This window comes from Anaerovorax odorimutans (genome assembly GCF_024459955.1).
In the GTDB taxonomy this organism is placed as follows: domain Bacteria; phylum Bacillota; class Clostridia; order Peptostreptococcales; family Anaerovoracaceae; genus Hominibacterium; species Hominibacterium odorimutans_A.
In genome coordinates this window covers 461372-515741 of record NZ_JANFXK010000001.1, presented here as the reverse complement: position 1 = coordinate 515741, position 54370 = coordinate 461372, and the positions used below count along the sequence as shown (strand labels likewise).

General features: G+C 48.9%; 41 protein-coding genes (1 of these 41 only partly in view). 37 read left to right on the top strand and 4 right to left on the bottom strand.

What is annotated here, in order from left to right:
- Window positions 1-221: 221 nt before the first annotated feature.
- The 13 genes from plsX (at window position 222) to spoIVA (ending at window position 15504) form a co-directional block, all read left to right on the top strand.
- Window positions 222-1238 (top strand): phosphate acyltransferase PlsX, encoded by a 1017-nt coding sequence (plsX, locus tag NE619_RS02250; RefSeq protein ID WP_256130725.1) that lies wholly within the window; start codon window positions 222-224, stop codon window positions 1236-1238.
- A complete protein-coding gene (rnc, locus tag NE619_RS02245; protein ID WP_256130724.1) occupies window positions 1228-1926 on the top strand; it encodes a ribonuclease III in 699 nt (232 codons plus the stop codon). Before plsX ends, rnc begins: the two co-directional genes overlap by 11 nt.
- Window positions 1916-5461, top strand: coding sequence for a chromosome segregation protein SMC (gene smc / locus NE619_RS02240; RefSeq protein ID WP_256130723.1), 3546 nt, complete (start codon window positions 1916-1918; stop codon window positions 5459-5461). The genes rnc and smc overlap by 11 nt, the downstream gene beginning before the upstream one ends.
- 66 nt (window positions 5462-5527) lie before the next feature.
- Entirely contained in the window at window positions 5528-6427 is a 900-nt protein-coding gene (gene ftsY, locus NE619_RS02235) for a signal recognition particle-docking protein FtsY (RefSeq protein ID WP_256130722.1), read from the top strand.
- A complete protein-coding gene (der, locus tag NE619_RS02230) occupies window positions 6420-7745 on the top strand; it encodes a ribosome biogenesis GTPase Der (protein WP_256130721.1) in 1326 nt (441 codons plus the stop codon). Before ftsY ends, der begins: the two co-directional genes overlap by 8 nt.
- Complete coding sequence (gene plsY, locus NE619_RS02225) at window positions 7738-8478, top strand: glycerol-3-phosphate 1-O-acyltransferase PlsY (protein ID WP_256130720.1); 741 nt, start codon at window positions 7738-7740, stop codon at window positions 8476-8478. Before der ends, plsY begins: the two co-directional genes overlap by 8 nt.
- Window positions 8475-9470 (top strand): NAD(P)H-dependent glycerol-3-phosphate dehydrogenase, encoded by a 996-nt coding sequence (locus NE619_RS02220; protein WP_256130719.1) that lies wholly within the window; start codon window positions 8475-8477, stop codon window positions 9468-9470. The genes plsY and NE619_RS02220 overlap by 4 nt, the downstream gene beginning before the upstream one ends.
- A complete protein-coding gene (miaB, locus tag NE619_RS02215; RefSeq protein WP_256130718.1) occupies window positions 9457-10776 on the top strand; it encodes a tRNA (N6-isopentenyl adenosine(37)-C2)-methylthiotransferase MiaB in 1320 nt (439 codons plus the stop codon). The genes NE619_RS02220 and miaB overlap by 14 nt, the downstream gene beginning before the upstream one ends.
- Window positions 10777-10797: 21 nt before the next feature.
- Window positions 10798-11874 (top strand): lysylphosphatidylglycerol synthase transmembrane domain-containing protein, encoded by a 1077-nt coding sequence (locus tag NE619_RS02210; protein WP_256130717.1) that lies wholly within the window; start codon window positions 10798-10800, stop codon window positions 11872-11874.
- Entirely contained in the window at window positions 11871-12503 is a 633-nt protein-coding gene (locus NE619_RS02205) for a CDP-alcohol phosphatidyltransferase family protein (RefSeq protein ID WP_256130716.1), read from the top strand. The genes NE619_RS02210 and NE619_RS02205 overlap by 4 nt, the downstream gene beginning before the upstream one ends.
- Entirely contained in the window at window positions 12493-13344 is an 852-nt protein-coding gene (locus NE619_RS02200; RefSeq protein WP_256130715.1) for a phosphatidylserine decarboxylase, read from the top strand. Before NE619_RS02205 ends, NE619_RS02200 begins: the two co-directional genes overlap by 11 nt.
- Window positions 13328-13963, top strand: coding sequence for a phosphatase PAP2 family protein (locus tag NE619_RS02195; protein ID WP_256130714.1), 636 nt, complete (start codon window positions 13328-13330; stop codon window positions 13961-13963). Before NE619_RS02200 ends, NE619_RS02195 begins: the two co-directional genes overlap by 17 nt.
- A 62-nt stretch (window positions 13964-14025) precedes the next feature.
- Entirely contained in the window at window positions 14026-15504 is a 1479-nt protein-coding gene (gene spoIVA / locus NE619_RS02190) for a stage IV sporulation protein A (protein ID WP_256130713.1), read from the top strand.
- Window positions 15505-16525: 1021 nt separating this feature from the next.
- On the opposite strand, the gene NE619_RS02185 is transcribed toward spoIVA, so the two are convergent.
- Window positions 16526-17740 (bottom strand): ATP-binding protein, encoded by a 1215-nt coding sequence (locus NE619_RS02185; RefSeq protein ID WP_256130712.1) that lies wholly within the window; start codon window positions 17738-17740, stop codon window positions 16526-16528.
- A 375-nt stretch (window positions 17741-18115) separates the two neighbouring features.
- Between NE619_RS02185 and NE619_RS02180 the strand changes: the two genes are divergently transcribed.
- From NE619_RS02180 to NE619_RS02170, 3 genes are all read left to right on the top strand, one after another.
- The gene (locus NE619_RS02180) at window positions 18116-18451 is read left to right on the top strand and encodes a hypothetical protein (protein WP_256130711.1); all 336 of its coding nucleotides are present in this window, start codon (window positions 18116-18118) and stop codon (window positions 18449-18451) included.
- A 1411-nt stretch (window positions 18452-19862) separates the two neighbouring features.
- Window positions 19863-20408 carry an RNA polymerase sigma factor gene (locus tag NE619_RS02175; RefSeq protein WP_256130710.1) on the top strand — a complete coding sequence of 182 codons (546 nt, stop codon included), beginning with the start codon at window positions 19863-19865 and terminating at the stop codon, window positions 20406-20408.
- On the top strand, window positions 20401-21126 hold the full coding sequence (locus tag NE619_RS02170; protein WP_256130709.1) for a DUF4367 domain-containing protein: 726 nt from the start codon (window positions 20401-20403) through the stop codon (window positions 21124-21126). Before NE619_RS02175 ends, NE619_RS02170 begins: the two co-directional genes overlap by 8 nt.
- A 103-nt stretch (window positions 21127-21229) precedes the next feature.
- On the opposite strand, the gene NE619_RS02165 is transcribed toward NE619_RS02170, so the two are convergent.
- A complete protein-coding gene (locus NE619_RS02165) occupies window positions 21230-21712 on the bottom strand; it encodes a hypothetical protein (RefSeq protein WP_256130708.1) in 483 nt (160 codons plus the stop codon).
- A gap of 154 nt (window positions 21713-21866) precedes the next feature.
- Here NE619_RS02165 and NE619_RS02160 point away from each other — a divergent pair, with 154 nt between their 5' ends.
- From NE619_RS02160 to NE619_RS02120, 9 genes are all read left to right on the top strand, one after another.
- A complete protein-coding gene (locus NE619_RS02160; protein WP_256130707.1) occupies window positions 21867-30911 on the top strand; it encodes a DNRLRE domain-containing protein in 9045 nt (3014 codons plus the stop codon).
- Window positions 30912-30926: 15 nt separating this feature from the next.
- The gene (locus NE619_RS02155) at window positions 30927-31880 is read left to right on the top strand and encodes a hypothetical protein (protein ID WP_256130706.1); all 954 of its coding nucleotides are present in this window, start codon (window positions 30927-30929) and stop codon (window positions 31878-31880) included.
- A 30-nt stretch (window positions 31881-31910) separates the two neighbouring features.
- Window positions 31911-32888, top strand: a complete 978-nt coding sequence (locus NE619_RS02150; RefSeq protein WP_256130705.1) for a hypothetical protein — start codon at window positions 31911-31913, stop codon at window positions 32886-32888.
- 44 nt (window positions 32889-32932) lie between these two features.
- On the top strand, window positions 32933-34534 hold the full coding sequence (locus NE619_RS02145) for an ankyrin repeat domain-containing protein (protein ID WP_256130704.1): 1602 nt from the start codon (window positions 32933-32935) through the stop codon (window positions 34532-34534).
- 450 nt (window positions 34535-34984) lie between these two features.
- Complete coding sequence (locus NE619_RS02140) at window positions 34985-35392, top strand: hypothetical protein (protein WP_256130703.1); 408 nt, start codon at window positions 34985-34987, stop codon at window positions 35390-35392.
- A 32-nt stretch (window positions 35393-35424) separates the two neighbouring features.
- The gene (locus NE619_RS02135; protein ID WP_256130702.1) at window positions 35425-35820 is read left to right on the top strand and encodes a hypothetical protein; all 396 of its coding nucleotides are present in this window, start codon (window positions 35425-35427) and stop codon (window positions 35818-35820) included.
- 44 nt (window positions 35821-35864) lie between these two features.
- The gene (locus NE619_RS02130) at window positions 35865-36671 is read left to right on the top strand and encodes a hypothetical protein (protein ID WP_256130701.1); all 807 of its coding nucleotides are present in this window, start codon (window positions 35865-35867) and stop codon (window positions 36669-36671) included.
- 364 nt (window positions 36672-37035) lie between these two features.
- Window positions 37036-38220 carry a hypothetical protein gene (locus NE619_RS02125; RefSeq protein ID WP_256130700.1) on the top strand — a complete coding sequence of 395 codons (1185 nt, stop codon included), beginning with the start codon at window positions 37036-37038 and terminating at the stop codon, window positions 38218-38220.
- Between the two features lie 907 nt (window positions 38221-39127).
- On the top strand, window positions 39128-39550 hold the full coding sequence (locus NE619_RS02120; protein WP_256130699.1) for an EamA family transporter: 423 nt from the start codon (window positions 39128-39130) through the stop codon (window positions 39548-39550).
- Between the two features lie 20 nt (window positions 39551-39570).
- On the opposite strand, the gene NE619_RS02115 is transcribed toward NE619_RS02120, so the two are convergent.
- The gene (locus NE619_RS02115; protein WP_256130698.1) at window positions 39571-40401 is read right to left on the bottom strand and encodes a metallophosphoesterase; all 831 of its coding nucleotides are present in this window, start codon (window positions 40399-40401) and stop codon (window positions 39571-39573) included.
- A 58-nt stretch (window positions 40402-40459) separates the two neighbouring features.
- Entirely contained in the window at window positions 40460-41266 is an 807-nt protein-coding gene (locus NE619_RS02110; protein WP_256130697.1) for a PAS domain-containing protein, read from the bottom strand.
- A gap of 134 nt (window positions 41267-41400) precedes the next feature.
- On the opposite strand from NE619_RS02110, the gene NE619_RS02105 reads away from it, so the two are divergent.
- From NE619_RS02105 to NE619_RS02055, 12 genes are all read left to right on the top strand, one after another.
- Entirely contained in the window at window positions 41401-42795 is a 1395-nt protein-coding gene (locus tag NE619_RS02105; protein ID WP_256130696.1) for an MFS transporter, read from the top strand.
- A 5-nt stretch (window positions 42796-42800) separates the two neighbouring features.
- Window positions 42801-44099 carry a M20 family metallopeptidase gene (locus NE619_RS02100; RefSeq protein ID WP_256130695.1) on the top strand — a complete coding sequence of 433 codons (1299 nt, stop codon included), beginning with the start codon at window positions 42801-42803 and terminating at the stop codon, window positions 44097-44099.
- A gap of 741 nt (window positions 44100-44840) precedes the next feature.
- Window positions 44841-45185, top strand: coding sequence for a DUF3870 domain-containing protein (locus NE619_RS02095; protein WP_256130694.1), 345 nt, complete (start codon window positions 44841-44843; stop codon window positions 45183-45185).
- Window positions 45186-45293: 108 nt separating this feature from the next.
- Window positions 45294-46064, top strand: coding sequence for a serine hydrolase (locus NE619_RS02090; RefSeq protein ID WP_256130693.1), 771 nt, complete (start codon window positions 45294-45296; stop codon window positions 46062-46064).
- A 26-nt stretch (window positions 46065-46090) separates the two neighbouring features.
- Window positions 46091-48046: an OPT family oligopeptide transporter gene (locus tag NE619_RS02085; protein WP_256130692.1), complete on the top strand. Its 1956-nt coding sequence runs from the start codon at window positions 46091-46093 to the stop codon at window positions 48044-48046.
- Window positions 48047-48061: 15 nt separating this feature from the next.
- A complete protein-coding gene (locus NE619_RS02080) occupies window positions 48062-49153 on the top strand; it encodes a dipeptide epimerase (protein WP_256130691.1) in 1092 nt (363 codons plus the stop codon).
- 163 nt (window positions 49154-49316) lie between these two features.
- A complete protein-coding gene (locus NE619_RS02075; RefSeq protein WP_256130690.1) occupies window positions 49317-50852 on the top strand; it encodes an amidase family protein in 1536 nt (511 codons plus the stop codon).
- Between the two features lie 214 nt (window positions 50853-51066).
- Window positions 51067-51399, top strand: a complete 333-nt coding sequence (locus NE619_RS18990; RefSeq protein ID WP_330640636.1) for a BRO family protein — start codon at window positions 51067-51069, stop codon at window positions 51397-51399.
- Window positions 51400-51477: 78 nt separating this feature from the next.
- Window positions 51478-51912 (top strand): hypothetical protein, encoded by a 435-nt coding sequence (locus tag NE619_RS18985; protein ID WP_330640634.1) that lies wholly within the window; start codon window positions 51478-51480, stop codon window positions 51910-51912.
- 331 nt (window positions 51913-52243) lie between these two features.
- Window positions 52244-53461 carry a Na+/H+ antiporter NhaA gene (locus NE619_RS02065; RefSeq protein WP_256130689.1) on the top strand — a complete coding sequence of 406 codons (1218 nt, stop codon included), beginning with the start codon at window positions 52244-52246 and terminating at the stop codon, window positions 53459-53461.
- Between the two features lie 101 nt (window positions 53462-53562).
- Window positions 53563-54243 carry a response regulator transcription factor gene (locus NE619_RS02060; RefSeq protein WP_256130688.1) on the top strand — a complete coding sequence of 227 codons (681 nt, stop codon included), beginning with the start codon at window positions 53563-53565 and terminating at the stop codon, window positions 54241-54243.
- Window positions 54244-54370: the beginning of a sensor histidine kinase gene (locus tag NE619_RS02055; protein ID WP_256130687.1), read on the top strand. It continues 806 nt past the right edge of the window; only the first 127 of its 933 coding nucleotides appear in the window; the start codon lies at window positions 54244-54246; the stop codon falls past the right edge of the window.

Genomic DNA, 54370 nt, shown 5'->3' with positions numbered 1-54370 from the left:
ATGTGATGTTACCTTCTTTCATAAGTTTCAGTGTACCAAATTGGGACATTTTCTCAAGTGAATCCTATAGTGACATTATCACAAGTTAACAACACCACTGTCCCTATGGTTTGCAAATTCCTCCCATTTGTGATATCATCTAATCTGTATCTTTATGTTCTGATAGATTTTGACGTTAAAATACAAAGGTATGAACGAAATGGTTGATTGGAGGAACGCAAGTGAAAGTAATTCTTGATGGTATGGGCGGGGATAACGCACCCTTTGAAACCGTAAAAGGAGCAGTAGAGGCTTCCAAGGAGACACAGCACCAGATCTGCATTGTGGGAAAAGAGGACCAGATCAAAGCGGAACTGGAAAAATATAAATACGATCCGCAGAAGATCGAAGTTGTGCACGCAGAAGAAGTAATCACCAACGAAGACAGCCCGGTAAAGGCCATTAAACGAAAAAAAGATTCGTCAATGGTCAAAGGACTGACACTGGTCAAAGAAGGCAAAGGCGACCTGTTTGTTTCTGCCGGAAATACAGGCGCGCTGGTGGTGGGCAGCAGAATGATACTGGGCAGAATCAACGGTATAGACCGTCCGGCCCTTGCCAGTATTTACCCGGTGCTGGGAGAAAAAGCCTGCCTTTTGGTGGATGCGGGAGCAAGTTCAGAATCCAAGCCGCATAATTTACTAGAATACGGAACAATGGGCAGTATATATGTAGAGAAGGTACTCGGCCGCCCGGATCCAAAGGTTGGACTTGTCAATCTGGGAGTCGAAGAAGGCAAGGGAACTACGGTCACAAAGGCCGCCTTCAAACAGCTGTCCCAGGCGCCGATCAATTTTGTCGGAAATGTGGAGGCCAGGGAAGTGCCGGCCGGAGCCTGCGATGTCATCGTTTGCGACGGATTTGTGGGAAACGTCATCCTGAAATTGACAGAAGGGCTGGCCTGGAACATACTCAAGCTGCTGAAGAAAAAATTCCTCGACGGATTCAAGGCTAAAATTGGAGCCATATTCCTCAAGGATAAGCTGGGCGAGCTGAAAAACGAATTCGACTATTCCGAATACGGCGGTGCTCCGATTCTGGGAGTAGAGGGGCCGGTAGTAAAGATGCACGGATCCTCCAATGCCAAAGCAGTGAAAAATACCATTCTCAAAGGCATCCCTTATGCCCAGGAAGGTGTCGTGGAGATCATAAAGGATGCAATAACAGACTTAGAGGAGATTATTGCCAGTGAACAATAGTACGCAGTTTCAGCATATTATCGGATATACATTTAAAGATATGCAGCTTCTTGACAAAGCGCTGACCCATAGCTCTTATGTCAAGGAAACCGGACAGAGCCGCCTTTGCGACAACGAACGTCTGGAATTTCTTGGCGACGCGTTTTTAGACGCCATCATCGGGGAAGAGCTGTATCGAAGGCTGCCCAAAGCAGAGGAAGGAATCCTGACAAAAGCCAGGGCTTCCATTGTCTGCGAAAAATCTCTGGCTGCCGCGGGAAGAAAGCTTTCCATCGGGGAGCATATGCTTTTCAGCAGGGGCGAAGAGAAAAGCGGCGGGCGCGACAGGGACTCGATTCTGGCCGACGGCATGGAAGCGGTTATCGGAGCGATCTACCTGGACGGAGGCTATGAAGAGGTTCGTCGTTTTGTAGTGGAAATCTTCCAGGAAGACCTGCAGGCCGCGGGAAAGGGCAAGCTGAACATCCAGGATTACAAATCGGAGGTTCAGGAGCAGCTTCAGGGACATGGAATTTTAGACATGCACTATGTCCTCGAGAAGGAAGAAGGCCCGGATCATAACAAAGTCTTTTCCGTGAGACTGGAGGTTTTGGGGAAACCGGTAGGCTACGGTAAGGGAAAGAGCAAGAAACTGGCAGAACAAAACGCGGCAAAGGATGCGATGGAAAGGGGTATCGATGTACTTTAAGCGAATTGAAATGCACGGGTTCAAGTCCTTTGCGGAGCCCGTGACAATTGAATTCCACAGAGGGATCACCTGCGTGGTGGGTCCCAACGGCAGCGGAAAGAGCAACATCAGTGACGCTATCCGCTGGGTACTGGGGGAACAGAGTCCAAAGATGCTGCGTGGCGGCAAGATGGAGGAAGTGATTTTTTCCGGAACAGCCAACCGGAAATCAAGGGGGATGGCAGAGGTGACGCTGGTCATCGACAATGAAGAAGGAATCCTTCCCATCGACTACAATGAGGTGGCGATCACAAGACGGATGTTTCGATCCGGGGAAAGTGAGTATTCCATCAATAACAACCAGTGCAGGCTTCGCGACATCCGGGAGCTGATCATGGATACGGGGATCGGCGTCGATGGATATTCGCTCATCGGGCAGGGGAAAATTTCCGACATTGTCAGCAACAAGACGGAAAGCAGGAGAGAGATCTTTGAGGAAGCGGCGGGGATCGTTATGTACCGGACTAAGAAGGCGGAGTCCGAGCGGAAGCTCAGTTCAACCAGCGCCAATCTGGAACGGGTCAACGACATCATCGGCGAGATCGAAGGAAGAATCGACCGCCTGCGGGAAGACAGCATTAAAGCAAAGGAATTTATTGGGCTGAGAGATCAGAACAAGGAACTGGAAATCAACATTACTCTGAAAAATATCGAGAGTCTGGAGCTGAAAAACGAATACATAAAAGACGATATCTCAGAGCTGAAAAATAAATTGGATGAAATTCGGGACAGCAGACAAGCCATGGACCGGCAGCTTACGGAGAGCAGGCAGAAGAGCGAACAGCTGGAACAGCTGATTACGGAAGGCCGGGAAAAGCTGGTGCAAAGCATCGAGGAGATCAATGGACTGGTCAGCCAGGGACAGCTGGCCGGTGAGCGGCTGAGTACAATCGAGACCAATACTGCCAGACTGAATGACGAAATCCGAATACTGGAAGACAAACTGAAAAAAGAAACGGCCAATGCCAGGGAGCTTTACCAGACAAAAGAGCAGGCTGACCGGGAGATGGAACAGGTAAACCGGGCTTTGCAGGAGAAAATCCGCCTGCACGGGGCGCTCAGTGATGAGCTTTCACAGGCAGCGGCGCAGGCCGATGAATATAAGGACGAGATATTCCGCACCCACAGCGCTGTCAGCTCACAGAGGGCGGAGATCAGCAGCTTGGAAAATCTCAGAGAAACGCTGGAGAGGCGGAAAACGCAGATTCAGGCGGAGAAGAGCAGCGGAGAAGACAGCAACCGGGATACCCTGGATGCGCTCAACAAACTCCGTGCGGATAAAAGCCAGCTGGAAGAAGAACTGGGCCAGCTGGAAAATGAGCTGTCTCAGAACAGAGCACAATATGACAGCAGCGTTTCAAAAGAGAGGAAGCTGGCAGGTCAGCTGGAAGATCTGCGCATATCCATCGGGCAGCTGTCGTCCAGAAAAAAGACCATCGAAGAGATGGAGAGCAATTATGAAGGCTATAATTACGCCGTAAAATATATCATGAGGTCCGGACTGCCCGGTATCCATGGGACCGTGGCCGAATTGATTTCCGTGCCCCAGGGTCTGGAAGTGGCCATTGAAACAGCGCTGGGCGCGGCTATGCAGAATATCGTCTGTGAGGATGACCGGAGCGCTCAGGGCGCCATCGCCAGGCTGAAAGAAAGCCGGGCCGGAAGATTGACGTTCCTTCCCATCTCATCCATCCGCGGAGGCCGCGGTCATTATGAAACGAGGCTGGAACAGGAGACGGGATTTCAGGGCTTTGGAACGGACTGCATCCGTTTTGAAGATCAGTACCGCCCTGTCATGGAATATCTGCTGGGCCGGGTGGTAATCGTAGATACTATGGAGCATGCGGTGAAGCTCTCCAAAAAAGCGGCAGGACTTCGTTTTGTGACGCTGGAAGGGGAGATCATCAATGCCGGCGGAGCCATTACCGGCGGAAGATACAAGAATAAGACCGCCAACCTTCTGGAAAGAAAAGCCGAAGTTACCCGTCTGGCAGAACAACTGAAGGCCGCCCGGGAAGAAAAATCCCAGGGCACAGAGCAGCTGGCGGATCTGAGACAGGAGATTGAGCGCCTGCGGGGACAAATCGCAGGAAAAGAACAAACGGCCAGAAAACTGGAAATGGATATTTTTAGCAGGGAAAACGAACTGACCGTTACGGAAAGCGCGCTCAATGACTTTAAGACCAACAGCGGCAAATGGGAAAAGGAGCTGGAAAATATCCGGGATGAACAGGAATCGTCCCAAAGGATGATCCGGCAGCTGGAAGACAAGATCCGGCAGGAAGAAAAGACCATTTCAGAGAAGGAAACGCAGGCCGGAGAGCTGCTGGATCTCTGCGATGGAAAAAAGGCGCGGCTGGAAAGCGTCAGCGAAGAGATCACCGCAGCCAGAATCGAGGCCGGGGCCTGCGAGAGCAGAAAGAACGGCGCCGATGAAATGGCGGAAAGAGTAAAAGCTTCCATTGAGGAGCTGGAACAGGAAAAGCGGCACAAGCAGCAGCAGATCGCGGACCTGGCGGCAGAAAAGGACAGCCTTCGCTGCGGACACATTGATATTGAGTCCGTGGTAAAGGAAAAGGAAGAGGCTAAAGAAAATCTGGAACAGTATCTGGCGGACTTATCCTCCGAGCGGACATCGGCCTCCTCCGAGGCTGACCGGCTGACCCGGGAAAAAGAGGAAGCGGACCGTCAGGTCAATGCCCTTCAGGATCAGAAATACGAGCTGGAAATCAAGGAAGCCAAAAACGAGACCCAGCTGGATTCATATAAGGAAAAGCTCTGGGAGGACTTTGAAGTGTCCTATATCCAGGCGATGGAGTTCAAAAAGCAGGACTTTGTCATGTCGTCCGCGGTAAAGGAAAACCGCCGGATTAAAAACAGAATGAAAGAGCTGGGCGAGGTGAATATCGGAGCCATTGAAGAATACGAGACTGTCAGTGAGAGGTATGAATTTCTCACTGCTCAGCGGTCCGATATTCTGGAAGCCATGGACAGCCTCAATGCGATCATTTCCGATATGGACCGGACGATCAAAGCGAGATTCAAGGAAAGCTTCGATCAGGTGGTCGTCAATTTCGAACAGGTCTTTTCCGATCTCTTCGGCGGCGGACACGCGGAGCTGAGGCTGGATGACGAGAACAATCCTCTGGAATCGGGTATTGATATTATCGCACAGCCACCGGGCAAAAAACTGCAGAATATCAACCTGCTTTCCGGAGGCGAAAAGACTATGACCGCCATTGCCCTCATGTTCGCGGTGCTGAAGACAAAGCCGACGCCCTTCTGTATTCTGGACGAGGTGGAGGCTGCTTTGGACGATGCCAACATCGAGCGGTTCGCCAAGTATTTAAAGACGTTTGAAGACATACAGTTCACCCTAGTTACACATCAGAAGGCCACCATGGAACACGCGGACGTCCTCTACGGCGTAACCATGCCGGAGCAGGGAATATCCAAAGTGCTCTCCCTCAATATGGGTGATGACTTCCAACTGTAAAGCACCGATTTCACGATGAAAAACAACGGGTGCAGCGCATAATATACAGATAAGGAGATAGAAGCTATGGCTTTTGAAAAAAAGAAAAAAGGATTTTTTGGCCGTTTGTCCGAACGGATCGGAGACGTGATTCTGGCAAGACCTACGATTGACGAGGACTTTCTGGATGAACTGGAGGAAATACTCATTACTTCCGATATCGGCATGGAAACGACGATGAACATTATCGAACGCCTGAGAAGCGATATAAAGCATGAATACCTGAGAGAACCGGAGCAGGTGAAGGATCAGCTGAAAAAAATCATTGCTGAGCTGATCGATAAAGGGGAGCGCCATCAGCTCTGCCAGGAATCCCCTCTGATTATCCTCATGATCGGTATCAACGGAGGCGGCAAGACGACTTCCATCGGCAAGATCGCTCATAAATGCAGGCAGCAGGGAAGATCCGTCATGCTGGCAGCGGCAGATACCTTCCGGGCGGCAGCCAGCGAACAGCTGGAGATATGGGGAGACCGGGTAGGAGTCAACGTAATCCGCCACCAGGAAGGAGCGGACCCTTCCGCAGTGATCTTCGACGCCATCCAGTCGGCAAAGGCAAAGAATATCGATGTCCTCATCTGCGATACCGCGGGCCGGCTGCAGAACAAGAAGAACCTCATGGACGAGCTGACTAAGATGAATAAAGTAATTGACCGGGAATTCCCGGAAGCTGCCAGAGAGAACCTGCTGGTCCTGGACGCGACCACCGGAAAGAACGCGGTTTCCCAGGCCAAAGAATTCAATGAGAGCGCGGATATTTCGGGAATCGTGCTGACCAAGCTGGACGGTACGGCCAAGGGCGGCATCGTTATCACCATTGCCGATGAGTTTGACATGGCGGTCAAATATATCGGCGTAGGCGAAGGGATTGAAGACTTGAAAGAATTCGATCCGGCTGAATTTGCAGGAGGAATCTTCGATGAGTAAACCGATCGTTGCCGTAGTGGGCAGGCCCAATGTGGGCAAATCCACATTTTTTAATAAAGTAGTGGGCAGACGGGTGGCCATTGTGGAGGATACTCCCGGTGTGACCCGGGACCGGATCTATGCGGAAGCAGAGTGGAGCGGCGTTCATTTTGCCCTCATCGACACGGGCGGCATTGAGCCGGACAGCAAGGACATTATCCTCTCGCAGATGCGCGAACAGGCGGAAGTGGCAATCGCCACCGCTGACGTGATCCTGTTTATGGTGGATGGAAGAGAAGGGCTGACCGCAGCTGACCGGGAAGTGGGCATGATGCTGATGCGTACCGGAAAGAGAGTCATTCTGGTTGTGAACAAGGTCGACCGGCCAAAGCTTCCCGATGATTTTTATGATTTTTACGAGCTGGGGCTGGGTGAGCCCATTGCCATATCCGCGGCCAACATGCTCAATCTGGGCGACCTTCTGGATGAGATCGTCTCCAGCTTTCCCGAAGGCGCGGGAACCGAAGAGGAAGACCAGATCCGGATCGCGGTCATCGGCAAGCCCAATGTGGGCAAATCATCCCTGATCAATGAGATTCTGGGGGAAAACCGGGTCATCGTATCGCCGATCGCAGGAACCACCAGAGATTCCATTGATACGCCCTTTGAAAAGGATGGGGAGAAGTATCTGCTAATCGATACCGCGGGAATCCGCAGGAAAAGCAAGGTTAACGAAGATATCGAACGCTACAGCGTAATCCGGGCCGTTGCGGCCATTGAACGCTGCGACGTCTGTCTTTTGATGATCGACGCTACGGAAGGGATCACTGAACAGGATAAGAAAATAGCAGGCGTGGCCCACGAAGCGGGCAAGGGAATCGTAATCGTGGTGAACAAGTGGGATCTGGTGGAAAAGGAATCCAATACCATGAATCAGTTCCGAAAGGAAATCGCAAAAGAACTGACCTTCATGTCCTACGCGCCCTCCGTCTTTATTTCCGTTCTAGAGAAACAGAGGATTCAGAACGTCCTCTCTACTGCTAAGGCCGTAGCGGAAAACCGGGCGATGCGCATTTCCACGGGCCAGCTGAACAGCCTGATTACCGATGCCACGATGATGAAGCAGCCTCCGTCGGACAAGGGAAAAAGATTAAGAATTTATTACGTTACGCAGGTTGGGGTGAAACCTCCGCTGTTTTCGTTTAAAATAAACTCCAGAGAGCTGATGCACTTTTCCTATGCCAGGTATCTGGAGAACAAAATACGGGAAGGTTTCGGATTTGAAGGAACTTCTATAAAATTTGTATTCAGAGAAAAGGGTGAAAAGGAAGATGTTTGATGCTAGTATAGGAGTCATTGGCGGAGCCGATGGGCCGACACAAGTATATGCGACCGGAGATATGGGCCTGGTGGGACAATTTTTTAACAGCGGCGGACTTGCCGTGGATTCTGTCAATACACTGCTGATAATCTACTATATTATTTTTGCTTTCGTCGTTTTACTGGCCTATTTTATAGGGAACATTTCCCCGTCGATCATGCTGGCAAAGCGGCACGGCATTGATATTAAGAAAGCGGGAAGCGGCAATGCGGGAACTACCAATGCGCTGCGGGTCCTGGGCAAAAAGGCGGGAGTCCTTACGCTGGTTGTGGATATACTGAAGGGCGTTGTTTCCGTACTTTTGGGAGGGCTGATCTGCGGCCACGGCTGTGCGATGCTCTGCGTTATGGCAGTGATGTTCGGCCACATCTGGCCCATCGTATATCGTTTTAAAGGTGGAAAAGGCGTGGCGACTGCCTTCGGGGCGCTGCTGGGCCTCAACCCTCTTTTGGGACTTTCGGCGCTGGGCGTTGTAATCGTCGGGGTGCTGGTTTCACAGAGGATGTCCGTGGGCTCCATGCTGGGAGCGCTGTCTTTTCCGGTGCTCTGCATATTTTTAGAAAAAGATTTTATATATCTGGGAATCGTTTTGGCGCTGATTATTTTGATCAAACACAGGGCAAATATCAAGCGGCTATTCAAAGGAGAAGAGCCAAAGCTGAGTATTTTTGATAAGGAGAAAAAAAGATGAAAAAGGTAGGCGTAATTGGAGCGGGCAGCTGGGGAACGGCCCTGGCGCTGACTCTCAGCGGCAAAGGACATCAGGTAACGATATGGGACGTAAATCCGCAGCACCTGGAAGAACTGCAGGCAAAGCGTGAAAACGTCAGATACCTGCCGGATATCAAATTCAATGATAATATGAAGATCGGAAAGACCGTGGAAGAAACTATAAAGGATGCGGATATGGTGCTGTTTTCGGCTCCGGCGCAGCATTTCCGCAGCGCACTGGAAAACGCTCTGCCGTATCTAAAGCCGGAGATGATTCTGGTCAACGTGGCCAAGGGAATCGAACAGAAAACGCTGCTCCGCATGTCCAAAATTGCTTTTGAAATTCTGCCTGAGGCCAGGTACGTGGTCCTTTCAGGCCCTTCCCACGCGGAAGAAGTAGGCCTGAGGCTGCCCACCACCGTAGCAGTGGCCTCCAACGATTTGAAGCTGGCGGAGGAGGTTCAGGAAATCTTCATGACGGATCGTTTCCGTGTCTATACGACGGAAGATGTGGTCGGTGTTGAGCTGGGAGGCTCACTGAAAAACATTATCGCGTTATGCGCCGGTATTTCCGATGGCATGGGATTCGGCGACAATGCCAAGGCTGCGCTGATGACCAGGGGTCTGGCCGAGATCAAGCGTCTGGGTATAAAGCTGGGCGCGGACCCGGCGACCTTTGCCGGGCTGACCGGAGTGGGCGATCTGATCGTTACCTGCACCAGTATGCATTCCAGAAACAGACGCTGCGGTATCATGATCGGCGAGGGAATGGCGCCGGAAGAGGCTACGGAAAAAGTCGGCATGGTCGTGGAAGGCATGTTTACTACGGAGGCCGCCTACGAGTTGGCCCAGCGGGAGCAGGTGGAAATGCCCATCACCCAGCAGCTCTATGAAGTAATCAATGGCAGGGCCGATGCCAGAGACGCAGTGGAAATCCTCATGGGGAGAGACAAAAAACATGAACAGGCCTAAGACTTATCATATTACGACCTTTGGCTGCCAGATGAACGAGCACGATTCGGAAACTATCGCCGGAATGCTTTCCCAGATGGGATTTTCAGAAAGCCCAGGGCGGGACGAAGCGGATGTGGCCATTATCAATACCTGCAGCGTGCGGGAGAATGCCGACAAACGGTTTTTCGGAACCCTGGGCCAGCTGAAGAAAAAGAAGCTGGCGGACCCGGAGTTTACCGTCTGCGTCTGCGGCTGCATGATGCAGCAGCAGCATGTCATCGACAGCATAAAGAGCAAGTACCCCTGGGTGGATATCATTTTCGGCACCCACAATATTCATCAGTTCCCCCAGCTTTTAGAAAGCGTTCTCCGTGAAAAGGAGAAGGTTGTCAACGTCTGGGAGGACGGGGGAGACATCGTAGAAGGGCTGCCGGCAAAGAGGCTCTATAAACATAAAGCCTTTGTCAATATTATGTACGGATGCAACAATTTCTGTACCTATTGTATTGTGCCCTACACCAGAGGCAGGGAGAGAAGCCGCCGTCCACAGGATATCCTCGATGAGGTAAAACGCCTTGTATCCGACGGTGTGCGAGAGGTTACCCTGCTGGGGCAGAATGTTAATTCCTACAAGGGAGATGAGCATACGGATTTTGCCGATTTGATCTACCGGCTCAACGAGGTCAGCGGACTCGAACGGATACGATTTATGACATCCCACCCGAAGGACCTGTCGGACAAGCTGATTCAGGCTTATGGGGACTGTGACAAACTCTGCAATTACATCCATCTGCCGGTACAATCCGGCAGCAGCAGAGTCCTGGCGCGGATGAACCGCAAGTATACCAGGGAAGACTATCTGAATCTGATCGCCAAGCTGAAAAAGACCGTTCCCCAGATCACCATCAGCACCGATATCATTGTCGGTTTCCCCGGTGAGACTGAGGAGGATTTTGAGGAGACCCTGGATCTGGTGCGGAAAGTCGAGTACGATTCCGCGTTTACCTTTCTCTATTCGATTCGCAGGGGAACTCCTGCGGAGAAATACGAGGACCAGATTCCGGAGGACGTGAAGCACCAACGGTTTAACCGTTTGGTGGAGACGGTCAATTCCATATCCGCGGAGAAGAACGCCGGATATGTGGGAAGGGTTGAGAAGGTTCTGGTGGAAGGACTCAGCAAAACCAGCGACCGGACTTATACAGGAAGAACAGAGGAATTCAAACTGATTAACTTTGCCGGGACGCCGGACATGGTGGGGAAAATTATCGACGTAAAAGTTACGGAAGGCAAGACTTTCAGCCTGGAAGGGGAAGTCATATAAACAATAAAAGGTGTGTATTCTATGGAAGAAAAGGCTACTTTTAAGGGAGGGAGCAGGAAAAACCAGTTGATCAGCCTGGCGGTTATCGCCGTGCTGATTCTCCTGACCTTTTACACACTTCACAGCAAGCTGGAAGGTGTTAATTTCAGGGATTTGTGGAGTGTTTTTATTCACTTAAAGAAAGAATATATTGTGCTGGCGCTGCTGTCCATGCTGGCGTTCATTGTCATTGAGGGACAGTGTCTGGCCATTATCGGGAGGGCGCTGGGCTATAAGATGCGGCTGCGGGAAGCCACGGTCTATTCGGCTGCGGACCTGTATTTTTCCGCTATAACGCCTTCGGCGACAGGCGGGCAGCCGGCCTCGGCGTATTACATGGCAAAGGATGGAATCAAGGTTTCCGACAGTACCACCATACTGGTACTCAATATCCTGCTGTATACCATTTCATTGATTATCATGGGAACCTGGGGACTGCTGATAAAAATGCACCATTTCATGGGAGCGGGCAGGCTGCTCAAGCTGCTCTTTATCATTGGATTCGTTCTGCAGGTCCTGCTGGTAGCATTGTGTCTTTTATGCATGTTTTCAAAGGAGCTGATCCGGAATCTGGGCAGCTTTGTCATAAAGTGTCTCTATCGGCTGCGTTTTATTAAATACAAGGAAGAAAAGATCGAAAAGATCAATGGATATGTGGACCGTTATCAGGCGGGGATGGATCTTGTAAAGCGAAAACCGGGCGTAATGGCTGCCGTGCTTGCGGGAAACATTCTGCAGCGGATCGCATTTTTCTCAATCGGCTATTTTATATATAAAAGCTTTGGTTTTTCCCATGCCGGGTATGTAGACATGATAGCGCTGCAGTCGATTCTGGCCATGGCGGTCAACAGCCTGCCCATACCGGGAGCGATTGGCGTTTCGGAGGGAAGCTTTCTGCTTCTTTTCGCAGGGATCTATCCGGCAGCCGCACTGGCGCCGGCAATGATTTTTACAAGAGGCATCAACTATTATTTGTGTTTTATATTGTGTGGAATCTATACGATTGCCTATCATCTGTCCATACTGAGAAGGCAAAGCAAAAGGAGGAACAAGGAATGAAGCTGATCGGATATTATAACTATACGGTCATACTGACCGATCTGTCGCTGATCTCATCGGTGTTCGGCATCTATATGGCTATGAAAGGCCATGTGGCGGGCGCTGTCTACTGTCTCATGGTGTCGGGATTTTGCGATATGTTCGACGGTAAAGTGGCCCGGACCAAAAAAAGGTGCGAGGCGGAACAGAAATTCGGCATACAGCTGGACTCCCTCAGCGACCTGGTGTGCTTCGGCGTCTTGCCTACGGTCATCGGGTATTCCATCGGGATGACCAATAGATTTTATGTGTTTGTGTTTTTCATCTATGTCATGGCCGCCCTTACCAGGCTGGCGTACTTCAATGTCATGGAGGAAGAGCGCCAGAGCCGGACACCTGAGCGGCGAAAAGAATACGTGGGCCTTCCGGTTACTTCGGTGGCGCTGATTATCCCGTTGGTCTACATACTGGGAAGATTCGTGGAAATCGAATTTCATAAGATCTACGGAGTCGCTCTGCTGGTAATCGCATTCGCCTTTCTTCTCAATTTCCGTATAAAGAAGCCTGGGAAGGCAGCGGCTGTAGTTATGATTCTCATCGGTATCGCGGAAATTGTATGCATGCTTATAGGATTCCATTATGGCGGATAGAACAAGACCTGTACTCCATCCGCAAAATGAGAGCGGATCGCTGAAATTTTTATACAGAACGTTTCCGGGAAGGCTGCTCCTGCGATTGCTGGTTAACCGGTTTGTCTCCCAGGCAGGAGGCGCTTTCATGAACAGCCGGCTTTCGCGGGGCATGATAAAGGGTTTCATTGAAAAGAATCAAATTGATATGAACCGTTATGAAGAAGGTCCTTTCCAGTGCTACAATGCTTTTTTCAGCAGAAGGCTGCGAGAGGGCGTTTCCATGGATGGGGACCCCAAAAGCCTGATATCTCCCTGTGACGCCAAGCTTTCTGTTTACCGAATCGACCGGGAAAGCCGGTTTTCTATCAAGGGAACGGATTACAGCATTGCCGAGCTTTTGCGGAACAGCGAGCTGGCAGAGATGTACCAAGGCGGGCTTTGCCTGACTTTTCGTCTGACCGTGGATGATTATCATCGGTATTGCTACGTGGACAGCGGCACAAAGGGACCCAATATTTTCATACCGGGAAAGCTTCATACCGTCCAGCCCATTGCCCTTGAGCGCCACGATATCTATAAGGAAAACTGCCGGGAATACACGGTGATGGATACCGACCATTTTGGCCGTGCCGTGCAGGTGGAAGTGGGCGCGCTGATGGTGGGAAAGATCGACAATTTTAAAGAGGCCGGAAACTTCCGCAAAGGTGAGGAGAAGGGGATGTTTCAGTTCGGAGGCTCGACCATTGTTCTGCTTTTGCAGGAAGGCTGCGTGCGGATGGATCAAGAGCTTTTGGCGAATACCGGAAACAACTTGGAAACAATCGTTAAAATAGGTGAGAGCATTGGAAGAGCTATTTAAAAATAAGCGGGATCTGCTCATCTTTGCCGGAATCCTGCTGGCATACGCGTTTTATTTGATATCGGTTCATATCCCTATGGAGCGGCATGTGATCCATGTGCCGCTGGATGACATGATCCCCTTTTGCGAGATATTTGTCATTCCCTACATCTGGTGGTATGGCTTTATTTCCGGGCCATTGGTCTGGTTTTTTATTAAATCGAGAGAGGATTTTCTGGACCTGGGTATTTATCTGCTGATGGGCATGTGGATTTGTTCGGCGTTTTTTTTGATTTATCCTACGTCCATCGATTTTTTGCCGCAGGAATTTCCCAGAAACAATCTGTTTACGTTCCTGATAAAGCTCCTTTACGCGGCAGACAATCCGGCCAATGTGTTTCCCAGCATTCATTGTTTTGAGTCCACAGCTATTTGTATCGCCATCTGGAAATCCAAACGCTGGGGAAAGTTTCCAAAGCCGCGGGCCGTGGGGCTGGCCTCGGCCGTTTTGATCTGTTTGTCCACCGTCTTTATCAAACAGCATTCAGTTCTCGATCTGGCGGCCGGCGTGCTTCTGGCACTGATTTTGTATTTTCCGGTCTATAAAATAAATTGGCCTTATCGCAAAAGATTTGAATAATGTAGGAACCTCTCTAATATACTATATTGATTTATAGTCACAAGCACAGGGAGGTTTTTGTTTTGGAAAATTTAAATATCTATGAAAGCATTGCTAAAAGATCCCAGGGTGATATCTATATAGGCGTCGTAGGTCCGGTCCGCGTAGGAAAATCAACCTTCATAAAGCGGTTTATGGATCTGCTGGTAGTGCCTAATATGAAAAACATCTACGCCAAGGAAAGGCTGCTGGATGAACTGCCCCAGAGCGGTTCGGGCAGAACGATTACGACTACGGAGCCGAAGTTTGTACCGGCTGAGGCTGCCAGCCTGAAGATGCCCGGTAATATGAATTGCCGTGTTCGCCTTGTGGACTGCGTAGGATATTTGGTGCCGGAGGCACTGGGCCATTCCGAAGATGGTAAAGCCAGAATGGTAAACACTCCCTGGGATGAGGAGAAGATTCCTTTTGAAGAAGCTGCGGAAAAAGGAACGAGGAAAGTGATCGAGGAACATTCCACCATTGGAATCGCAGTCACCACCGACGGAACGACTTCGGATATTCCGAGGAAGAACTATGAAGAGGCGGAAGAAAAGGTCATCCGCCAGCTCAAGGAGCTGAAAAAGCCCTTTGTAGTAGTGGTTAATTCCACGGAACCGAAAGCCGCGGCAGCGCAGTCCCTTGCTCAGGAGCTGCAGGAAAAGCATAAGGTGCCGGTGATGGCGGTCAATTGTATGAGAATGAGCAGTGAGGAGCTGAATCAAATCGTGGAAAAAGTGCTGTACCAATTCCCGATCAGCGAAATTTCCTTTGAGCTGCCAGGATTCATGGAAGGGCTGGAAACCGACCACTGGATCAAGTCCTCGGTAATCGAAAGCATCCGCGGCTGGTCCGATACCTTTGAGACGGCGGAGGATATCCAGAAGACTGTGGATTCTCTGGCCGACGGGCAGATCATCCGAGCGGCGCGGGTCGCTGATATGGATCTGGGCAGCGGTCAGGTGGTCATAGATGTGCAGATGGCCGACGGCCTGTTCTACAAAGTGATCGAAGAGCTGATGGATGAAAAGGTGGAAAACGACTATGAATTCTTCCGCCTGCTGCGGGAATTCGCCGAGGCCAAGAAATCCTACGACAAGCTGAAAGGCGCTATGGAGCAGGTGGAAGCCACCGGCTACGGGATCGTTCAGCCGAAGCTGACGGAGATGGTGCTAGGCGAGCCGGAAGTGTTCAAACAAGGCAACAAGTGCGGCGTGCGGCTGACTGCGAAAGCGCCGAGCCTGCATATCATCCGCACCGATATTACTACGGAAGTGGCGCCTGTGGTGGGCAGCGAACAGCAGACGGAGGACCTGGTCAAACATCTGCTGACAGAGTTTGAAACCCAGCCGGAGAAGATCTGGGAAACCAATATCTTCGGCAAGACACTGTACGATATGGTGGCTGAGCAGATGCAGAGCAAGCTGGCGGGAGTACCGGAAAATATTCGGGTGAAGGTCCAGAAATCCCTGCAGAAAATCTGCGATGAAGGAAAAGAATATTTTATCTGCATTGTGATATAGCTTAAGTTTCGCAGTGCGACGAACGGATACAGCACCTCCAAAACAGACCGGCTATTTGCCAGGGCTGTTTTGGAGGTGCTGGTTTTTGAATTTAGAAGCGGTGCTGGGGGCTTGTTAATATATGTAGGGTTTTTTGTAGGCTCTTTTATATGATCTGTTGTAGGGTCTTTTGTGTGGCCTTTTGTATGGTCTATTGTATGATCTTTTGTGTGGTCTTTGCGACCAAGGGGCTTTTTTGGGGACGATGGTTGCGGGATTTGTCAGGAGAATCGGGATTTGGTCGCAAATCCGCAGCCGCTTACTGTTGTAACCGGGCCGCATTCTGCCAGGAAGCGGCGTTTTGCCAATTTGTCCATTTGTCTAATGTGTTCAATGCGGGCAATTCATTTAATTCGGGCAATTCGTCCGATTCTTCCAATGCGTGCGGGCAATTCGTCCAATTTGGGCAAGAAGAATTGTCCGCTTGTTTTCACACTATAACGTACTAAATCGTTTCCGGATCTTTCATCAAAAAAAGGAGACAGAAGCGGATCTTTTTTCAACGTTTCTTAGCCTTGCGGGGCAATCTCAAGTGGGAATCTCCAAAAAATAAGGTCTCAAAACCCGCAAACCCACATATTTTGTCCGCTCCGATCCTATTTTAAAGCAAAAAGCGCCAGGCGATCTTCTTGTCAGACAGTTTCTGATATTCACCAATTGAGCCGGCTTCGCCGCAAGGTTGAATATCGTATAGCCTGCGAGCTGCGGTAACTTTTTAAGAAAATCATACAAAGCTACGCAAAGCTGTGGGTTTGCGGGTGCTCGAAATCGTAAGAAGTGAAAATTTGTGCTACTGGCCGTTCTGAAGACCGCAGGGCCATTGGAGAATCTGTAACTTTTCGAAAAAGTAGGCCATAGTTACCAAATTACTATTTTTATCAACATGCAGCAAAAAACGCTGCCTTGTTGAACTTTTTCCAAGGATACAGAGCATGTGAGCACAGAATCTTGATTCATATGCAGCTTTGGCCAGGAGATCAACCTACTGCCAGTCCGGCATCAGCAAAAAGTCACGGATGTTTCGGTGTTTGATACCCTCGCGGCTCATATCGAATTCATCCAGGGTTACGACGTATTTGGGATAGTTGTCGCGGATAGAAGCATATACACCGAACTCCCGCTCGATTGTTTCAGGGGAGGCCAGCAGATAGCTTACCTGTACATAAAGCTTTTCGCCGTCCCTTTCACAGACAAAATCGATTTCCCTTGTCCCGGTTTTTCCAACAGTTACCGTATAGCCCCTGCGAAGCAGCTCCAGATAGACGATGTTCTCAAGGACAAGGCTGATGTCTTTGGGATTGGAGCCAAGAACAGCCTGACGCATTCCCTGATCGGCCAGATAGTATTTCTCATTGACTGTGAGGAGTTTTTTACCCTGTAAATCCTGCCTGGGTACACGATAGAATAGAAAGGCTTCTTCGCAGTACTTGATGTAGTTCAAAATCGTTTCCGGAGAGACTGTCCGGTTCTCATTTTTAAAATATTTGGAGATCGCCGTAGCCGAGAAAGTTGTGCCGATGTTGGAGACTATATAACCGATGATCCGTTCCAACAGATCGACATCGCGGATACGGTTGCGTTTCATAATATCTTTCAGGACAATAGAATTGTACAAATCCCGCAGGTACAGCCTGCTGGGCTCGTCGGAATAGCGGAGATTCCCCAGGTACGGCATTCCGCCCAGCATCAGGAATTTTGTGAAAAGCTCCTGATCGGAGCTGCCGGGGAAGATACTTTCATACAATTGGGAGAATTCAACGAAGGAAAATGGGTAAATGGTAAATTCCACATAGCGGCCAGCAAGGTATGTGGCTAGTTCACCCGAAAGCAGAGCCGCATTAGAGCCAGTGATATAGATATCGCAGTCAAATTCCACTCGAAAAGAATTTATGCATTTTTCCCATTGCTCGACTTCCTGAATTTCATCGAAAAACAAATATACCTTACCATCCAGCCCGGCCGCCCAATCGGCAATTTCCCTGTGAAGCGCTTCTGCCGAACAGAGGTGCATATTGTTCATGTCTTCAAAATTCAAAGAGAAAAAATGGTCGGAGGGAACTCCCTGGCCTTGCAGCTCATCCTTAATCAGTTCCAGCATGACCGATTTTCCACACCGGCGGATTCCAGTCAGAACTTTAATCAGGTCTTTCCCCATGAAAGGACGTATTCGGGACATATATAATTCACGTTTAATCATAAAAGTGACAACCTCCTTTAGCACTGTGTTATATAGTATATACAGTTTGTAACAAATAAACAATCAAAAATAAAAAGTTTTATAAGTTATAACTAATAAAATTTAATCTTGCAGCAAATGATAGAACCATATTATACTACTTAAATAAATAACAATGCGAAGAGAGAGAATTATAGTATTTCTATTTCATGAATTGATAGGGGTTATGTTGCAGGAATTTTATATAAGCATACCGGCCATGTTGATTTTTTTGAGTGTTCAACTTTATCTTTGCATCAAGTTAAACACCGTACAATTTAAATCCATTCCAATATTTATAATCATTGTCATTGTGGGTTTTTGCGTTTTTGTAGCTAGAAAAGGAGGAGAAAAAATATGGAACTATTAAATGCCATGGTAGAAGTACCCTATATAAGTATACCTGCTATGTTTGTATTTCTGGCCCTTCAACTTTACCTGTGTATTAAAAAGGATCGTGTGATACTCAAGTTTATTCCTGCGGTTATAATAGGGCTCCTTTTAATTTTTACGACATATGCAGTGGCTACTGAAGTTTTTAGCGGTTTTACGGGAATGGGGATTTTACTTCTCGTCTATGCCTGTATTGCAGCACCCGGATTAATAGGTGTAGCGGCAGCATGGATTGTGTATGGAATCTATACGATTCTGACCGGATTGTATCGGCGTTGCCGTAAGGTACAGAATAAGTGAAAGATGCTCGACGTGGCTCGCATCTTATAATTTACGAGCCGCGTCGAGTAAGTTGCACGCATATTCAACCTTGCGGCGAAGCCGACTCAATTGGTGAATATCGTATAACAAAAGTTATCCAGATTCGCTCGTTTTAAGAAGAAAATGGATAACTTTGCAACGCTCCCAGCGGTTCATTTTTTGAGATCAGGCCGTTTAGCAGAAAAGGATGCAAAACAGGCCTCTCCAGCCCACAACTTTTATCCATAGGAAAAGAATATTTTATCTGCATTGTGATATAGCTTAAGTTTCGCAGTGCGATAAGCGGATACGGCACCCCCAAAACAGGCCCGGCTATTTGCCGGGGCGGTTGGGGGGTGGGTTTAGAAGCGGCGCTGCTTGTTAATATATGTAGGGTTTTTTATAGGCTCTTTTGTATGGTCTGTTGTATGATCTTTTGTATGGTCTTTGCGACCAAGGTGCTTTTTAGGGGACGATGGTTGCGGGATTTGGCAGGAAAATCGGGATTTGGTCGCAAATCCGCAGCCGCTTACTGTTGTAACCGGGCCGCGTTCTGCCAGGAAACGGCATTTTGCTAATTTGTCCATTTGTTCAAGTTGCTCAATGCGGGCAATTCGTCCAATTTGGGCAAGAAGAATTGTCTGACCGCTTTCGCATTATAACGTGCTAAATCGTTTCCGGATCTTTCATCAAAAAAGGAGACAAAAGCGGATCTTTTTTCAACGTTTCTTAGCCTTGCGGGGCAATCTTAAGTGGAAATTTCCAAAAAATAAGGTCGCAAAACCCGCAAACCCACATATTTTGTCCGATCTGGTCCTATTTCAAAGCAAAAAGCGCCAGGCAGGCGGCGGCAGGCGATCTTCCTGTCAGACAGTTTACGATATTCACCAATTGAGACGACTTCGCCACAAGGTTGAATATCGTATAGCCTGCGAGCTGCGGTAACTTTTTAAGAAAATCATGCAAAGTTGTGGGTTTGTGGGTGCTCGAAATCGTAAGAAGTGAAAATTTGTGCTGCCAGCCGTTCTGGAGGCCGCAGGGTCATTGGAGAATCTGTAACTTTTTGAAAAAGTAGACTATAGTTACCGAATTACTATTTTTATCAACATACAGTAAAAAAACACTGCCTTGTTGAACTTTTTCCAGGGATACAGAGCATGTGAGCACAGGATCTCGATTCATATGCAGCTTTGGCCAGGAGCAGAGGCTTCAAACCTTGAAAATACATCAACAATAAAGTCGAAATGAATCCGTTGTTGAATAAAATATGCATATTGTTAAGATTTGGAGCGCCGACAAGGGATTTTTGGCTGGGACATAGATTAAAATAACATTTGTCAGACACAGAAAAAGACGGTATGATATAGGGGGATAAGAAAGAGCAAGAACTTCAGTGGGGAAACCAGGTGAGATGAAAAAGGACAAATTGTTTGAACAGAATATACTGCCCTCCTATCAGGCAGTGCTTAAATACTTGTACGCACAAACCAGAGATCCGATTCTCTCAGAAGACTTGACGCAGGAAACCATGCGGAGTGCCTGGGAAAAGCTGGATCAAGTAAAAAGACCCCAGTCCTACAAAAACTGGGTCATGCAGATTTCTCATAATGTACTGCTCTCCCATTACCGGGCAGAGGGCGCGGAGAAACGCGGCGGCAGTGAAGGCGGCCTGCTGAACATCGATGATCTGGAAATTTTGGATGTGAAAGCAGGAGATGCTGTGGATGAGCTGATCGACCAGGAAGCTATCCTGGAATTGTTCGTGGATCTGGCCCAGACCCACAGAGAGATCATTTCCCTCCATCTGTTCCTGGGCTTTACTTTTGATGATGTGGCCCAGATTCTCAATATGAACAGCAGCACGGTGAGAGTGTATTACCGAAGAGGTCTGAAACAGGTAGAGAAAAATTATTACTGCAAGCAGCGGAGAGAAAGCGAGGTCGGCAGGCATGAATGATAAAGAAAACCATACGAATTTTGAATATGCGCTGAAGCACGCTTTTGAAGCGGATTTCGAGAAGAACTGCCAAAGCGCGGCTGTACCGGAATTGGACTTCCTGAAAAAGAAATCCCATCGTACAGCAAAACAAAAGAGAAGTTTTTCCTTTGGTAAAGTGGCGGCAGTGGTTGTGATTGCTCTGTTGGGCGCCAACATGGTCCTGCTGATTTCAAACGATTCCCAGTCCTATGGAGATAAAGGAATCCTTCACAGGCTTTATCAGGGCATCGCAGGAGTCGTAACAGATTCCGATGAAGCGATCAGCCCGGATGACGAGGTGGAAGCGTTGACCATAAACAGCATGGACGACATAGAAAAAGCGAAACGCTTTCTGCCGGGCCTATATGTGCCGCAATATATCCCGGAAGGTTATAAGCTGGACGATCTATCCATAAATAAATATGCCGACGGGGATTACGCAGCTGCATATGCGTTTTCCGACCCAAAAGGCAAAACTCTGGGAATCAGCGCTATGTTTACGGTGGGAGATAACAGCTATGCCTCCTCGGGGCAGGGCGAAATGATTGAAAAGAAGGATCGTAAGATATTTATCTCTTATGATGAGGTTGATGAAGCCTATACGGCCACTGTCTACACGGAAACCGGTGTGATGGATATCAGCGGAGATTTGGATAAAACTGAGTTGATGCGAGTGGCTGAGGGATTGGAAAAATAAACGGAAGATTAATAGAACCGTACCGGCAAGGGCTGCCAGGACCGCTTATCTATAAAGTTTCAAAGATAAGCGTTTCTGACAGCCCTTGTTTGTTTTCACGCGGCTAGGAAGAAAGTGCCTTGTAATAAGTGTTGGAGTAGGATGTTCCGTTTTTTACATATTTAATCGTTACCTTGATCCGATATTTTTTCTTTGAGGATATGCCGAATTTCGCCACATGACGCATCTGATTGGATTTAACAGTCTGTACGGCTGCCGCCGCATTGGCGTTTTTATAGCTTCCGCCAGAGGCAAGATACTGCAGCCGGATCGTGGATGTGATGCTGGAAGCGCCGGCTCTGGCAGCAACGACTGTGGCCTGGGCTTTTGATGAAGACAATTTTGTAAAGGTCATAGAACAGGATACAGCAAAAGGCACAATGGATGGGCTTCCGTCAGACTCTGCATTGCTGCTGTCATCGATCAGCTCATTTTCCAAAAGCACTTCATCGGGTATGTCCCCCTCAGATACAGCAGCGAAGGCCATCTGCGGAACCAACAGAACAAGAACGGCAGACAGCAGGATAAATAATTTTAATCTTTTCATAATGACCTCCTTGAATAAAAAATCCCTTATATATAGTAAGACGCAAAAGACCCATGATTTTGTTACAAGATAAAATTTTAAAAAATTTGTAACATTTTTAATATGAAAATCCGTCTTATTAAATATAGGGGGAACAATTGCAAGGAGGAAAGCTATGGAAATCAGAAAAAGCTACAAGGTCCTGGCATGGATTCTATCCATATGCCTGGTCATTACGCTGACCCCGGAACTGGGATTTGCCGCAGAAAAGGCTTCTGCCGGCGCCAAAACCCCAGTGATTGATCCGGAGGAGGTAACAGAACAAAACGTAGTTGAATCGAAAAAAACGACAGACACCACCACCTATGATCTGGGAGGCGGCCAGGAAATGACCGTTTTCCACGGAGGCGATGTCCGTTACAAGGATGAAAAAGGAAAACTGATCGATTATGATCCATCCCTGGTTGAGATCAAGGATGGTGAAAAAACAGAACAGAATCAAGCTTTGGACAAGTATGCCTATGAGAATAAAGAGGGGGACAAAAAGCAATATATTCCCGAGACGCTTTCGGAAAAAACACCCATTCTCATGGAATACAAAGACTATCAGATCGCTTTTGCCCCGACCAACAAGACTTTGAAACAGTCGGGGACAAAAGAAGAGAACGTAGAGGTCAAGAAAGAAAAAATTCCAACCACCTACGAACAAGAGAAAAAACTGCCGATCAACGCGGTTTACGGGGACGAAAACAAAGCGGCCACGCTCACGTATACTTCAGGGGAATACGGAGTAAAGGAAACGCTTACTCTGGAAAAAAAGCCGGAGAGCAACGTATTCCAGTACCGGCTCAGGCTGAAAGGAATGACCGCCCGTAAAAACGTCACAGATCAGGGCATTACTTTCTATGATAAAGAAACCGGAGATATAACAGGGGATATTTCCGCGCCATGGATGAACGATGCCAGCGGCGACGCATACAGCGAAGCGATTACTTACGAGATGAAAAAGGACGCAGCGAAGGATGACGAATATCTGCTGACAATGACCATAGACGACGCTTACCTTTCCGACCCGCAGCGTCAGTATCCGGTGACCGTCGATCCTTCCACAACATGGACCGGATCAGGAAAAGTAAAGGATGCGTACATCATCAGCGGAAGCTACAAAAATACCAACTTTTATGAAAGCGGAACAAAGGTGATGCCGGCAGGAAAGAACAGCACCGGGACACACCGTACATGCATCCAGTTTACCGACATTAAAAAAACTATCAAGGGGCATACGGTAACAAGCGCAAAGCTGACCGTTTATGAGACGGGTACCGGCGCCAGCAAACAGAAAGTCGGGGCTCACCGCATCAAGGAATCCTGGTCGCCGGGAAGTGTCACCTGGACAAAAAGACCGGCTTTTGTCGGCACTGCTTACAGTACGATTACGACAAAGAAAACCGCAAAATCCGCACACACCTTTAACCTGCTGTCCTATGCGCGGGATTTGGCCAATGACAGCATACCGAGCTACGGAATCATACTTAATAATAATACCGCGACGCCTAGCTATGCGTGCTTTTACGGCAGCAGACATGCAACCAGCGCCTACAGGCCAAAGCTGGTAGTCACCCATTACAAGGTGCCCAACGCGCCGAGCGTATCCCTTTCCACATCGGGAAGTAATACCGGCACAGGCCTCAGCTTCAGCCACAGTGGAATGGATATGACAGACGTAAGCAGCGTTCAGTATAAAATTCAAAAATACAACGGTTCCAGCTATGCCGACTATACCTCGGGGACAGCCAACAGCAGCGGGAGTACAGCACTGCCGACGCTGCCTGACGGTATCTTCCGGGTAGCCGTATGGGGTGTAAATGCAGGAGGAGCCGCCGGGAGCGCGGGTTACAGCGGCAGCGTAACGGTTGACCGGACACCTCCGGCCCTGACCTTATCCGGACCAAGCACCACAGCGGCCGCCCCGTCGGGAATAAAATCGCCGACGATTACCTGGTCCGCCTCAGATACCAACCTGAGTACCGTACAATACTCCGTTGACGGTGGCGCTTACAGCAGTGGCAGCTTAAACGCCAGCGGCAGTCAGGCGCTGAAAACTTTCGAAGCATCAGGAAGCCATACGTTTGTCATGAAGGCTACGGACCGCTATGGCAACGTCACAACAAAAAGCTTTACCTATTATCTGGATATGGACAAACCTTCCATCGGCAACGTGGGCATTAAAACAAAAGACAAAGAGACCCTGGGAACGGATTGGACGACCGATGCGAATCCGACGATCCACTTTGACGGAATCACGGACAACATGCCTCTGGAACAATCCTCGATCCAGTATGCCATCACTGCTGCGGACGCGCAGCCCAAGGAAGAGGACTATCACGCAGTTAATTTCGAGACTATTTCCTCCGGCGCGCCGTATGAAGGCACCTTCCGGCTGAGTCAGGAAGAACAGGCCATGAAGTCCAATGCGTATCTGATACACCTGCGGGTTAAAGACATCGCAGGAAATGTGGAAGTTAAATCATTGGCTTTTAACCGGGATAACGAAAAACCGACGGCAAAGTTAAAAGTTATGGCTCACAGCGGGGCGGAGGCGGTTACAGAAGCAAAAGACACCGTCACCATTGCCGCAGAGCTTAATGGTACCGGCAGCCCGCTGAAAGAAGCGAAGCTGAATCTGTACCGCGTTACTAAGACAGCCGATGAGCAGGGAAACGAAACGGAAAAAGAAGAATTCGTTGAAACCCTGCAGCAGGACATCACAGAGAGTACAACTGTAGAATGGGATACCCACCAGCAGGAAAACGGAACCTACCGGCTGAAAGCAGCGGTAAAGGATTCTTCCGACCTGGAAGGAAACGGAACTTATGACATAAAGATCGTCAATCCGCAGGAAGCGCCGATAATCACGGCAGATCTGGTACGGAATAATCCATTGAAGGTAAGCTGGGAGTTTGAAAAGGATACTGTAAAGCTCAAAGAAATGCAGTATCAATTCAGCGATGATACAGAATGGACGAAGGTACCCGATTCCGCAAAGGCCTCCGGCCAGTTTGAAATACAGCTGCCGAAAGAGGGCAGCTACAAGATCCGCTTCCGTGGTATCGACACGGTGGGTGCGGCTACGAAGGTTACGGAAAAGACCTGTGTCTGGGATCAGACGGCTCCAACCGCAGAGATAAAATCTTTTGCAAGAGGGCGTATCAAGGGCACGGCCAGTGACGCTCAGCTGAAAGAGTGGAAAATCCTCTGCAAAGAGGCACAGCAGCCGGACAGCGAATACACGGAAAAACTCAGCGGCACGCAGGAAGTAAAAGACGGAGAGCTGGGTATTCTGGATCTGACAGACACCTACTTTAAGACGGGACAGCAATATCAGCTGAAGCTGGTGGTAACGGACTTGGCAGGAAATCAGGCCGAGGCATTAAAGGAGATCTACAAACCGGCAGATGAAACCTGCATCCAGGTGAAGGACGCAAAATTCAATATAAAGCGGCCGTCCTGGTATACGGACTATTCCGTCAGCCCCTTTACCATAGCGGCGCAGACAGGAAAAATGGAATTGAAAGAGCTGGAAGAGGGCATTCTCTCCTCCGGCGATATTACCTGGTTTGTTGACAACCGGAACGCAGGAACCGGAAAAGTCCTGGAAAAAGACTTCGCAGCCTATGAGGATGGCAAAGACCATCGGATTTTAGCTGTTCATAAAACAGAAAAAGGCGGGTATTCCTACAGCAGACAGGTTACAAAAAACGATCTGATTAAAACCGTTTCCTTTGGACAGACTGCCGCGGCCAGCGGAGAAAAGACAATCGAGGCAAAGAAAGATGTGGTGTCCCTGCGCCTTGCCTGCGAAGCAGAAAGCGAAAGCGGACAGCCGCTCTCTTACCAGATCAAGGTTGGAGACGGAAGTTTCCGGAACATAGAGCCGGGTAAAACTTACCGGATTTCGGAGCTTACAGACGAGCAGGCCTATGGAGACACTTTCACAGTAAAAGTATCCTGCGCTGAGGAGACCATTTTCGCAGACGCATCACTGGAGATGGATACATTGCAGGCGGAAGCTTTCAATGTCAGCGCTTTAAGCAATTACATACCGGAGACTGCTTCGGTCAAGCACCGTCTCAACGACCGGGTGTATCTGTATTGGGACAACACGCTGCCGGATGCGGACAGCAGTGTAAGCTATAACATTTATCACAGTGCTGATAAAGATTTCGTGCCGTCAGAAAAAAATCTGGCCGCAGAGAATGTACAGGCCGGTTATTACAGTGAAATCAACGTCAATTACGGAGGAAACTATTACTATCGCATTACAGCTGTCAAACGGGACGCAGAAGGAAAAGTCATTTCCGAAAGCATGCCTTCGAAAGAGTTCGGCGGCAGAATCCTGGACTATAACGAGCATACAAAACGCCTGGGTCTGCAGGACTACTGGCAGTATGAGGACTTTAAGACTCCGGTAGGCAGCGGCAGCATCGAAAAGAGCAGCGGCAACTTTGTCTATCAGCAGACGGACGCTGCGCTGCCCAATGAAAAGCTGGAAGTGGAGCTGACCAGAACCTACAACAGCCAGTCCAGCGAAAAGTCCGCCTTCGGTTTAGGATGGACGCACAATTATGACTTGGAACTGCTCAATGTTTATGATAAGGAATCCGACAGCTTTGACAACGTGGTATTCAAAGACAGCAGCGGCAGCATTTTCCGTTTTGTCAAAAGCCCTGAAGACCCGGACACCTATATTTCTTCCATGGGTGAATACATCACCATGAAGAAAGAGGTAAAGACCGAGGACGTGCAGATTCAGGAAAAGAAGGCCGGAGCATCCGGCGAAAACCAGATGAAAACCGTCCAGGTAGCCAGCCAGTACACCGTTCGCACCAAGGACAATCAGGAGTACCGCTTTAACGGCGGCGGCCAGCTGGTATACCTTACGGAGCCTAACGGCAACTTCCTGCTCTTTGAATATCAGGACAAAATCGGTCTTCTGGCAAAAATTATCACAAACCGCAATTTGACCATGGACTTTACATATAATTCTACCGATCCGGATGCAGACACCCTGTTGGTTAAAAAAGTCACTCTTCCGGATGGTGGAACCAGGGAATACACCTATCAGCAGTCGGGAACGGACAGCTTGCTGACTCAGGTAAAAGCGGTCGGTAGCGATGGTAAGGAAATTAACTACGAATACGGATATGACAACGCGGATACGCCGAATGTGAACGTAATCAAAGATGCCAAGGGCAATCCGTATGAGTTGAAGTATCAGGATGAGAAGGTGACAGAAGCGGTTTATCCCAATTCCGATAAGCTGACTTTAACATACGAAAACACAGAAGACAAAGGCGGCAAAACTGTGACCAAAAAGCTGGCTGACAAACGTCTGCTCCTTGGCTATCGCGAGGTCAGCAGCCAGACGGACCGGTTCGACCGCAGCGGTTACTGCATGGAAAACATTGATGCCAATGGCAACAGCACAACCTTTGACTATACGGACGGCATTTGCATAAGCTCCTCCTGGAAAGAGGACAGCACTTATGTTGCGGAGGACGGCTCCATTAAAAGCGAAGGCGAGGTAACCAGGGAAGAGCTGACGGAGCTGGGAAAACGCAGAAATGTAGATAAAGAAGTCAGTGAGGATGGAAGCGTTTCCACCTACGTTTATTATGCTGACACATCAGATCTGGATATTCAGGATCTGGTCAGCCATACGGAAAGGCTGGATGCGGATCTGGATCTGGTGGAAGACGACTACTATGAATACGATGAATACGGCAACGAAATCGAGGACTATGATGATATCGAAGATATGACCACCCTCAGCGATTACGACGAAGACGGAGAGCTTTTAAGCGAAACCGAGTACTATGTCGGCGATATGGACTATGACGTGGACATGGACGAAAACGTATTGAAGGAGGTCGTGCGGACCACGAGCTATGCTTACGCCTACGACGACAAAGGCAATAAAACCGAGACTGTGACAGAAATCAGCGGCGATAAAAAGACAGAAACCATCACAAAGTATGATGTAATGGGAAATGAGGTTTCCGTATCGGTGAAGTCCGGGGCCGCGGATAAAACTTTGGGCGCTGCCGATCTGGACAGTGAAACCGTAACAGAATACGACAGCATGGGTCAGGCCGTGAAAGTAACGGTAAAGGATGGAGCCATCACAACCGTGACCGAAAATACTTATGACGACAACGGCACCTTGACAAAAGAAACGACTGTAACCACAGAAAACGGGAAAACGGATACAGTGACGACAGCCTATACCTATGATTCCATGAATGAACTGGTCAGCAAGACAACGGATGATAATGGGGAAGCCCAAACCGTGACTACCAGCCGCGGCTATGAGGATATAGCGGTACACAGCAGCAGCGGGAGCGGAACGAAGACCGTAGAAAACGCGTACATGACAAAGGAAACCGATCAGGATGGAAATCTTTTGTCTCAGTCCTGGCAGGATAAGGTGGGCAACACGGTCCGGGAATTCAAAAATGGGCTGTACACTGATACCCTGTATGACAAATACGGCAAAGAGATCGGCACTTATGAGGCCGGTAAAAATCCAGCCTCGGAAGACGGCCTGCTGACTCTGAACGTCTACAATAAAAAAGGCTATCAGAGCGATACGATTACAGCTCCGGAAAGCAAGGCGGACGGATTCTATGTGGGAGCGGATTCCATCCGTCAAAGCACTGAGTACAGCGATGCGGGCAAGGAGCTTACCTCCACCGATGCTTTGGGGCATAAGACTTCTTATGGCTATGACAAAAAAGGCGAACTGAACCAGGTGACTCTGCCGAACAAAGCTGCCACCAGCTTCAAGAACCAGGAAACCTACGTCAACGGTCAGCTGGAAACCACGGTAACCATGACCGACGCGAAAAAACAGGTCAGCCAGGTTCGCAGCAACGGGGACGGAGAGCAGCTGGAAATCAAAGATCTTTATACAAAGGAGGACGGCACGGATCAGTCCATTTGGACCAAATACAAGTATGACGAGAAGGGGCGTCTGGAAAAAGAATCACAGGCAAAAGGCAATTACAGGCTTTACTACTATGACGCCAACGACCGGGTAACGGAAACCGGATATTACGAAAAGGAAGACGGCAAGGAAAAACAGACCTTAAAGACAACCTATGCCTACGACGTTTCCGGCAACGTGACGGAGATGTGCGACTATACGGTGGCGGGAAACAAGGAGACGCTTCTGCGCTGCACCGTTTATACCTACGACAAGCAGAAACGCCTGATCGCTTTCTCTGAATGTGATGGGCCGGAAATGCCAAGCCAGGAAGCGCTGGATCAGCATAAGGTGTCCTATACCTACAGTAAGGACGGCCTGGTGACGGATATCGACTATGCCTTCGCCAAGGACGGCATCACGGGCCTCAAGTATCATTATGACAGCAACAAGTGGCTGACCGGTATCAGTGCCAAGGGCGGCCTGTTGGATAAGACCCTGCGGAAATACACCTATGATGACTTTGGACGCGTATCGCAGATGAAGGACCACTATGGATTCGCTGACGGCGGAAACGGCACCATTACCAGAGCCTATTCCTACGACCGCTTCGGACGTGTGACGTCCATGACTTATACGGACAGCAAGGACGCCGACCAAGCGAAAGAAACTTATGCCTACAAGTACGATAAAAACAGCAATATCATCGAAGAAAAAATCGTCAGCAATTATGTCATGGCCGACGGCAAAGGCATAGACTGTACCAAGAACTATACCTATGACAGTGTAGGCAGGCTGACAGATGTCAATGTGATCGACCACAGAGAAGGCGCGGCGGCAAGCAAGATGACCCAGTACGAATATGACGAGGTGGGCAACCGGACGAAGGAGATCACCGGCGCGGAAGCCACCACTTATGCCTATAACCCGCTGAATCAGCTGACGGCCACTAAGACTGGAAAAGTTAATGCCGACACAGGGGAGATCACCGATCTTACACCGTATGGCGACTACAGCTACGACCGCAACGGCAACCAGATTGGGCAGACCGACCATAAGACCGGAGAGACAGCGACCCTGACTTACGACGCGGCCAACCGCCTGAGTAAGTATGAGGCAAAGAAAGACAATGCGGTTGTCGTGACCCAGGAAAATCGGTATAATGGAAATGGACAGAGGATTCAGAAAAAAGAGACAAAGGGTGCGGAATCGAAAACCCGCAACTATTATTATCAGGACGGAAGCGTGCTGTATACTTCCGACCAGAACGGCAATCTGACCAGCCTGAACCTGATGGGAACCAGTGGCAACGTGATCGCCACGGAGCGTAAAGGTGAAGGAAGTCCAACCTGGTATCTGTATAACAAGGACGTACGGGAAAGCACCAGCAGCATGATTAACAGCGCCGGGGAACTGGCGGCGGCTTATGAGTATGACGAGTTTGGTGAGACGACTGTGCGGGCCGGGGAACAGTTCGATAACGAGATTTGCTATACCGGGCAGGTGTATGATCAGGGTACAGGGTTGTATTACTACAATGCTAGGTTCTATGATCCGGAGGATGGAAGATTCTTGTCGCAGGATACGTATCGTGGAGAACAGGATGAGCCTGATACTTGGCATTTGTATGCGTACTGTGCGAATAATCCGGTGAATTTTGTGGATCCGAGTGGGCATTTCGTATGGGCGTTGCCTGCGCTTGGCTCAATAACAGGATCTTCAATGGCAAGCTTTATTGCAGCTGGGATAGGAACCACCGTAGTAAGTATCGTGTCGGGGCTATCGTTAAAGAAGATACTTAGAGTTGTTGAGAAGGTTAAAGTAGCTGAGACAGTGACAGGAGCTCTAATAAAGTCATTAAAGACAGCAGTTAAAAAGTCATGGAAAAGAAAGCGAAACACAAAGAATGAAAAACATCATATTATTGCAAAGGCTGCTAAAAAAGCAAAATTAGGAAGATCTGTTTTGAAAAAAGCAGATATTGGAATTAATTCAAAACGAAATTTGAAAAAGATCAAATACAATTTACACAAGCATATGCATACGAATTCGTACTATACATCAACTAACTTAATAATGTATGCATCGACGAAAGTAGGTGCAGCGATGCGAAAGGCGTTTCCTAAATATGTGTCAAAAAATAAGGCAAGAAGTATAAACAAGGTTTCGGCAAAAGCAACACTAAAAGCAATTAAACTATTAATTGGGGCAGCTAATTTAGTATCAAAGAGATAAGGGGGCTTAATGGATATGAAAAAAATATATGATATAGAAATAACAGGAACTTCCGGGATCCTGTCAAACCGGCAGAATGCTTTTGTTATTGCCGATGAAAACCATTTGAAAAAATATGATCTTCAGACGGCAGAACAACTGAAAACATTGGAAATAGAACTGGTAGAAGGGTTAGAATTAGATACGGAGGAAGAGTTTTTATATGCCTTTACCGGTGAATCAATCTATCTTGTTGATCTGCAAACGTTTGAAGTGGTAAAAAAGGCTGACATAAATCTCTCCGATGAATCAGACGAGTGGGAAATCAAAGGACTTTATCATATAAAAGATAACCTGCTGTTTCTGCTGATACGGATTCAGTATGAATACAATCTGGCTGCCCTGTATGATATGGCTGCATCTGATATGGAAGTTGTGTGCAGAGAAGATACGGAGAATCAGCTCTGGTTTGACAAACAAAATGGGCTTCAAATTGTCAGGAACGAGAGATACAAGCCTAAGTGTGACAGCAATGTGATCTCCTGTAAACGACATTGGTTCCAGTCGGACAAGTTCCCCTTCAAAATGGAAATATCCGTTATGCAGGCGGATAAAATGACCGTTCAAAAATCGGGAGTTTTGTATTTCGTTGACCCTGACGGGCGGTTTTCGCTCGTAATGGAGGATGCTTTTTTAAAAATGTACTGTGTCTTTGTGGAGAATAATTCAATGAAGGTTGTCAAAAAGCTGAAATCTCCCAGGAATTACTGTCCGATGGAAGCGTACTTGGTTCGGGAGTGTGAATGTCTGGTACTGATGTACGAAAAGGAATCCCTTATTTTCTCCTGCAAAGATCTGGATTTCAAATTGGAAAAAGTGGTAGAAACAAGCTTTGCGTCATCGCCGCCACTATATTTTCAAGAAACAGAACAATTGTTGATATTAGACGCAGAAGAAGGGAAATGGGTCGATATGGAGGCGTTTCACTAAAAGGAACTGACGGCCACACAGGAGGTAAGTATGTACATAGTGCTTGACATTGAACTTAGGCCAAAAGGCGCAATCGATGATGAAGAAATGTATAATTTCCCGAAGAAGATGCTGGCGGTCGTCAATGCGTTTGATGTTGAATTTAAAAAACAAAGAGTACGCAGGCGGCACTACTATTCCTACAAAATCAAAAGTACGGATGGGCAATATCAGGCGTTCCTGAAATTTAATGAGCAGTACAAGAAAAAACTTGATATTATCATTTATCCGTATACGGTTTATGAAAATCAGGATTATGAAAGTGCGTCCGCCTATCTGCTTCAGTTTACCAACAAATGCTATTACTATGATGACTATCCTGATTTTGAAAAATACGACTGCATGGAGATTGCCAGCGATGCGCTGGGGCAATGGTATCCCAGGCCTCCGATCTATATTAATCTCCCAATTAAAACAAAAAGGGCCTTTGAAAAACGTATAGATGGAGCGATAACGCCTGATTTTGAAAGCTATCTTTCCCCGAAGCTTTACGAGTACCTGATAAAGCGCGGCGTGGATTCAAGCTGTTTTAAAGAGGCCTATAAAAAAGGGAGAACCTATGAGACCGTAGCTTATCGGCTATGGGGAAAGGAACACACCCTCCCGCCGGAAAGCCTATTCCTTTTTACTGAAGATGACGAGTATGTATGGTGTCAGGATCCGGCTACGGGGTGCGTGAAATGGATCCCGTATGAAGGCGAAGAAGGCGAAGCGATAGAAGATTATAATTGGCACCTCCATGGCTCTTTAAATCCCCAAATCTATACAATGACCAAGGCAGGAATCGGTGCGCTTGGCTATGTGAGCGATAGCTTTGAAGCCTGGGGAAATATGCGTACAACGATTGTTAACCCGGAGCTGTTTCGTTTGATTAGTGAAAAGGTCCCCGAGGTACGAAAGCGCTCAATACCTATATTTCGAAGAGACGGAGCCCCTCCATCGTATATGAAGACGGTAGTGGAACCATAGGGTAGAAACGGTTAATCTGGGGATATAAATAAGGAGGCCTGCCCATGCACAAGCGAAACATAATCGGAGGGATAATTATCATGATGGCTTTCACAGTGGGCTGCACGCCAAGGCAGCAGCATGAACAAAATTGGAAACTATATAGTGCCGTCACGAGCAACAACTTGCAGGGAGTGAAAGAAGTGGTTCAATCTAACAAAACAATTGATTTCCTGGATCTGGGAGACTATGAGATCACTCCATATGCATTCAGAGATGGAAAACCTAAAAAAGATGGGCGGGCTCTTGCGCTTGCCCTCCAGGATTCGGACGATGCAGTAGCGGGTGCATTAATTGAAGCGGGTGCCCCTGCTTCTGATCCGGAGGATACTTATACCTACTTGAATGATGCCGTCTGTAACCATTCCCTTAGCCTCTGCAAACAGTTGATTGAAAGCGGTGCCGATGTAAATGGCGGTGAAGAAACGCCTTTGGAATCGCTTTTGGCATTTTCCGACCCTGAAATGACAGATGCAAGGGAGCGAGCGGAGCTTTTAATCCGCAATGGGGCGCAATTTAACAACAAACTGATAGAAAGCTGTTTAAAAAACGAATGGGGATACCTATACGCTCAGGATGTCTTAAAATGGTTAGATGACCGGAAGGAAACCGGCGCTCTGGAACCAGGGCTGGAAGCAGCTGTCAGGGGTAATGATTCAGGCTTGCAGCGCTTAATAAGAGAGGACAGGATAAAAAATAAAAAAGAGACATTATTGTTTGCCGCCGCTAATTGCAATGTGGAAACTTTGGAACTTATGGCAGAAGAGAAATACGATTTTTCCATAGAGGACGATAATGGGATGGGATTGCTCCATATCGCAGCGTTATGCAACACAGAAAAAGTCGTCGCCTTTTTATTGGAAAAAGGGCTCAACGGAAAACAAAAATCCGAAAATGGGTGTCAGCCGATAACTTATGCGGCAATTGGAGCGAAGGAAGATACGCTCCGGCTCCTTCTGGATCAGGGCTATCATTATCAGGATTTGACTTGGGCTGATGCCTGCCAGCGGGGTACTGCTGAATCCGTAAAGCTTCTATTAAAATTGGGATATAAACCAACGAATGAGAATTGTTATGAGGGATATATCAGCAGCATTGACAGTGTGTTTGATGAACTATTAAAACAAGATATACCCTATAATGTGTCTTATGATGGAGATTTGGCAGTAAACAATGCGACTGAAAAGCATGCGGCCAAACTAATTCAAATGGGCGCAAAAGTTTCCAACGGGACACTCTGTCAGGCAGTCGAATGGCGCAACCATGATTTGCTCAAGGAGCTCCTTAAAAAAGAAATCAAGCAGAGCCATGATGAGACGACTTCCCCTTTAGTTTTAGCAATCAAATGCGGGGACCTTCAAAGCGTGCGCTATTTAGTCGAAGACGGAGCAGATGTGAACCAGAAGATAAAAAGCGATGATGTTGACAAAACGCCTTTGCATATTGCGGCAGAAAGCCCAAGTGCCGATATTCTGAAGTATTTGCTTAAGCAGGGCGGGGATGTTAAGGCAAAGGACAGTGAAGGCAATACACCATATGAATACGCAAAAGAAGTAGGACTGCGAGACAACATGAAACTTCTAAAAAATAACATAGGAGTAAAATAAAAATTTACCTAATAAAGACATGTTCAAACCAAATACGAAGAAATACATACGTGCATATTTGTTTGCGATGGGTGCTTATATTGTAGTAATTATTGTTTCAATAGTAGAGATGATCATCATTTCGGCCGTACTAACAGGAGTTGGCCTGGGTTATAGTCACCTGCAATTTGAAGACGTGGGAGCGTTTGGGTATCATAGCATGTTCCTATCATGTCTGCTTGCAATATGCGCCTCCTATCTGGTTTTAAGATCAGCTAAGGGGATCAATCAGCGGAAGGCTGCTGTGGCATGTGCGATAACAATTACCATACTGGGAGTTATAATTCTGATTGTTGCAATGGGAAGCAATTATGAAATGAGAGTGAGAGCCCTGATTTTGCTCTCAGGTAGTATCTATTGGGGTTTTATAAGCGTACTGCCAAAAGCAGAGCGTAAATAAGAGGAAAAAATATGAAAAAAACAGTTAACCCTGGGAAAGTGAAACCTAAAATGTTTAAATGCTTTAATATCGCGGTCGTTATATGTGCAGTGACGATTGCCTTATCAGCCTATACCCATGGGTTACAGTCAGGGACAGATCAAGAACCGGATAACAGCGGAATCAAAATTTCCGGCGGATCAAAAAAAGTGGACTGGCAGTATGAAAGCCCTAAAGTTTTACAGATCACAGGTGACGACATAACAATCAGCGGAACGGTGACAAAGGACTTGAAAATTGAATGTATGGACGCTTCAAAACTGACAATTCAGGATTTGAAACGGGGAACCCATCGGCTGGATGTGTTGGCCTACGAGGATATCACCGTTGACTTGCTGGAAGCAATGAGCTGGGTTCAATTAAAAGCCTGGAATCCATGACAATCCGGGGTGTTGGGAAGCCTGCGGATCTGTTGCTTTATAATGAAGCATCCGCAAAGAATCTAAATATTAATAATGCCAGGATTTGCGCGGCACGTTTTACGGCAAGTGGAAATTTTGAACTTGCGGGGTCCGCAGTCGTTTCTGTCAAGAAGATGGATGACGCAGATGAAAAATCATTGGCGGCCAGAGTGCAGGCCTCCGGTAATATTAACATAAATATGGAAACCGGCGGGCGTTTGGAAATTGAAGCTGCAGATGGCGTTCTTCCGCTTAGCGCAAGGGGCAGGATAATCTTAGGAGAGAAAAACAAAATTCTGGTACCGGAAAATGGCGAAATACTCAATGCGGAGGACTCGCTGGGCGACTCGATTATTTGTGATTCACAAGGCAACGATGCCGCGAACGTGATAATTGAAAAAAGGTAAAGTCGTATACCAGGCAGCAAGCAATATTTATTAAGGAGAGTCTTGTGAAAAAGAAAAAAATCAGGGGTGCTTTTATCTGGCTGTGTATTTTGATTGCAATGATGATTATAGCGACCGCTGTTAATTTGTTGGGGGAGAAAGAGGACGGCATCGAGGTTTCCGGAGGGACTGCAGGAAAGGACTGGGCCTTTGCGAACCCCGGGCTGCTGAAGGTGAGAAGCGACGATGTAACAATCAGCGGCACAGCTGATGCTGATCTGAAAATTGAATGTGAGGGAGCTTCCCAATTGACAATTCGGAATCTGAAACAAAAGAACCATAAACTCTACATATTTTCGACTGATGACTTTACGGTCAATGTGGAGGGAAACAATGATTTGGTTTGGATATCGGGATGGGAATCCGTAACGGTTCGCGGGCAAAACCGGGATGCGGAGCTGACGCTTTCTGAAAAAGCGTCCGGAAAAAATTTAAGTGTGGAAAATGTTAAAGCTTGCGCAGAACTCTTTGACGCAGAAAAAGACATTAATATCATGGGTAATTCTGCCATTACAGTAAAAAAAGTATCGGATGAGGAAGATGTCGCGGCAGACGTGAGGGTGAAAGCGGGCAGATATATCAATATAAACTTAAGCCCGGGAGGAAGCGTTACAGTTGAGACTGGCGATGGCTTGTTGCCTTTCCTTGCGGAAAAGAAAATGACCCTGGGGAAGAACAATGAAATATTAACCCCTGAAAATGGAGTGGTCGAAGGGGAAAATACGCCCTATGGCCCGAATTGCTATTTTGTCTTTGACGAGGATGGAGATTGGGGCACGGACGTGGTAATAAAGAATACCGCAAAGGAGTAGGCCCTGCCAAAGAAAGCGAAACTTTATGCCCGGCAGCTTGCGCCCAAAAGGAAAACTATCCAAATAGATGCCGAAAAAAGCAAAAAATGATATTCCTGCCTGGATTTCCCGTGGACAATAAGAGGGAATGTCGCAACAAACAACTACTTAACGGTTAAACGATACTTTCAGGAAAAGAATATGGTAAACTTTTGACCAAACTATCAAAATAGCGCAATAGAATACGCCCCATTGACATTCAGCCGCTTTTGTTTTCCCGAATTGCCGTGAAAGTATCAAAATTATGCTGTTTCCTTACCGCTACTGATAGTTGGGTGCTAAGACCCCGCAATACAATAATCGCAATGCCGTAGGAGGATAAAAAGTGTATCTAATAATCACAATTATGATCGCAGGCATAATCCTGTCTGCCGCAATGCTCCTTCCATATCCCACCAGATTCCGACGAAAAGCATGTCTTGCAGAGCATTCCGAAGAGGAAGAAATTATCGAATGCGAATACTCGAATTGGAAATTATGGATATTGAGAGGTCTGGCATTGGTCGTTATGGCCGTTGCGGCAGAGCAGATATATGATGCTTGCGAAGCGGCGGCGGATTATTTTGCAATGTGTCTGCTTTACATTGCGGCATTTGTGCTGCATTATCTTATATATTTGAAACTCGATAAAAAGTTTTATTTTTCGTCGAAAGGATTTTGGGCGGAAACGGTATCCGGTATGCCTGTCCCGTATGAGCAAATAGAGGTTATAAAAGCATGGAAAACGACCGCTCCGTTTACAGGATGCCATGGGAACCTAAAGCTTCGGATTCAAGTACAGGCGAAACGTTCCTATACAATAACCGTTCCCCGTGAAGAGGCTGGAGACGAAGCTGCGGCCTGTCAGCAATGGACGGATCAGCAAAAAATATTAGCCTGGCTTCCAAAATCGGGACCGGACCAGTTTACAGATGAGAAAAAGAACGGCTTAAAGAGAATTGGTATTATCATCGCCGTAATTGGTACAGTGATGGTAATTGTCTTTGGCATACTGACCTGTTTGGGGATCGGTATCGGAAACAGTTTGCAGGGGGATGAACAGGATTACAAGACGGTTTTGGACGAAGAACAAGCGCTGCGGGGAACGATCGATGCCATATATGAGGATGAAAAAGGGCAGCTGTATGCGCTGTTCAGAAATTTTGCATGTGTAAACGTGTACGATGATGAAGGCACTTTTTTATATGCCTACAAAGTCCCTAAGGGCCAAAAAGGTTCCTTTGAATTTGCCGTGCAGGAGCCGTATGTATACATCAAAAATAAAGATGACATCGTATACGTTTATAAAGAAAAGCAGTTTTTAAATAAGGTGCCGTTGAAAGAGCTTTTCGATCAAACGCAACTTGTATTCATCGCAGATGGAGAAAATCCGGAGAAAAGCCATCTTATTAGAAGCGCCCCTTACCCCTTCAGTGGGGAGCAGGCGCTGCCGTATATGTTCGCAGGGATTGCCGTCATCATCCTGGGGCTGGCGCTTTATAATAAAGGCCGATATTCCTTATATCGCTGACAACTATCCGCGCAGCTTGCAGTATTGCCTTAGCATATGGCGGACGAACTATGTAAAAACGTCCGGATGCACACATCAATGGGGAACTTATCAAAGGAAATCCATATGTTGACCATAATGCGAGCCAGCGCCCCGCATCCAGCCCCTCAATTGCCGGTTCGCTCATCCTCTCAGGGAGCGCCAGCTTCCCAACTTCTCCAGTACCTCCCGGCCCCCGGCGCATCCCCGGTAACTTTTTCAAATTTTTTGGGAAAGTTACGCATTTTTCAACGATCCGCCGGCCTCAGAAGCAGCAGGAAGCACAAATTTTCGCATTCACCTGTTTCGAGAGCCCGCAACCCCACAACTTTGCGTAACCAGGGGCCTGATTTCCAAAAAAGTTACCAGCGACCAGCTCTCGACACCCACCCCTCCCACATTTTCCTCAGCAGCCAGCCCCCAGCAGCGCCTCGCCCCACAACTCCCGGCCCCCGGCGTATCCCCGGTAACTTTTTCAAATTTTTTGGGAAAGTTACGCATTTTTCAACGATCTGCAGGCCTCAGAAGCAGCCGAAAGCACAAATTTTCGCGTTCACCTGTTTCGAGAGCCCGCAAACCCACAACTTTGCGTAACCAGGGGCCTGATTTCCAAAAAAGTTACCAGCGCACAGCTCCCGACACCCAATCCTCTCACATTTCTCCTCAGCAGCCAGCCCCCCAGCAGCGCCTCGCCCCACAACTGCAACTCCCATCTCCACCCCCAATATTCCCGCCACACATCTTTACCCCAACCAAAACTTCGTGTATAATAAATACGTGAGAAGTCAGTACCGACAGGTATGAGATTGCCACCTTGCTTTCCAGCAGGGTGGCTTTCTTTGATATTGCGCCATTTATATCTTTTGTACTTTTTGAGGAGGTGGAAATCATGCCGTACTATGTTCCCGTGTTTATGGTCATCGGCGCCAATGTGCTGTATCACATTTGTTCTAAGGAAGTTCCCCAGGGAATAAATCCGACCGCAGCGCTCTTTGTGACATACAGCGTAGCGGCATTGGCTAGCCTAGCGCTTTTTCTGATCCTTCCGGGGGAGCATGACCTGGCCGGCCAGCTAAAGCAGATCAACTGGGCGCCGGTGGTGCTGGGTGCGACCATTGTCTGCCTGGAAGTGGGCAACATCCTGATGTACCGCATCGGCTGGAATATCAGCGTTGCGTCGTTAGTATGCAATCTGGGATTAGCAGTACTGCTGATAGTAGTGGGCTTGATCTTGTATAAGGAGCATATTTCCGGTAGGCAGGTGGCGGGAATCGTTTTTTGCCTCGTAGGGCTGGTGCTGATTAACAAGTGACGGGATGCCAAAGAAAAAGGTCAGAACTTGTCTGTACATACCGGCCCGGCCAGCTCCTCGCGGGCTACGTACAGGACCATGTCTTCCCGGGTGCGCATCGACCACTTTGCCAGAGTCAGGCAGCGGCCGGTGATTTCAATAGCCGTAACCCCATAGGGATGGACGCAGCTGCCCGTGTTGAAATAGGGGGATTCTTTGGAGCCTAGACGGGGCCGGTGGGTATGGCCGGATACAAGGATGCGATTTCGTTCTTCCGCCCAATGGGAAAGTTTTTTCTCAGTTTTATTCTTGCGCTGATTGTTTTTCGCGGCACTGGTGGGGTCCAGGACTCCGAAATGCTCCAGCGGTTTCCACAGATAGCGGACCAGCAGGCGGGACAGCCGCCAAAGACTGGAATTGAGAAAATCGGCCTGGTGGCCGTGGGTTAGATAGAGGTCGCCGCTGCCGGATTGGTCCTGCAGGATGAGCCCGGAATGGCGGGCAATAGCAGGAAAGCCGATCGGCGCAGGATGCTCGTTGGCTTTATCGTGGTTTCCGTACAGAAAATAAAGCCGCCCCTGCTGATAAAATTTAAAGAGCATCTCAAAGGTTTGGCTGTGGATCTGAATGATCTGCTGCAAACGGCGGTTTTCCCAGAGTTCATCGCCGTCGCCCAGCTCTATGTAAGTATAGCCCTTGCGGAAATAATATTCCAAAGCGGCATGATAAAGATTTTGGTTTTTGAGAAAATTGTCGTTGGATGTGCCGTTTCCCCGGTGGCAGTCGCTGACAAGAACGTATCTGGTCTCATCGGAAAGCGGCAGACGGGGAACATCGGAAAACGCCCGGTCAAGGCGTGAAAGATAGCTCATGGTTTTCCCTCCTATCAGCAGTTTATGCGGGAAAGGAGGAGTTTGCTACTGGCGCACGTTACGTGCTGGACTGGGACAGTTGCGTCAAAAGGGTGCGAATTGCTTTTTTCTCCAGGGGCTTTTGCAGGAAAAGGTTGATGCCGATTTCCTCAGCGGCATGGACCATGGTTTCGTGGTCATCCTCTGAAATCAAAAGAATCAGGGGAACTTTGCTGCCGTCAGGATGGTCGGAGTGGCGGATTTCCTTGGAAAGCTCAAAGCCGTTCATACCGGTCAGACGGGAACCGATGAAAACAGAGTGGTAGGGATCTTCCTGCGAAGCGATGAAAAGATCCAATGCTTCCAGGCCGCTGCCTGCAGTATGGCAGGTTCCGCCCATACCTTCGATTAAATCCGTAATAGTATGGCGGTCCCAGTCATCGCCAGCGGCAACAAGAAAATGGCGGCCCTCCAGCAGAGAGTGGCGGGGCGCTTCGATGGGTGAAAGGACACAGTAAAAATAAAGACGGCCTCCTTCTTTCTGCTGAACCAGCTCAGCGGAAAGATTCGTCCACTTGTAGCTGCCGTCGCGGCAGAGAATGCGGCAGTCAAAATGAAACAGCTTGCCGTTGCGCATGGTGGCGATGATCTCGCTGTACAGTCCATCCACATAGGAGGGATGAAAGATGCTGACAGGATCCTTTTGGGTCAGAGCGTAGAGTCCGCCTTTTTCATAGCCGAACATTTCATCGGCAGCCCGATTGAAATGAAGGAATTTCAATTCATCGGACAGCATGAAAAGACTGACGCTGGAAGCGATTCCGTCCAACAGTTCAGCCGTGTGTTCCATGTTATTTTCAAAATCATGAAAGATATTGGTGTCCATAATCGTTTCCTCCGCATGTACTAATATAATTATAAGGTCTGAAGAGGGCATTGTCAATTTAAGCCAGGATTTGTTATAATTAGAAAATGTAGAAAACCACAGTATATTTATGGGAAAAGACGTATAATAAAGTTATGAAATATGAAAAAGATCAAAAGACAACTATATTTGTAGTCATTACTACAGCATTTGTTACAACCTTTACCGGCAGCGCGCTGAATCTGTCCATTCCGGATATGGGGCAGCATTTCAATGTGAGCGCCAGCTTTGTCGGATGGCTGGTAACCGCGTATATGCTGACTGTTGCTGCGCTGTCCGTTCCCTTTGGACGGATCGCGGATTTGACCTGCCGCAAACGTATTTTGGTCATTGGAATTCTGATTTTCAGCCTCAGCTCCACGGCATCGGTATTCGGTATTTCCATGTGGATGCTGATCGGTCTGCGTATTTTGCAGGGACTGGGAGGCGCGATGATTTTCAGCACCAATACAGCGGTTCTCATCAGCGCTTTTCCGGGAAAGGACAGAGGGAAGGTTCTGGGATACTCCATCGCTTCCACCTACGTGGGACTTTCGGCAGGACCCGTGATCGGCGGGTTTCTCAACCACAATTTCGGCTGGAGGTCGATCTTTGTTCTCACGGCTGTCATCGGATACGTGGTGCTTGTCATTGCCTGGAGCAAGCTGCCTAAGGACAGCTGTGAAAGCAAAGGAGCCAACTATGACATCCTGGGAAACGTACTGTATATCGGAATGATCGTCCTTACCATGTATGGACTGTCCGATTTTGGAATGGAACTGATCCCCATTCTTCTTGTTGCCTGCGGGCTGCTCCTGGGTGTGATCTTTGTGCGCCACGAGCTGAAAATGGAAGATCCGGTGGTGCAGGTGCGGATTTTTAAAAGCAACATTGCTTACAGTTTTTCCAATCTGGCGGCGCTTCTCAATTATGGGGCGACCTTTGCCATCGGATACCTGATGTCCATTTACCTGCAGGTGGTTATGGGCTACAGTTCACAGGCCGCGGGCTTTATTCTCATTGCGCAGCCTGCGCTGATGGCTATTTTATCCCCCTATACCGGAAGGCTGTCCGACCGGATATCGCCTTTCAAGCTGGCATCCTTCGGCATGGGACTATGCGCTGCGGGCGTGCTGATCTTCGCCTTTGTGGGACTTCATACGCCGCTTTGGGTCATCATCGGGGCCCTGGTTATAACCGGCGTCGGATTCGCTTTTTTCTCGTCGCCCAACACCAATGCGGTCATGGCCTGCGTGGAAGCGAAGGACTACGGGGTGGCGTCTTCCATTCTGGCTACGATGCGTTCCATCGGACATACGTCCAGCATGGTAATCGTTACGGTGATCGTATCCAGATATATGGGCAGTCAGGCTTTGGCCGATGCGCCGCCGGAGCTTCTGATTAAGACTATGCATACCGCCTTCCTGATTTTTGCGGTGGTCTGCGCTGTCGGCGTATTCATATCGCTGAAACGGAAAAGCGATAAAAAAGAAACTGAGAAAGGAAACTGACATTCATGTTTGAACAAGCTATCGAAAAGAACAAAGATAATCTGGTGGAGGATGTGCTGAAATGTGTCGGCATCAACAGTGTACGCGGAGAAGCGGAGGAAGGATCGCCTTTCGGTTCGGGCCCTAAAAAAGCGCTGGAGCATACGCTAAAGCTGGCGGAGTCCATGGGCTTTCGTACAAGGAATCTTGATAATATGATCGGATACGCCGAATACGGAGAGGGTGAGGAAATGATTGCCGTTTTGGGCCATCTGGACGTGGTTCCGCTGGGCGACGGCTGGGACCACGATCCTCTGGGAGAGTTGTGCGGCGACCGTATCTATGGCCGTGGAACGCTGGATGATAAAGGCCCGATGATCGGGGCATTGTATGCGCTGAAAGCCATTAAAGAGGAAGGGGTTTCTCTGAAACGGCGCATCCGGCTGATCTTCGGCACGGATGAGGAAAGCGGAGATGAGGATGTTGACCGTTATAATGAAACGGAGGAAAGTCCGGTTATGGGATTTACGCCAGACGCCGATTACCCGGTTATTTTCTCTGAAAAAGGGCTGGCCCGCTTTCGCATCGAAAAAAACCTGGATTCCAAAACCCTAATTTCAGCCTCAGCAGGGGAGGCCGTAAATCAGGTGCCGGACCTGGCAAAGGCTGAGCTGCGCCTTGAGGACGGAACCTCCAGGAAACTGGAAGCTCAGGGAAAAGCGGCCCATGCCAGTACGCCTTGGCAGGGAGAAAACGCCATCGCAAAGCTGATGGAAAAAATGGCAGAATGTCAATTGCCTGGGGACCTGAAAAGCTTTACTGACTTTTTCAGCGCTTGCGTGGGCGATAAGACGGATGGAAAAGGACTGGGGATCGCCCATGACGAAGGCAAGTTCGGCGCCGTGACCGTCAACGCAGGACTTTTGGAAGGCAACGAAAATCGCATTGTAATCTGGTTTGACTGCCGGTATCCATACGGCATGGATTTTGAAGAGGCTTTTAAAAGCGCGGCGCAAAAAGCGGCGGACTTTGGACTTCATGCGGAGCTGGAAAGAAACACCCCGCCTCTGTACGTGCCGGAGGACAGCGTCTTAGTGGAAACGCTGCAGCGGATCTATCAGGAACAGACGGGAACGAAAGCCGATCCCATTGTAATCGGAGGCGGCACTTATGCCAAAGCCATGAAAAATATTGTAGCCTTCGGACCGGTCTTTCCGGACCAGGAAAACGTGATCCATCAGAAAAACGAATATATATCCGTTCCCAACCTGCTCAACAATACTAAAATTATGGCCCAGGCCATGTATCAGCTGGCAAACGCCTGACCCGCCAGGCTCGGGGAACCTGTTCGTATAACCAAGTTACCCATATTCTCCTGTTTTCAGGAAAATATGGGTAACTTTTCAACGATCTGAGCGGGTCATTTTTTAAAATGCGCCCATTCAGCGGGAAATGATTCAAAACAGAGCCTTTCAGCCTACAACTTTTATCCAGAAAGAAGGTTTTTTCGCCGGAAATGGAGAAGAACCTCAAATCTGGAGTACCCCGCTCAACACTCCACCCAAGTCGGAGCTGTTATCCGCATCCAAGCAAAGGGAGCGCTGCAGCCCAATGCGGAGATTAACCCACCGCCCGCTCGCCCGTATAAAAAATGAAAATCGCAGGAGTTTTATATCTTTTTTCAACGTTTGCGCCCGCTTTTCCGGCAGCCAGAGAGGATTTTCCGCAAATTTCTCATCAGGCAGCGCCGAAACGGGAAACTTTTTTATAAAACGCCTGCTTTTTTCACATTTTATAACACCCCGCCCCAACAGTTTCCGACGTCTCGCCCCAACCCCTGCGCCCAACACCCGGCATCAACAGTTCCCCCCGACACCCTACCTCCAACCGCTTCCCAACCCCCGCGCCCAACAGCTCCCCCGACACCCCGCCCCACCCCCAACCCTCTTTTCCGACAAATTTTATGGACAATCCTCAAAAATTATGCTATTGTTCTAATATACGATTGCAGCCCGGCATATTTCAACACGCCGCTGCCTTCAAACCAGATTAGAAAAGGCGACCCAATGTATAAAGACAGCACCGTTTACATCGTAGGTCACGGCAAAACCAGCAGTGACAACGCAATTACCAGCAATTTCAAAATCTTTTTCATCGGATTTGTCATTGACACGCAGACAGACCTGGTGGCGGATCTGGAATGTTCGGCTACCATTGATATCACCAATCGGTTTGTTCACGACCTCTTTCTCGGAAAGTCCTTCAGCCAGTACGATCCGGAAGTGGAAAAAGAACTGGCCAGGCGGTATTTCGGCTCATCACAGAAAGCAATCATCACCGCATACAAAGATGCGATAAAAAAATATACGGAAGTTAAGGAAAAGTATTACCAAACTGCTTTATTCAAATAGATATGGCGGCTTACCCCGCATATCATCCTGAATGAAACCCAGTCAAGGCTAGTGAATACTAGTTTTGCCGCTGGGTTTTTTTGTACGAAGAAAGAAGGTGAGAAAAACGTGATAAAAGAAAAACTGATTCGCCAGCTGGAAGGCCGGGCTGAGGGCGCGTTCGTAATCCGCAGCCTTAAAGACGGACAGACCTGGGAATACCGGTCGGAGACTGTGACTGCTTCGGCGAGTCTGATAAAAATGTTCATTTTGACGGAAGCCATGGTACGGGTCAAGGACGGCAGACTGAGTCTGGCGGACCGGATTCCGGTTCAAAGCTCCGACGTGGTGCCCTTTAGCGTTCTGGAATTTCTAAATCCCAGGGACTATACGCTGGAAGAACTGCTGCGGCTGATGATCGTTTACAGCGATAACACGGCTACCAATGTGATGATTGACTTCCTGGGGATGGAGCGGATCAATCGGTGCATCAGAGAACTGGGCTTTGGAAAATCCCTGCTCCAGCGCAAAATGATGGATTTTGAAGCAGCAAAAAGGGGAAAGGAAAATCTGACTTCCGCAGGGGAAATGGCGGAGCTGCTGCAGCGGCTCTACGACGGAAGACTGCTGGGCGAGCCGTATGACAGCAAAATGCTGGAGATCATGAAAGGCCAGGCGGACGAATGCATGATGCGGGTGGATCTGCCCGACGAGCTGCCCATGGCCAGAAAGAGCGGTGAACTGGATTGCCTGAATCACGACATTGCCATCGTCTATGGGGAAAAGACGGACTACATCTACTGCTTTTTTGTTTGGGATGCCGCGTCCAATAACGACGCGAGGGAGATTTTAGCAAGAACTTCGAAGATCGTATATGATTTTTTTGAAGAAAATAATTGATAACAGAAAAGGAGGAGTGAAAACTCATGGAAGGGAAAAACCCAAAAGCGACAAAGGGCGGATTTACCGCCAAGGTCAGCGGAGAAGAGTATGAACCTTATGTTGCGCCATCGGCCAATATCAAGGAATTTACCGTCAGAGCCGTGGTCATCGGATGCGTTCTGTCCATTATCTTCGGTGCTGCCAATGCGTATCTGGCCCTGCAGATCGGTATGACCATCTGCGCCTCTATTCCGGCAGCCGTAATCGGACTTGCCGTATTAAAGGGAGGTTTTAAAAACAGTACGATTCTGGAAAACAATATCGTACAGACAGTAGGCTCTTCGGGAGAAGCGCTTGCTGCGGGAGTGGCATTTACACTGCCGGCGCTATTATTGCTTAATATTGATGTTAAAATCGTTACCGTATTTGTAATTGCGGCGATCGGGGGACTGTTAGGCTGTCTTCTGATGGTGCCGCTGCGCAAGTTCCTCATCAAGGACGAGCACGGAAGCCTGCCGTATCCGGAAGGTACCGCCTGCGCGGAAGTAGTTGCCGCAGGACATGAGGGCGGCAATAATGCCAAGATGCTGCTCAAGGCTCTGGGCATCGGCGGCCTGTTCAAGTTCATCACCGACGGAATTGCCCTGTTCCCGGCCACCATCGACCTGCCGCTGAAAGGATACCTCAAAGGCGGAGCTGTGGGCATGGACTTCCTGCCTTCTCTTCTGGGAGCAGGATTCCTGGTAGGACCGAGAATCTGCGCCATGTCACTGGCCGGTGCGGTTATCGGCTGGGTAGTAATCATGCCGCTGATCTATTTCATCGGTTCCATGGCCCCTGGACTGATCGTGGCGCCCGGGGATATTCCCATTGCCGACATGGACATTTGGGCCATCTGGACCAACTACATCAAATACATCGGTATCGGAGCCGTTACCATGGGCGGATTCATCAGCCTGTTCAGCGCCCTGCCGATTATCGTAAAATCCTTCAAAGGAACCTTCGCCGCATATAAGATGAAAGACGACGAAGTAAAGCGTACGGAGAAGAACATCCCCAAGAAAGTTCTTCTGATCGGGGTTATCGTTTTACTGGCGATCATCGCCTTCCTTCCGGTATTCCCCAGCGTGGCGGCCGGAAGCGTGGGAGCCATCATGGTGCTGATCTTCGGATTTATCTTTGTTGCCGTTTCCGCCCATCTGGTCGGCTATGTGGGCAGCTCATCCAACCCGATCGTAGCCATGACCATTGGCGGCCTGCTGGTAACGGCAGTATTGTTCCGCATTATGGGCTTCAACGGCACCAGCGGTATCATCGCCACAATTGTAGTAGGATCTGTCATCTGCATTTCCATCGGTGTCAGCGGAGACATGGCGCAGGACCTGAAAACCGGCTTTCTGCTGGGCGCGACCCCGAAAAAACAGCAGTACGGACAGATGATCGGTATTCTGACTTCCGCCGCTGTTATGGGAGCTGTCATCATCATGCTCAATGACGTATACGGAATCGGATCACAGAAGCTGCCGGCACCTCATGCAAACATGATGAAATCCATCGCAGAGGGCGTTATGTCAGGAAACCTGCCGTGGGCCTTCATCCTCATGGGAATGGGCATCGCAGTGGCCGTATGGCTCATGGGAGGATCGGTTCTGCCCTTTGCGGTAGGCATGTACCTGCCGTTCCACCTGAGTGCGGCGATGATGGTAGGCGGTGCTGTCAGAGGCATCGTAGAGAAGAGCAAGAAGCCAGAAGATGTTAAAGCAAAGAAGATCGAAAAGGGAACCCTTTACGCTTCCGGCCTGATCGCAGGTGACGCTCTGATGGGCGTAATTGTAACGGCCCTTCTGTACATAGGCGTGGATATGACCAACCTGATTCCGGGTACGGAAAACGCCTGGATCGGATTCCTGGGATACGCCGTACTGATCGCATATTTCGCATGGATCGTATTCAGCAAAAGACATGAGGATAAGCTGGAAGGCAGAGACTTGAAGATGTAGCCGGAAAGGATAGAAATGAAGATTGAAGAAATCGAGCTGAAGCATATCAGTATCCCCTTGAAAAAACCGTTTAAAACAGCCCTCAGAACGGTGGAAACAGCTGAGAACACCGTGGTGCTGATTCATACGGATGACGGGCAGACCGGCTATGGAGAAGCGCCGCCGACAAAGGTCATCACTGGCGATACCAATGAATCGACCATCGCGGCCATCCGCAGCAGCATCCGCCCGGCCCTTCTGGGCAAAGATATCGCAAATCTGGAAGAAATCCAGGATGCCCTGCAAACGGCCACTGACCGGGATTTCAGCGCCAAGGCCGCTGTCGACATGGCTGTCTATGACCTGGCTTCAAAGCGCCTGGGCGTACCGCTGTACCAGTATCTGGGCGGCTATGGAAATCAGGTGGAGACCGACCTGACCATCAGCATCAATGAGCCGGAAGAAATGGAGGCCGATGCGGTGGCAGCCGCAGAGCAGGGGTTTTCCGCCCTCAAGCTAAAGGTGGGAATCGACTCGGAGAAAGATGTACGCCGGGTGGCCTGCATCCGCCGGGCAGTGGGAGATAAGATGAAAATCCGTCTCGATGCCAATCAGGGCTGGGAAGTGGATGAAGCCATCCGCACCATCACCAGACTGGAGGACCTGGGACTGGATATCGAGCTGGTGGAACAGCCGGTTAAGGCCCGTGATTTTGAAGGCCTGAAGCGGGTCAAAGATAATGTGAATACCGTTATCATGGCAGACGAAAGCCTGTTTTCACCCCGCGATGCTTTGGATCTTTTGCAAATGCAGGCCGCGGACCTTCTGAACATCAAGCTGATGAAGTGCGGAGGCATTTACAACGCCCTGAAAATCGCAGCCATTGCCGAGACCTACGGCGTGGAATGTATGCTGGGCAGCATGGTGGAAAGCAAGATCAGCCTTACGGCCGCGGCCCATCTGGCAGCGGCAAAAAAAATCATTACCCGAGTAGATCTGGACGCAGCAATCCTGCTGGCGGAAGATCCGGTAATGGGCGGATTTGAAAAAGAAATTCCCTGGTTTACGCTGACCGAAGCGCCGGGCCTGGGAATCACCGGGGTCAGGGGACTGACGGAAATCGAATAAAAGAAACAGATCGCCGCAGCGACTTGATGTCTCTGCGGCGGTTTTGCGTTATGCAGGAAACCACCCTCATCGCAGGCAATTTTTATGATTGTCCAGGGGGTGTATTAAGGGAAGGAAAAAAGGTATAATCTATATAGAAACAACACATATAGGAGGAAAGCGGATGAGCGGGAAAAGAAAACTGATTATTGGACTTGTTATTGCTGTCTTGCTGGCTGGCGGAGGAGCCTTTGCGTATTACAGGATGGCGGCGCCTCCGGGAGAGGAATGGATATCCTACGACAGCAAGGAAGTGACCGCGGAGATAGACCGGCAGCTGAGCGGTCTGGATATGGAGAGCCTCATAAAGAACAAAGAACATTATGTGGTAGAGAAAAGCATTTCCGATATTCAGAAGGCGGTAAAAGCAGGAGAACTCAGCCGCCAGGAGATAACGGCTATCTGCCTGTACAGAATCAAAACGCTGGATCAGTCCCATCATGGATATAATTCCGTCATATCCATAAATCCTCATGCCATGGAGGAGGCAAAGCGGCAGGATGAGCAGGCCGGCTCCGGTGAAAACAGCGGGGACCTGCCGCTGCTTGGTATTCCGGTGATGCTAAAAGATAATATCAACACGGCCGACATGCCTGCCAGCGCCGGTGCCGCGGCTCTGGCTGATTTTACAGCGAAAGAGGACGCGGAGCTGGTAAAAAAACTTAAAAGCCAGGGCGCGATCATTCTGGGGAAAAACAATCTCAGTGAATTCGCCAACTACATGTCCAGCGTAATGCCCGCAGGATACAGCGGAAGAAAGGGGCAGACCGTCAACCCCTTTGACCCTCTGAAAATTTCCCCGTCGGGTTCCAGCAGCGGCAGCGCGGTTGCGGTAACGGCCAATCTGGTTCCTGTTTCCATCGGTACGGAGACCGACGGTTCCATTGTGGCCCCTTCATCCGCCAATTCCGTCGTAGGGTTCAAGCCTACCAGAGGACATATTTCCGCGGAAGGCATCCTGCCCCTCATCAAAGAGATCGATACGCCGGGGCCGATCGCCAGAACCGTTCAGGACGCCGCGCTCGTATACAGTTCCGCTTCCCAAAAGGACGTATCGCCTGAATGGAACAAAGAGGAAATGAAGGGCAAGCATATCGGCCTGGTAAAATATGAATACAGCGACGAGGAAATGCTGAAAAAGCTGAAAGCCTCCGTGGAGGATATGGGCGCCCGTGTGACAGAGGTTGCCATAGATGAAAAGGATATAGACGTTTTCACCAACATCAAGTTTTCGTTCAAAAAAGATTTTGAAGACTTTGCCCAAACCTACAACCTGCCAATTAAAAAGCTGGATGATCTGATTGCGTTCAATAAGGAAGACCCGGACAGAAGGTGCAAATACGGGCAGGACCTTCTGGAAGAAGCCAATGAAAGAAAGGAAGCGGATTTAAAACCCATTGAGACAGCTATTAAGAACGCCGACTCCGTTCTTGCCGCACTCTTTGATGAAAATCGACTGGACGGGTTGGTATTTCTGGGCAGTTCCGGCTCATCTGCTCCGGCAGCTGCGGGATATCCGGAGCTGACCGTACCCTTTGGGAAGGACGGGAAAGGGGTGCCTCAGGGAGCTACCTTTGTAACGCGGCACGGCGAGGATGAAAAGCTGCTGAATCTCGGATACAGCTTTGAAGCGAACACCGGGGGCAGAGAACAGCCTTAGATGCAAGGGGTGTCAAAATATGATTACCTGTATTATAATTATGTGTGACAGGATCTATGTATAGTGGAATAAGAGAGAACTATTATTATCTGAATGCAATGCCCGGTCTGCGGTGGACAGTTAATTGGCTGTGACTGCGAGGATAGGGCATTTGAGGACTTGACGGGAACGAAGTTCAAGCAAAAACCGCACAGTTGAAAGAGAGGTACATAGCATGGGAGAGCTGAAAGACAACATCCAGCTTTTTGAAGATAAGAAAATCCGTACGGCATGGGATGCGGACAAAGAAGAATGGTATTTTTCCGTCGTTGATGTCATTGCCGTCTTGACAGATCAGCCCACGCAGCGAGGGGCAAGCAATTATTGGGCAAAGCTAAAACAGCGGCTAAAAGAAGAAGGCGCGGATCAACTGCTGACAAATTGTCAGCAGTTGAAAATGACCGCGACGGACGGCAAAAAGCGTTTGACGGATGTTGCCGACACTGAACAGCTTTTGCGCATCGTTCAGTCTATCCCGTCGCCCAAAGCGGAGCCGTTCAAGGTTTAGTTAGCAAGGGTCGGCAGGGAGCGCATCGAGGAAACGATTGATCCCGAACAGGCCATAGACCGCGCCCTTGAAACCTATTTGAAAAAAGGGTATACGGAAGAATGGGTACATCAGCGGCTTTTAGCAATCCGCATCCGAAACGAGCTGACCGACGAATGGCAGAAACGCGGCGTGGAGAAAGGCAAGGAATATGCCATCCTCACCGACGAGATCACCCGTGCGTGGGCTGGCATGAGTACCGGGCAATACAAGCGTCTGAAAGGCTTGAAAAAGGAAAATTTGCGGGACAATATGAGTGACTTGGAGCTTGTGCTGACGATGCTTGCGGAAGCATCCACAACGGGTATATCCAAAGAGGAGCAGCCGGAGGGTTTTTCTGACAGCCAAAAGGTCGCACGGCGCGGCGGCAGGGTCGCTGGAGTTGCCCGGCAAGCCCTTGAAGCGGAAACAGGTGGCCGGTCATCACAGCGAAGAACGCGGCAGACTTCCGGCAGCTTATCACCGATATTGTAGAGGACTCGGCGGCATTGCCGGAGAACACGGAGCAGGCCGGAAACGCCGGCGAAAAAAAGGATTGATGTCATCTTTTAGAGCGCCGCAGAGCCGCTCGTATACCGTTCCGCTTCCCAAAAGGTCCTATCGCCTGAATGGAACAAAGAGGAAATGCTGAAAAAGCTAAAAACCGCCATGGAAGATACACGCCCCCTATGTCTTTTTTTAAAATGTACAATAAATTCTGAATAATCAATTATTGACAAGACGAGCCGCCTCCCTGTATAATGTATACTACAAGTCGATACTTTAATGTGCGAAAGCACATCCAAGGGAGGTAATAATTTAAACAATGCTGAAAAACCTGAACAGAATATGCAGAGAATTTTCAATTCCCCTGATTCTGGGGGTAGTGTGCGCCATGGCTGGCGCCAATTTGTTTCCGAATATGTATCACCATGTGATTCATGCGCCGTTTTTTGGAGAGACCATCAGTCTCCACTGGCTGGTAAATGATATCTTCATGGTGTTTTTCTTTGCCATCGCGGGAGTAGAGATTGTCAACAGTCTTTCCAAGGGCGGTTCTCTCAACCCGCTGAAAAAGGCGGTCGCGCCTCTGATGGCCACGGCGGGCGGAGTGATTTTTCCGGCGGCCGTTTTTCTGATAATCAACTGGGTAGCCGGGGACAGCAGCTATACCAACGGCTGGGGAATCTGCACGGCAACGGATATTGCCCTGGCCTGGCTGGTGGCCAGACTGATCTTCGGCACCCTTCACCCGGCAGTCAACTTCCTGCTGCTCTTAGCAGTGGCTGACGATGCGGTGGGCCTGGCAATCATCGCGGTCTTCTATCCCGAGCCCGGGAGCACCGTGCAGCCGGTTTGGCTGCTTCTGGTCCTGGCCGCCATGATTCTGGCATGGGGCCTGCGAAAGCTCCGTGTTCGGTATTTTGAACCGTATATCCTCCTATGCGGCAGTGTGAGCTGGATGGGCATGTATCATGCGGGCGTTCACCCGGCGCTGGCTCTGGTATTCATCATCCCCTTCCTGCCGAGAACAGGAAAGAGCATACCGCAGAACGATGAACACGGCCCGGACCATACCTATGGAAAATCCGCCCTGCATACCTTTGAACACCGGATTGGGGCGGCGGTGGACTACGGTCTCTTTTTCTTCGGCTTCACCAATGCGGGAGTAGAGCTGGGCAGCCTTTCCTCCCTCAGCCTGATTATCTTTTTGGCCTTCCTTATCGGCAAGAGCGGCGGAGTTCTGCTGTTTAGCTGGCTGGCGGTGAAATTCAAGGCATCCCTTCCAGAGGGGATGAATTTTAAAGATGTGGCGGCAGTGGGGTTCATAAGCGGCATTGGACTGACTGTAGCTCTGTTCGTATCTGAAAACGCCTTTACAGATTCCAGACTGACAGACGCCGCGAAGATGGGCGCTCTTTTAAGCCTCTTGACTGCTGTGCCGGCCACCATCGCGGCCCGGATCTTCAAAATCGGCAGATGGGCGGCAGAACCGGTTCTGCGGGGACCCTGCAAGGGAAGCGTGCCCAATCCCAATACATAAAAGCAAGCCTGATCCAGGGGGAGACAATCCCCCTCTTTTTTGTTATAATCATCACTGGCAGGAAAGAGAGCTTTTTAACAGATAAAGGACGACACGGACCTATGGAAAAAATACTATTAATTGAAGATGACAAAGCGCTGAATATGGGGCTTACTTATGATCTGGAAGCGGAGAACTATAAAGTGTATCCGGCCGGCTGTCTGGCGGAGGGAATGGAGATACTGGAGGCAAAGCAGGTGGATCTGATCCTGTTGGACGTGAACCTTCCCGACGGGGAGGGCTATGATTTTTGCAGAGGCGTGAAAGCGGAAACCGATATCCCGATCATTTTCCTCACTGCCCGCGATATGGACGAGGACGAGCTGAAAGGTTTTGAATGCGGCGCCGATGATTACATCACCAAACCCTTTAACATGGCGGTCCTCCACAAGCGGATACAGGTGGCCCTGCGGAAAAACGCTGCCAAAGACAGAGACGCCCGTTATAATGACGGGTATCTGATGATCGATTTCGGACAGATGGTTCTGAAAAAGGATGGCAGGACTTTGTCCCTGACACCTACCGAATTTAAAATACTCAACCTTTTGATTGCCAATAAGGGCAGAGTCTTGACAAAACAGATCCTTCTGGAAAAGATATGGGACAGTGAAGGGAATTTCGTCGATGAGCATGTGGTGGCGGTAAACATCAACCGGCTTCGGCGAAAGATCGAGGACCCGGATCATCTGTACATCAAGACCATGTACGGCATGGGATATCAGTGGAAGGGAGGCGGCCTGTAAATGGAGAAATTCTTACTGGCAGCAGCCATTCTTCTTTTGATCGCGGATATCGCGGCCATCTTCTGGATGCGCAGACAGCTGGTCACATATACCTCACAGGTGATAAAAAGCCTGGAAGAAATGATCA

What these genes read in the sequence shown, in the direction of transcription:
- smc (WP_256130723.1), top strand. Translation starts at nt 1,916, where the DNA reads ATGTACTTTAAGCGAATTGAAATGCACGGGTTCAAGTCCTTTGCGGAG.
- ftsY (WP_256130722.1), top strand. Translation starts at nt 5,528, where the DNA reads ATGGCTTTTGAAAAAAAGAAAAAAGGATTTTTTGGCCGTTTGTCCGAA.
- der (WP_256130721.1), top strand. Translation starts at nt 6,420, where the DNA reads ATGAGTAAACCGATCGTTGCCGTAGTGGGCAGGCCCAATGTGGGCAAA.
- plsY (WP_256130720.1), top strand. Translation starts at nt 7,738, where the DNA reads ATGTTTGATGCTAGTATAGGAGTCATTGGCGGAGCCGATGGGCCGACA.
- NE619_RS02220 (WP_256130719.1), top strand. Translation starts at nt 8,475, where the DNA reads ATGAAAAAGGTAGGCGTAATTGGAGCGGGCAGCTGGGGAACGGCCCTG.
- miaB (WP_256130718.1), top strand. Translation starts at nt 9,457, where the DNA reads ATGAACAGGCCTAAGACTTATCATATTACGACCTTTGGCTGCCAGATG.
- NE619_RS02210 (WP_256130717.1), top strand. Translation starts at nt 10,798, where the DNA reads ATGGAAGAAAAGGCTACTTTTAAGGGAGGGAGCAGGAAAAACCAGTTG.
- NE619_RS02205 (WP_256130716.1), top strand. Translation starts at nt 11,871, where the DNA reads ATGAAGCTGATCGGATATTATAACTATACGGTCATACTGACCGATCTG.
- NE619_RS02200 (WP_256130715.1), top strand. Translation starts at nt 12,493, where the DNA reads ATGGCGGATAGAACAAGACCTGTACTCCATCCGCAAAATGAGAGCGGA.
- NE619_RS02185 (WP_256130712.1), bottom strand. Translation starts at nt 17,740, where the DNA reads ATGATTAAACGTGAATTATATATGTCCCGAATACGTCCTTTCATGGGG.
- NE619_RS02180 (WP_256130711.1), top strand. Translation starts at nt 18,116, where the DNA reads ATGGAACTATTAAATGCCATGGTAGAAGTACCCTATATAAGTATACCT.
- NE619_RS02175 (WP_256130710.1), top strand. Translation starts at nt 19,863, where the DNA reads ATGAAAAAGGACAAATTGTTTGAACAGAATATACTGCCCTCCTATCAG.
- NE619_RS02170 (WP_256130709.1), top strand. Translation starts at nt 20,401, where the DNA reads ATGAATGATAAAGAAAACCATACGAATTTTGAATATGCGCTGAAGCAC.
- NE619_RS02165 (WP_256130708.1), bottom strand. Translation starts at nt 21,712, where the DNA reads ATGAAAAGATTAAAATTATTTATCCTGCTGTCTGCCGTTCTTGTTCTG.
- NE619_RS02160 (WP_256130707.1), top strand. Translation starts at nt 21,867, where the DNA reads ATGGAAATCAGAAAAAGCTACAAGGTCCTGGCATGGATTCTATCCATA.
- NE619_RS02155 (WP_256130706.1), top strand. Translation starts at nt 30,927, where the DNA reads ATGAAAAAAATATATGATATAGAAATAACAGGAACTTCCGGGATCCTG.
- NE619_RS02150 (WP_256130705.1), top strand. Translation starts at nt 31,911, where the DNA reads ATGTACATAGTGCTTGACATTGAACTTAGGCCAAAAGGCGCAATCGAT.
- NE619_RS02145 (WP_256130704.1), top strand. Translation starts at nt 32,933, where the DNA reads ATGCACAAGCGAAACATAATCGGAGGGATAATTATCATGATGGCTTTC.
- NE619_RS02140 (WP_256130703.1), top strand. Translation starts at nt 34,985, where the DNA reads ATGAAAAAAACAGTTAACCCTGGGAAAGTGAAACCTAAAATGTTTAAA.
- NE619_RS02120 (WP_256130699.1), top strand. Translation starts at nt 39,128, where the DNA reads ATGCCGTACTATGTTCCCGTGTTTATGGTCATCGGCGCCAATGTGCTG.
- NE619_RS02115 (WP_256130698.1), bottom strand. Translation starts at nt 40,401, where the DNA reads ATGAGCTATCTTTCACGCCTTGACCGGGCGTTTTCCGATGTTCCCCGT.
- NE619_RS02110 (WP_256130697.1), bottom strand. Translation starts at nt 41,266, where the DNA reads ATGGACACCAATATCTTTCATGATTTTGAAAATAACATGGAACACACG.
- NE619_RS02105 (WP_256130696.1), top strand. Translation starts at nt 41,401, where the DNA reads ATGAAATATGAAAAAGATCAAAAGACAACTATATTTGTAGTCATTACT.
- NE619_RS02100 (WP_256130695.1), top strand. Translation starts at nt 42,801, where the DNA reads ATGTTTGAACAAGCTATCGAAAAGAACAAAGATAATCTGGTGGAGGAT.
- NE619_RS02095 (WP_256130694.1), top strand. Translation starts at nt 44,841, where the DNA reads ATGTATAAAGACAGCACCGTTTACATCGTAGGTCACGGCAAAACCAGC.
- NE619_RS02085 (WP_256130692.1), top strand. Translation starts at nt 46,091, where the DNA reads ATGGAAGGGAAAAACCCAAAAGCGACAAAGGGCGGATTTACCGCCAAG.
- NE619_RS02080 (WP_256130691.1), top strand. Translation starts at nt 48,062, where the DNA reads ATGAAGATTGAAGAAATCGAGCTGAAGCATATCAGTATCCCCTTGAAA.
- NE619_RS02075 (WP_256130690.1), top strand. Translation starts at nt 49,317, where the DNA reads ATGAGCGGGAAAAGAAAACTGATTATTGGACTTGTTATTGCTGTCTTG.
- NE619_RS18990 (WP_330640636.1), top strand. Translation starts at nt 51,067, where the DNA reads ATGGGAGAGCTGAAAGACAACATCCAGCTTTTTGAAGATAAGAAAATC.
- NE619_RS02065 (WP_256130689.1), top strand. Translation starts at nt 52,244, where the DNA reads ATGCTGAAAAACCTGAACAGAATATGCAGAGAATTTTCAATTCCCCTG.
- NE619_RS02060 (WP_256130688.1), top strand. Translation starts at nt 53,563, where the DNA reads ATGGAAAAAATACTATTAATTGAAGATGACAAAGCGCTGAATATGGGG.